We start from the raw sequence: 57,264 nt of genomic DNA, 5'->3' as shown, positions 1-57,264 counted from the left end.
CCTCCCCGCGCCCGCGGCTCCGGATCGCGCTCGCCGAGCGTCTGCGCAACCGGAACCACGCGTTTTGCAGCGGTTGCTGGAACAGCACGGCGAACACCATGCCGAGGGCGGCGCCCACGACGCCGTTGACCACATCGATCCCGTCCATGCCTGTGACCTTAGGGATCTTGGGCCGGGCCGGTGCCGCCGTGCTGGTTCCGTGACGGGGTCGTAAGGAGGGCCGGGTCAGTCCGCGATCGGCAGGTACACGCGGTTGCCGCTGGCCGCGAACTCCTTCGACTTCTGGGCCATGCCCTCCTCGATCTCCGTTCGGGTGCCGCCGTGTTCCCGGCGGATGTCCTGCGAGATCTTCATGCTGCAGAACTTGGGACCGCACATCGAGCAGAAGTGAGCCGTCTTGGCGGGCTCCGCCGGCAGGGTCTCGTCGTGGAACTCCCGTGCCGTGTCAGGGTCGAGGGCGAGGTTGAACTGGTCCTCCCACCGGAACTCGAACCGGGCGTCCGACAGTGCGTCGTCCCACTCCTGGGCACCCGGGTGCCCCTTGGCGAGGTCGGCTGCGTGGGCGGCGATCTTGTAGGTGATGACGCCGGTCTTGACGTCGTCACGGTTCGGCAGACCCAGGTGCTCCTTGGGCGTGACGTAACACAGCATCGCCGTGCCCCACCAGGCGATCATCGCGGCGCCGATGCCGGAGGTGATGTGGTCGTACGCCGGAGCGACGTCCGTGGTCAGCGGGCCGAGCGTATAGAACGGGGCTTCATCGCAGATCTCCTGCTGAAGGTCGATGTTCTCCTTGATCTTGTGCATCGGGACGTGGCCCGGGCCCTCGATCATGGTCTGTACGTGGAAACGCTTCGCGATCCGGTTGAGTTCCCCGAGCGTCCTCAACTCGGCGAACTGCGCCTCGTCGTTGGCGTCCGCGATCGACCCGGGCCGCAGACCGTCGCCGAGGGAATACGTGACGTCGTACGCGGCGAGGATCTCGCAGAGCTCCTCGAAGTTCTCGTACAGGAACGACTCCTTGTGGTGCGCGAGGCACCAGGCGGCCATGATCGAGCCGCCGCGGGAGACGATGCCGGTCTTGCGGTTGGCGGTGAGCGGCACGTACGCCAGGCGCACCCCGGCATGGACCGTCATGTAGTCCACGCCCTGCTCGGCCTGTTCGATGACGGTGTCCTTGTAGATCTCCCAGGTCAGCTCCTCGGCCCGGCCGTCGACCTTCTCCAGGGCCTGGTAGAGCGGCACCGTTCCGATGGGGACGGGGGAGTTGCGCAGGACCCACTCGCGCGTGGTGTGGATGTTGCGGCCGGTGGACAGATCCATGACCGTGTCGGCGCCCCAGCGGGTCGCCCAGGTCATCTTCTCGACCTCCTCCTCGATGGAGGACGTCACGGCCGAGTTGCCGATGTTGGCGTTGACCTTCACCAGGAACCGCTTGCCGATGATCATCGGCTCGATCTCGGGGTGGTTGACGTTGGCCGGGAGCACCGCCCGGCCCGCCGCGATCTCGTCGCGGACCACCTCGGGCGCCACGTTCTCCCGGAGGGCCACGTACTCCATCTCGGGCGTGATCTCGCCGCGGCGGGCGTACGCGAGCTGGGTGACGGCCTTGCCGTCCCGGCTGCGGCGCGGCTGGCGCGGCCGTCCGGGGAAGACGGCGTCGAGGTTGCGCAGGCCGCCCCGGGGCGCGGTGTGCTTGATGCCGTCGTCCTCGGGACGGACGGGACGGCCCGCGTACTCCTCGGTGTCACCGCGGGCGATGATCCAGTTCTCGCGCAGCGGCGGCAGGCCCCTGCGCACGTCGGTCTCGACGAGTGGATCGGTGTACGGGCCGGAGGTGTCGTACAGCGTGACCGACTGCCCGTTGGTGAGGTGCACCTGGCGGACCGGCACCCGCAGGTCGGGGCGGGTGCCCTCGACGTATGCCTTGTGCCAGCCGATGGACTTCCCGGCCTCCTCGGACTGGGTGTCCTGAACGGAGGCAGGCGTGCGTACGTCCTTGTTGGTCATGAGACCTACTCCCTACGCCGGCATTACCCGGTAACAGGTTCGGCGGTCGACGCAGCGGTATCCGTCTGCCGACGTTCCGTGTGAAACATCACTCGACTTCGGTGATGTTTCATGTGAAACATCGCTGGGACGGAGGTCAGCGCCCTCTCAGCCCGGTGCTCCGAGCTCCCGCGTGTACAAAAGGTGCCTCCACGCTAGCGGCAATCTTGGCGCGGTGAACAGAGGGCCCCCGTCGTTCTTGCGATGATCGGTCGGTGACCACGACGAACCGACCTCCGTACCCACCGCCCGAACCGCCCCGCGGATCCGGCGCCGGAAACGGCAACGGCCCCGGAGGCGGCCCTGATGCCGCGGCCGGGGGCGGGCACTCGCCTGCCCGGGGGCAGCGGTCCGTGCCCGGTGCGCGTTTCGGCACCGGCCCTGAGCGTGGCTCCGGTGCTTCCGGCGGGTACTCCTCGGGTCCCACCAGTGGCTACGGACCCGGCGGCGGCCAGGGAGCCGGGCCGGGAGACGGTCACGGTGCCGGTCCGGCCGGTGGACAGGGCTACGGCCCCGGGGCCAGGCACGGTGGTGGTCCTGTGGGCAGACAGGGTCCCGGGGACGCGCACGGCGCCGGCCCCGGGCCCGGGCGGGGTCCCGGGGGCGGACAGGGGCACGGCGACGACGTCCACGGGCACGGCTCGGTTGTCGGGCCGGGACACGGGCACGGCTCCGGTGACGGGCCAGGACACGGACACGGCCCCGGTGACGGGCCAGGACACGGACACGGCCCCGGTGACGGGCCAGGACACGGACACGGCCCCGGTGACGGGCCAGGGCACGGCCGCGGCGGTGACGGACATGGTCATGGCGGCGGTGACGGACACGGTCCCGGCCCGGGGGGCCCCTCGCCCGGCGGCGGCCACGGGCACTCGCACAGTCACAGCCACGGTCCGGCGGCCCCCGTCTCCACGCACCTGCGCAAGGTGATCGCGGCGATCCTGATTCCCTTCGCCGCCGCGGTCCTGGTCGGTCTCGCCGTGCTGTGGCCGGGCGGTGCCCCGCCGCACGAGCGCACGGGCGTCGGATTCGACCGGCAGACCCAGCAAGCCACGGTCACCAAGGTCGTGGAGGTGAGCTGTCAGGAGGCCGGCGCCCAGGGCGTCCCGCCGACCGGTGACACCTCCACCGCCGAGGGGTCCTCCGCGGTGCAGCAGGAGAACGGCGACTGCAAGCGGGCCACGATCCGGATCGACAGCGGCAAGGACAAGGGCCGTACGTTCACCGAGATCGTCCAGCCCGACCAGTCCCGCCAGCTGCACGAGGGCCAGGAGGTCGTGGTCGCCTACGAGCCCTCCGCGCCCAAGGAACTGCAGTACTCGGTCACCGACGTCAACCGCCGTCTGCCTCTGACGGTGCTGGCCGGCATCTTCGCGCTCGCCGTCGTGGCGGTCGGACGGCTGCGTGGGCTGATGGCGCTGATCTCCCTGGCCATCAGCTTCCTGCTGCTGAACTTCTTCATCCTGCCCGCGATCCTGCAGGGCTCGAATCCGCTGGTCGTGGCGGTGGTGGGCGCGAGCGCCATCATGCTCATCGCCCTGTACATGTGTCACGGCCTGTCCGCCAGAACCTCCGTGGCGGTACTGGGCACCCTCATCTCGCTGTTGCTGATCGGCCTGCTCGGCTCGGTGTTCATCGACTGGGCCGCGCTCACCGGCAACACCGACGACAACACCGGTCTGATCCACGGCCTGTACCCGACGATCGACATGAGCGGTCTGCTGCTCGCCGGCATCATCATCGGCTCGCTCGGTGTCCTCGACGACGTCACGGTCACGCAGACGTCGGCGGTCTGGGAGCTGCACGAGGCCAACCCGTCGATGGGCTGGCGCGGGCTCTACCGGGCGGGCATCCGGATCGGCCGCGACCACATCGCCTCGGTCGTCAACACGCTCGTCCTCGCCTACGCGGGTGCCGCGCTGCCGCTGCTGCTGCTGTTCTCCATCGCGCAGAGCGGGGTGGGCACGGTCGCCAACAGCGAGCTGGTCGCCGAGGAGATCGTGCGCACGCTGGTCGGTTCGATCGGCCTGGTCGCGTCGGTGCCGGTCACCACGGCGCTGGCGGCGCTGGTGGTCTCGGCCGACCGCCCGGGAGCGGAGTCCGCCGCCGCGGAGACAGCGGCGGCACCGGTGCGGGGCGGGAGGGGCCGGCGCCGCAAGCGCTGACGCCGACAGGCGGCGGGTGCGTCAGAGAAGCGTTCCTGCAAGAGGCGGCGGCATCCGGTGAAGCGTTCCTCCACCGTGCCGCCGGCCGCTGCCTCATCCGGCGCCCTGCTCCGCCAGGATGCGGTCGAGAGCCTCGTCGAGGTGGGCGTCGAAGTCGGCGAGCGCGCCCTCCTGGCCCAGCGGCACCAGCTTGTCCGTACGGTCCAGGAAGGCGACCAGCGGCGCCGTGGAGGACCGGAACAGCGCCTGGTCGCCGCCCACCTGCAGCCGGATCAGCACCTCGCCCAGCGAGTCCGGTTCGACGGGCGTGACCCGCACATCGCCCTCGCCGCACGGCCGGCCGACCCCGTCGATCAGCAACTCCCGGCCGAAAGCCCAGGTCACGGGGGCATCACCGGGCAGATGAAAAGTCAGCCGGATGGCATAGGGATCACTGGTCTCATAGCGCAGCTCCACCGGAATGCGGAAGGAGAGCTCCTCGGACACGAGGAAGCTCATCATGACCTCTGCTTGTACGGACTCGCGCATCGCTAACCCCGTCATTCGCCGTCGACTGGCCGGGAACGAACCTCTGACATCAGGTGGAATCTTGCTGAACGTACACAGCAGATCACAAGGAGTGAGTTTTCACATAGTGATAGAGAGCGCGAGCGAACCGAGAATGCGTCCGATCTCCGCCTGCAACTGACGGGCCGTGGGCAGCAACCGGTCGGCCTGGTGGGCGGGCAGGGAGATGGCCAGCGTCGCCGCGGTGGTGCCCAGGGTGAGCGGGATCGCCGCGCAGACCGCGCCCAGGGCGTACTCCTGACGCTCGATCACCGGTTCCATCCGGCGTACCCGCTCCAGACGTCTGAGCAGGCTGTGATCGTCCCGCACCGTGTACGGCGTCAGAGGCCGCACCGGGTAGCGCTCGAGGTGGTCCCGGCGGGCCTCCTCGTCCAGTTGGGACAGCAGGCACTGCCCGACGGCGTGCGCGTGCCCGGTCTCCCGGAAGTCCGCCCACTCCTCGACGGCCGGGATGCCCTGGCTCTCGGCGACGCACATGACCTCGATCTCGCCCTCGCGGTACACCGCGTAGTACACGGGGGCACCCAGCAGGTCACGCCAGCGCGCGAGCGCGTCGACGACCGTGCTGCGACGTTTCTGCCGTGCTCCGCTGCTGCTCAGCCGCTCGGCCGCCTCGCCGAGGAAGAACAGCCCCTTGTCGCGCTGCAGATAGCCCTCGTGCACGAGCGTGCGCAGCAAGTGGTACGTCGTGGGCAGGGCGAGCCCGGTCTCACGGGCCAGTTGCTTGGCGGGAGCGCCGTACTCGTGGCCGGCGACAGTCTCCAGCAGCTTCATCGCGCGCTGCACGGATCCGATGAGGGTCGCCGGAGCGGCCGGTGACGCGGGGCGGGCCGAACCGCCGGAAGCCGCCGAGCGGGGTTGCGCGGGGACGGTGGGGAGGTGGACAGAGGCGGTGTCAGCCGGGACCAAGGGGCACTCCGAGGCGCGAGGTGGCAGCCCGTGCGGGGAACACGGGAGGGGATGTACGCCGCTCGCGGGGTTGTCCCCGCGTCGAGTTCCGGACTCTATTCGTCTGCCACCGCACGCAGACGGCCCTGCGGGCAAACTTCCCCCGGCCGAGGGAACCGGAGATTCCAGGAGTTTCCCGCTACCCCCACCGGTTCCGCATGCGTCTCACCAGTCGCTGCGCGACGACGAACTCGATGTGAACTTCCGTACGACGTAGATCAGTCCGCCGACCAGCGCCACGAAGACCAGCACCTTGAAGAGCAGTCCGATCACGAAGCCGACCACGCTGGCGATCAGCCCGCCGAAGACGACGATGGCGATGATCGGCACCGCGACCCACTTCACCCACCACGGAAGCCCCGCGAAGATCTCTCGCATCGTCCTTGTCCTTGCCTCTCGCCGGTCCGAGTGCCGGGTTGTGTCGGTTCCTTGACGTCCTGCACTCGATGCTAGGTCGGGGAGGGGTCCCGCGGGGGCCTCGCACCCCTTGTCCTCCCCTGACCGATCCCCTAGGGAACCCGGACCGCCGCCTCAGCTCTCCGGCGGAGAGAAGATCACGAGCACCCTCAGGTCCTCGGTGATGTGGTGGAACTTGTGGGCGACGCCGGCGGGCACGTAGACCACGCTGCCGCGCGCCACCTGGGTCGTCTCCATACCGACGGTGATCGCGGCACGGCCGCTCACCACGAAGTAGACCTCGTCCTGACTGTGCGGCTTCTGCGGATCCTGCTCGCCCGCGTCCAGGGCGTACAGGCCGACCGACATGTTCTTCTCCCGAAGGAACTGCAGGTAGGCGCCCTCGTTGGCGGCGCGCTCCGCCTCCAGTTCGTCCAGCCGGAATGCCTTCATCGCCTTGTCCGCCCCTGCCTTCTGTGCCCGCGTCCGATCAGGTCTGCCACGATCAGACACATGATGAATTTCCTAGTCAAGACGATCGCCAACGCGGGCGCCCTGGCGGTCGCCGTGTGGCTGCTCGACAAGATCACCCTGACCGGTGACAGCACGGCCAAGCAGGCCGGCACCCTGATCATCGTCGCACTGCTCTTCGGCCTGGTGAACTTCCTGGTCAAGCCGTTCGTCAAGCTGCTGAGCCTGCCGCTGCTGATCCTGACGCTCGGGCTGTTCACCCTGGTCGTCAACGCGCTGATGCTGCTGCTCACCTCGTGGCTGGCCGGCGTGCTCGACCTGAGCTTCCACGTGGAGGGCTTCTGGACGGCCGTGCTGGGCGGCCTGATCATCTCGATCGTCTCCTGGGCGCTGAACGTCGTCCTGCCCGACGGGGACTGAGCGCCCATGACCTACCGCGTCTGTTTCGTCTGCACGGGCAACATCTGCCGCTCCCCGATGGCCGAGGCCGTCTTCCGCGCGCGGGTCGCGGAGGCCGGCCTGCAGGACATGGTCGAGGTCGACAGCGCCGGCACCGGGGGCTGGCACGAGGGCGACGGTGCCGATCCGCGCACCGTGGCGGTCCTGGAGGAGAACGGCTACGCGATAGCCCACACGGCCCGGCAGTTCCAGCCGTCGTGGTTCTCGCGGCTGGACCTGGTGGTCGCCCTGGACGCGAGCCACCTCGGGGCGCTGCGCCGCCTCGCGCCCACGGAGCAGGACGCGCGGAAGGTGCGGTTGCTGCGGTCGTACGACCCCGCCGCCGGCGACGATCTCGATGTTCCCGACCCCTACTACGGGGGCGCGGACGGTTTCGAGGAGTGCCTTGAGATGGTGGAGGGGGCGAGCGCCGGTCTGCTCGCCGCGGTGCGCAAGGACATGGAGGGACGAGCGGCATGAGTGAATCCGCGACGGGTGACATGGGCGGAGCGACGGGGGGCACGCCCCGGGAGACGCCCGGCGCGGACCGGGCCAGGCCCGCCCTGGAGCACGGGGGAGCCGAGCCGGACCGGGTGGTGACCGATCCCGACCGGGTGACCGGCGCCGCGGGCCGGGCCACCGCGGGCACCGGTGACGGCACGCGCGCGGTGCGGGCCGGGCTGCCCGAGGCGGTCAAGCACGAGCCGACCCTGCCCGGGCCGGTGTTCGCCGCCCACTTCCACCTGCCGGGCGACCCCACCGGCCCGTACACCTACGGCCGTGACGAGAACCCGACCTGGACGCTGCTGGAGCGCGCCGTCGGCGAGCTGGAGGCCCCCGGCCAGGACGACGTCGAGACACTCGTCTTCGCCTCGGGCATGGCCGCGATCTCGGCGGTGCTCTTCTCCCAGCTGCGCAGCGGCGACGTGTGCGTCCTGCCCGACGACGGCTACCAGGCGCTGCCCCTGGCCCGCGCCCAGCTGGAGGCGTACGGCATCGAGGTGCGCACCGCGCCGACCGGCGGCGACGCCCAGCTCGACGTGCTCGACGGCGCGAAGCTGCTGTGGATCGAGTCCCCGTCGAACCCCGGGCTCGACGTGTGCGACATCAGGAGGCTCGCCGACGCGGCCCACGAGCAGGGCGCCCTGGTGGCCGTCGACAACACCCTCGCCACGCCGCTGGGCCAGCGCCCCCTGGCACTCGGCGCCGACTTCGCGGTGGCCAGCGGCACCAAGCAGCTGACCGGTCACGGCGACGTCCTGCTGGGCTACGTCGCCGGCCGGGACGCCGGGGCCATGGCCGCCGTGCGGCGCTGGCGCAAGATCGTCGGAGCGATCCCCGGGCCCATGGAGGCCTGGCTCGCGCATCGTTCGATCGCGACGCTCCAGATGCGGGTCGACCGGCAGAACGCGACGGCTCTGGCGGTCGCCGAGACGCTACGCGCGCGGCCCGAGGTGACCGGACTGCGCTATCCCGGGCTTCCCGAGGACCCCTCGCACAAGATCGCCGCGCAGCAGATGCGGCGCTTCGGGTGCGTCGTGTCGTTCACGCTGCCCTCGCGCGAGCGTGCCGACCGTTTCCTGGACGCCCTGCGGCTCGTGGACGACGCGACGAGCTTCGGCGGGGTGCGGTCCACGGCCGAACGCCGCGGGCGCTGGGGGGGTGACGCCGTGCCGGAGGGCTTCATCCGCCTGTCCGTCGGCGCCGAGGACCCTCAGGATCTGGTGGCCGATCTGCTGCGGGCGCTGGACGCGTCGGCAGCCTGACATCCCCCACGGACGGTCCGAGCCTCCCCCCTCGTGGCTCGGACCGTCCCCCGGTTCCGCGCGCAAGAACCGCGCGAACAAGGCTAGTTGACTCTCTGTCAGTGTCCAATCACGGTAGCGACAGGGACCTATCGACTTATTTATAGTTGAGCGCGGCCGGGGGGCCGGGAGCGGGGCCGGAGAGGGGAGAGTGCAAGGTGGATCTGGCCTTGCTGCGGACCTTCGTGACCGTGCACCGGGCCGGCTCCTTCACGCGCGCCGCCGCGCTGCTCGGTCTCTCCCAGCCGGCCGTCACCTCCCAGATCAGGACGCTGGAACGGCAACTGGGGCGCCCTCTGTTCCTCCGGCAGGCCCGCGGTGTGACGCCGACCAGCATCGGTGAAGAACTGGCCCACAAGGCCGCGCCGCATCTCGACGCCCTGGTGGAGATAACGGAGACCGGCCTCCACGACGACTCCTCCTTGCGGACGCTGCATCTCGCAGGGCCCCCGGAGTTCACCGCCGAGCGGGCCCTTCCCGCACTCACCGAGCTGACCGGCGAGGACGGCCAGGGGTTCGCGTTGCGCGCTTCCTTCGGGAACGCCGAGGAAATCCTGGAAGGGCTTTCCGCCGGACATCATGATCTGGCCATCAGCACGGTCCGGCCGCGCGGTGCTCTGCTCACGGCGACTGCGCTCTGCGACGAGGAGCACGTTCTGGTCGCCGCCCCGCGCTGGGCCGAGCAGATCGGTGCCGGGCAGCCGGACAGCAAACCGGAACCGGCCCTGGAGCAGGTGCCCGTGGTGGAGGTGCACGAATCGCTGCCCTTCGTCTCCCGCTACTGGGCCTCGGTCTTCGACTCGCGCCCGGCCGCTCCGGGCACAGTCGTCGTGCCCGACCTGCGTGCGGTGCTGGCGTGCGCGGTCGCGGGCGCGGGGCTGGCGGTGCTGCCGCGGTATCTGTGCGCGTCCGCGCTGGAGCGGGGTGAGGTCGTCGCCCTGCACGAGCCCGCGGTGCCGCCGCTGCGGACGTACTTCCTGGTGGTGCGGACCGGGACACTGGCGATGCCGCATGTCGCGCGAGCGCACGAGTGGCTGCTGAGGGCGGCGGGCGACTGGTGCTGAGGGGGCGGACGGGCGGTGGCGGGGCGCCCAGGCTCGTGCCTCACTCTGGGAGCTCGGGTGGTGACGTTTCGCGATGTTTCACGTGGAACCAGCCGGGCCACATTTCCCCCATGACCGTCCGACCCGTGGTCAAGCGCACCGCCCGCGCCGTTCTGCTGGACGGTGACGACCTGATCCTCATCAAGCGCACCAAGCCGGGCATCGATCCGTACTGGGTCACCCCCGGCGGCGGGGTCGAGCCCGATGACCCGACCGTCGTCGACGCCCTGCACCGAGAGGTGTACGAGGAACTCGGTGCGAAGATCACCGACGTGGTGCCCTGCTTCGTGGACACGGTGGAGCACATCGGGGACGACGGCGGCGCGACCGGCGTGAAGGTGCAGCACTTCTTCGTCTGCCACCTGGCGTCCATGGATCTGTCCCAGCGCCACGGCCCCGAGGTGAACGAGCCCATCGGCGAGTACGAGATCGTGCGGGTGCCCTTCACCCGCGTCGGGATCGCCTCCGTGCACCTCGTTCCGCTGTCGCTGCGGCACTACCTGGACGGCAACATCGAGGGTGTACGCGCTCTGCACGCACCCGATCTGGGCTGATCAGACCCCGCCCTCCGGACGGTCAGGTGCCGGCCGAGACGAGTTCCTCCACCGAGTCGTGCCGTATGCGGTCCGACGGGATTCCGCTGTGCCGCAGGGCGTCCACGCCGCTGCGGATCATGCCGGGCGGCCCCGAGAGATAGGCGTCGTACTCGTTCCACGGGCCGAAGGCGCGTATGGCGTCGGGGAGCTGCTGCCGGGCCTGCTGGTCGATGATCGCGCGCACCGAGAGCCAGGGGTGGGTCTGCTGGAGACGGAGCATCGTGTCGATGTCGTACAGGTCGTGGTCGGTGCGGGCGCCGTAGAAGACCTCCACGGACCGGCGGTCGCCGTGCTGGGCGACGTCCTCGACCAGGGCCTTGATGGGGGCTATGCCGGTGCCGCCGCCCAGGCAGAGGAGTCCGCTGTCGGTGGTGTGGTCGACGGTCATGGAGCCGGCGGGCGGGCCGAGCCGGACGATGTCACCGGGGCGGGCGCGGTGCACCAGGGCGTTGGAGACCCAGCCGGCCGGCACGGCCTTCACGTGGAACGACAGCAGGCCGTCGGAGCGGGGCGCCGAGGCGAAGGAGTAGTGCCGCCAGATCCGCGGCCACCAGGGCGTCTCCAGGCTCGTGTACTGCCCGGCGAGGAACGGGTACGGCTGGTCCGGGCGGACGGTGACCACCGCGATGTCCGGGGTCCTGAGGTCGTGGGCGACGACCTCGGCGTACCACCAGGCCGGGGCCCGCAGCTCGTCCGCGGCCGCCGCGTCGATCATGATCTGGGAGATCGTGGTGTAGGCCCGTACCCAGGCGGCTTCCATCTCCCCGGTCCAGACGCGGGCGGCGTACTGGCTCAGCGCGCCGATGAGGCACTCGCCGACGGCCGGGTAGTGCTCGGCCCGCGTGCCGTACTTGCGGTGGCCCCGGCCGAGGTTCTGCAGGTAGTCGACGAGGACGTCGGTGTTGTCGATGTGCTCGGCGGCCGTGAGCAGCGCTCTGAGCAGCCGGTCCCGCTGGGTGTCCATCGCGGCCGGGAACAGTGACCGCAGATCGGGATGGCGGACGAAGAGCAGGGCGTAGAAGTACGACGTGACCTTGTCGGCCACGGGGGTGACCTCCTCCATCGCCCGGCGGATCAGGACGGCGTCCGGTGACGCTGCCGGGGTGGACGCGGCGGTTGCCCCCGCTGGGGGTCGCTGGGTGGGCACGCGCGGCTCGGCGGGCGGCACGACGGTGGAGGCGAAGGGCGCCGGGGTGAGCATGGTGGGTGCGGGACCTGCCGACGCGGGCGGTGCGTGGCGTGCGTCCCCGGGCGTCGGCGTCTGCTCTGCCGCGCCGGAAGGAGGCGGCGCCGGTCGGCCCACCGGGCGTATCGTCGCCGGTCGGCGCCCTTCGGCCGCACTGGGCTCACTGTCCGGTGGCGGGTTCGTGCGGGGTGTGAACCAGCCGCCCCCACCGCCGGAAGTGCCGTCGTCCGACGACGTGGTGGTCGGAGCGTCCATGGTGTGCCTCGCCTCGAGCATCTTCTCGGTCGGTCTGCGCACGTTCCTGGTCGGAAGGTGCCTGCTTCCCCCGTGGACGGACTGCGTTCCCGTCCTTGCCGCGGCTCATGCGGCCGTACTCAACCCGGAATTCGTCTCCGTACGGACAAGTAGGACGAGAGTGCGACGTTGGCCACAGCTCTCCCGCCGAGTTTCGCACCTGTCCGGGCGGCTCCTGCCGCATAACCGGAAACCCGGGTCTTCGATCTCTCCGTCCCCATAGGCTGCATTGCCATGCGCGCACGCCCCGGTAACGGGTCACCCGCCCCGGAACGAACCGGAGTCGACCCTACCGGCCACCGCCACGCACACAAGTCCCCCCTTCTCTCCTCACGAATACGGGCGTGGCGCGAATCACCGCTTCGTCAACCACCGCACAGGAGACATGTATTCGCCGCCCAGAGCGGACATCCACTGTTCTTACGCGTTTCACGTGAAACACTCAGCGACTGTTTCCCCGCTGTGCGGGCGACTACAACTGGCCAAAAGCTCGTATGTCTCCGCCGAAAGAGGTGGACGCCGGGGGTCCCGGTCGGACAGCCTGACCTGCGTGTCGACTCCTTCCCTTGACTCCCTGCCCATTCGCCGTCTGACGCTCCGCGATCTCACCGCTTGCGCCGACTTGTCCGAGGACCGGGGGTGGCCACGGGAGGAGCACAAGTGGGGTTTCCTCCTCACAGCCGGGAAGGCCTACGGAATCGATGATCCCGACGGCGGCCTGGTGAGCGCCTGCGTCGTCACCGAGTACGGACCGCAGGAGCGTCCCGCCCTCGCGGCGATCGGCATGGTGCTCGTGGCGGAACGGCACGCCAGGAAGGGTGTGGGTCGCCGGCTGATGCGTCACGTGGTCTCCGCACGGGGCACCACACCCGTCACCCTGCACGCGACACCGAACGGCCGCCCGCTCTACGAGGAACTGGGCTTCAAGGTCGTCGGACGGGCGGAGATGGTGAGCGGGCGCTTCATGCCGGGGGGAGCAGAGCCGAAGGTCACCACCCGTGCCGCGACCGCTGAGGATCTGTCCGCGATCCTCCGCCTCGACGAACCGGCGTTCGGGACCGACCGCACGCACATCGTCACCCGGCTGCCCGCCTTCGCCGACCAGTTGCGCGTGGCGGAGGAGGACGGGCGGATCATCGGCTATGCGGCCGCCTGGCCCAACATGCAGACCCATGTCGTCGGCCCGCTCATCGCCCGTGACACCTCGGTGGCGCAGGCGCTCATCGCTTCCCTCGCCGCCCACACCGACCGCCCCCTGCGCACCGACATCGATGTGCGGCACGAGGAACTGCTCGCATGGGTGAAGGAGCGCGGTCTCGCGCCCGTCGCCTTCAACTCCGTGATGGCGTACGGGATCACGGAGCTGCCGGGAGACTGGCGCCGGCGGTTCGCCCCGGTGACGGTGGCGGCGGGCTGACGAGCCGGAAACGACGAAGCCGGCTCCCTGAGGGCCAGGGAGCCGGCTTCGGGCTGCTTGAAGCACGCCCTTGTCAGGCGAGGGCCTTCACGGCGTCCGTGGCGAAGGCGTGGTCCTGCTCCGGTGCTCCGCCGCCGACGCCGACGGCACCGACCAGCCGGCCGTCGCGGTGCACCGGCACGCCGCCGGCGATGAACAGCAGCGGCCGGTCGAGCGCCGTGGGCAGCGTGTGGAAGGGACCTCCGGGCTGCACGGCGTCGACGAGGTCGGCGGTCGGGGCGTTCAGCTGGAGCGCCGTGTAGGCCTTGCGGGTGCTGGTCTCACCGGAGATCAGCACGGCACGGTCGTCCCGCCGGAAGGCGAGCAGATGCCCGCCCGCGTCCAGGACGGTGACGCTGACGGTGACACCCGCTGCCTCGGCGGCGCGGTGGGCAGCGGCGACGAGGGCGTCGGCGTCCCGCGCGGTCAGCGGGGTGACAGTGGTGGTGCTCATGAGGGGGTTTCTCCTGACGGACGGGCCGGGTCGTGCGGTTCCCGGACAGGCAAGGGCTGGGGGCCCCTGGCGCCGGTGAGTTCCGCGGGTCGGGTCGTGGAAGGTCGGGTGGGCTGTCGCCGCCCGGTGGTTCAGTGGTGGACGGTGCTCGGCTGCTCGGCCGGTGCGGCCTGTGTGACGACGGTGCTGGGTGCCCCGGCACGGCGCTCCAGGGCGGCCGACAGGAAGGCCAGCAGCAGCGCTGCCGCGGCCAGGGCGGCACCCACCCAGTTGGGGGCGGTGTAGCCGAGGCCCGCCGCGATCACGAGGCCGCCGAGCCAGGCGGACAGGGCGTTGCCGAGGTTGAAGGCGCCGATGTTCACGGCGGAGGCCAGGGTGGGCGCGCCGTGCGCCTGGTCGAGGACCCGCTTCTGCAGCGGGGGGACCGTGGCGAAGCCCAGGGCTCCGATCAGCGTGATGGTGACGGCCGACAGCACCTTGCCGTGTGCGGTGAGGGTGAACAGGGCCAGCACGACGGCCAGGGCGCCCAGGGAGACGTAGAGCATGGGCATCAGGGCACGGTCGGCGAACCTGCCGCCGACGAGGTTGCCGGCGACCATGCCGAGGCCGAAGAGGACGAGCAGCCAGGTGACCGATCCCTCGGCGAAGCCGGCGACATGGGTCATCATCGGCGCGATGTAGGTGATGGCCGCGAAGACTCCGCCGAAGCCGAGGACGGTCATCGCCATCGCGAGCAGAACCTGCACGTTCTTGAAGGCGGCCAGCTCGTGCCGCAGGCGCACCCCCTCCGGCTTGGCCATGTCGGGGACGAGCCGGGCGATGCCGGCCAGGCCCACGACGCCGAGGACGGCGACGATGCCGAAGGTGACCCGCCACCCGACGGACTGCCCGACGAACGTGCCCAGCGGGACGCCGACGACGTTGGCGACCGTCAGCCCGGTGAACATCATCGCGATGGCCCCGGCCTTCTTGTCCGGGGCGACCAGCTCGGCCGCGACGACCGAGCCGATGCCGAAGAAGGCCCCGTGGGCCAGCGAGGCGACGATCCGGCCGAGCAGCATGACCGCGAAGGCCGGGGCCAGCGCGGAGAGCAGGTTGCCGACGATGAACAGGCCCATCAGCAGCATCAGCATCCGCTTGCGGGAGACCTTGGTGCCGAGCACCGTCATCAGCGGGGCGCCGAACACGACACCGAGTGCGTAGCCGGTGACCAGGTAACCGGCGAGAGGGATGGAGACCCCGTAGTCGCCCGCGACCTGGGGGAGCAAGCCCATGATCACGAACTCGGTCGTTCCGATCCCGAAGGCCCCGATCGCGAGGGCCAGAAGCGCGAGAGGCATGGAGGGTTACCTTCCCAGAAGATTGCATGAGCGCTTTGCGTGCGTCCACAATAGTTGCAGACGCTGGTTATCTGCAATCGCCGTCTATTGCGGCGTTGCCCTATCCTGGATGTCAGCCGCTCCGGGACGGAGGAAACGCCCATGACTGCGACGGACCCCGCGCTCACCGCCCTCGCCCAGGGCTGGTGCGCCCTCTCGCTGCTCCACGGGAGGATCGAGAGCCACATCGAGCGAGCCCTGCAGGCGAAGCACGACCTCAGCGCCCGCGAGTACTCCCTGCTGGACGTGCTCAGTCGGCAGCACGACGGAGACGGAGGCCATCTGCAGATGAAGCAGGTCGCCGACGCGGTCGTCCTCAGCCAGAGCGCGACCACGCGCCTGGTCACCCGGCTCGAGGACCGTGGGCTCCTGGAGCGCTACCTGTGCCCCACGGACCGCCGGGGCATCTACACCAACGTCACCGCGGCGGGCCTGGAACTGTTGGAGGCGGCTCGGCCGACCAACGACGCCGCCCTGCGCGAGGCCCTGGACGAGGCGGCGAAGAACCCCGAGCTGGCCCCGCTGGTGAGGGCCGTCGAGACGCTGAAAGCCCCCGTGCCCGCATAGGACGCCCCGGCCCTACCGCCTCCGGGCTGGCAGCCACCTGTGCGTAGGGTGCGCCCATGGGAGATCTTGAGATACGTGCCGCCGTCGCCGACGACGTCCCGGCGATCGTGGGAATGCTCGCGGACGACCCGCTCGGCGCACAGCGTGAGTCGCCGGACGACCTCACCCCGTACCTGACCGCGCTGGAGCGCATCAGTGCCGACCCGAACCAGCACCTGGTCGTGGCGGTCCGGGAGGGGCGCGTGGTCGGCACGCTGCAACTCACGATCATTCCCGGGCTGTCCCGGCGAGGGTCGACCAGGTCCATCATCGAAGCCGTCCGCATCCACGCCGATGAGCGCGGCAGCGGCCTGGGCTCGCAACTCACCGAGTGGGCGATCGCCACGTCCCGGGACGAGGGCTGCCGGCTGGTGCAGCTGACCTCCGACAAGACTCGCACCGACGCCCATCGCTTCTACGAGCGCCTCGGCTTCACGGCTTCACACACGGGCTTCAAGCTCCAGCTCTGACCATGAGCGGACCGGGAGCGGGCGCTGTTTCACGTGAAACAGCGCCCACCCACGACGGTGCCTACCCGATCCCCCGCCACCCCTCGGAGTCGACCCCGCCGGGCACCGGAGCCGCCTCGTCGTACGGCTGGCGGGTGAACACGAACGAACCGAGGTCCAGATGACTGACGGACCCGTCCGGTCTCCGCACCGCCGTGAGGACCTCTCCGGCGTAGTACCCCTCCAGGCCGGTCCAGGTACCGTCGCCGTTGGGCCGGAACCGCGAGCGCCGCCCGTTGCCGGACAGCGGCTCCAGCGAGGCGAGCCCGTCGGCGGTGAGGCGCAGGGCGAAGCCGTACGTGCCCCAGTACCACTGGCCCGTGAGTTCCAGCAGCGACGCGTCCACGTCGGTCATCGGCTTCCACGGGGCGGGAATGCGCGGCTCCGCGTCGGCGACGATCCGCACCAGGTCAGAGGCAACGGCGAACAGCAGAGGGCCGGACGTACAGTTCGCCAGGACGACCGCTGCCACATCGTCCTCGACGCTGATCATGAGACAGGCGAGAAAACCGGGCAGTGAACCGGTGTGGCCGACGAGGGACCGTCCGTTCCGCCGCCGGATCTCCATCCCCAGGCAGTAGGCGTAGCCGCTCGCCACGTCCGCCGCCTCATGGGACGCGGCCGGTGTCCTCATCTCCCGCAGGGACTCGGCGCTCAGCACACGATCGTCACCCTTGACGAGGAAGGCTGCGAAGCGCGCCAAGTCCTCAGTGGTCGACCACAGTTGCCCGGCCGGTGCCATGCGCCCCAGGTCCTCGGCGGGCTCCGGAAGCATCGCATCGGCCCAAGGGTGCACGGCCCAGCCGCCGGCATACGGAGTCTGCGGACGCACGCTGGTGCGCCGCAGCCCCAGAGGTTCGAGCACTTCGCGCCGCAGCACCTCTTCCCAGGAAGCGCCGCGCACCTTCTCGATGAGTGCGCCGAGCAGCGCGTAACCCGGATTCGAGTAGTGGAACCGGCGCCCGGGCGGGAACAGCCGGGGCTGTTCGCCCAGTACGTCGGCGAGTTCGGGCCGCAGGGAGCCGGGGCTCCGCTCCCACCACGGTCCCGGCGTCTCCGCCGCCAGCCCTCCGGTGTGCGCGAGCAGTTCGGCGATCGTCGCCTCCCCCACGCCGGTGCCCGGCAGATGCTTCTCCAGCGGGTCCCCGAGGTCGAGCACACCCTCGTCGCGCAGCCGCAGGACGAGAACGGCCGTGAAGGTCTTGGTGATCGAGCCGATCCGGTACTGGACGTTCTCGTCAGGAGCGTGCCCCTCCACCGAGGTCCGGGCACCGTGCCATGCCGTCCGTCCGTCCCGCACGACGGCCGCGACCATCGACGGCGCCCGCCCTTGTGCCTGTGCCACGGCGATCCGGTGCAGCAGCGCACGGCGGGTGGCGGGAAGCAGTTCTTCGTGAGGTGTCGTCATGCCCCCAGTCCATCGGCACGGGCCCCGCGAGTCGACTTCATTTGCCCCTCTCACTCCCACGGCACTTCTTCTTGGGGCGACACGGTTGCTGGATGATGGGGTGGTGCATCTCCCCTACGTCTACCGCGTCACCAAATACGACCCCACCGACCGTGACCAACAGGGCCATTACACCGGCGGTGCGGACACCGTCAGCGATCACGGCGAGGTCGAGACGTCGTATCTCCAGGCGGTCGCGGCCTTCGCCGGGGACAGCGGCGTCGCACGGCTGGCCATCCGTGAACCGCAGGTCCCGTCCTTCGCGCACTTCGGTCCGGAGCCTCCGGTGGACGGCTTCGGGTTGGACGGACTCTTCCCTGCCGGTCCTTCCGGTTTTCACGACGGGGCGGAAGTACCGCTCGACATCGGGCTGCAGCTGGTGCGCGCCATGTTGCGCGACAACGGCGCCTGGTGCCGGCTGGAGGCGGAAGGCGCGTTCGCGGTCCATGTGGGAGGGGACCAGTACCTCTACATCAGCAGCAGCCGGCCCTGCGAGGGAGCGCTGGTCCGCACCCGGGAGCTCGGATTGTTCCCGGAACGTCTGGCCGGCTCCCCGTACGCCTTCGGGGCCGACGAGGAAGAGCGGGGCATCCAGCGGCCCGCCGATGACGCCTTCTGGGCCGACCTGCGCGAGGCAGTCGTCACCGGCCGTGCAGGCATCCTGGAGGAGACGTATCTCGAAGGTGCCTCCCGATGGCACCACCTCACCGGCGACACCCTCGACCCCGTTCGCGCTGGACTGGCGCCCCGGGCCCGTCTCGCCGCCTGGCCGCCCCTGTCCACCGGCATCGACGCCGTTCTGAGGGCCCTGCCCGCAGATGGCCTCGTCGAAGGCGTGTGGCAGGACCACGACGGCACGATCCGCAGCGCCATCGCCTCAGAGGACGAGTTCCCCGAACTGGCCGCCCGGATGTCCCGCGCTCATGCCGCCGCGCTCCTGTCCGTCTACGCGGGTGAACGGATGCCTCTGTGCACGGCTGTCCTGCCGGACAGCGACGGAGTCCTACGGGCACGTTGGCGAACCGAGCCGACGCCGAGCGACCGCGACTGGGCAGACCGTCAGCCCCAGGGGTGAGCACTTCCGCCGGCCCGTGCCGGATCGGCGGCCCACCGGTCATCGGCCGTGAGATCCGCATCCGAGGCGGGGCAGCACCGGATCAGGTCTGCGCCATGTCCACGAAGCGCGAGTAGTGGCCCTGGAAGGCGACCGTGATCGTCGCCGTCGGGCCGTTGCGGTGCTTGGCCACGATCAGGTCCGCCTCGCCCGCGCGCGGCGACTCCTTCTCGTAGGCGTCCTCGCGGTGCAGCAGGATGACCATGTCCGCGTCCTGCTCGATGGAGCCGGACTCACGCAGGTCGGACACCATCGGCTTCTTGTCCGTGCGCTGCTCGGGACCACGGTTCAGCTGGGAGAGCGCGATCACCGGGATCTCCAGTTCCTTGGCCAGCAGCTTGAGGTTACGGGACATGTCCGACACCTCCTGCTGCCGGCTCTCGGCCCGCTTGGAGCCGCCGGACTGCATCAGCTGGAGATAGTCGATGACCACGAGCCTGAGGTCGTTGCGCTGCTTGAGCCGCCGGCATTTGGCCCGGATCTCCATCATCGACAGGTTCGGGGAGTCGTCGATGTAGAGAGGGGCCGCGGAGACGTCCGGCATCCGCCGGGCCAGCCGCGTCCAGTCCTCGTCCGTCATCGTGCCCGACCGCATGTGGTGCAGGGCGACGCGGGCCTCGGCGGACAGCAGGCGCATCGCGATCTCGTTGCGCCCCATCTCGAGCGAGAAGATCACGCTCGGCAGGTTGTTCTTGATGGAGGCGGCCCGCGCAAAATCCAGCGCGAGCGTGGACTTGCCCATGGCGGGACGCGCCGCGATGACGATCATCTGGCCCGGATGCAGACCGTTGGTGAGCGAGTCGAAGTCCGTGAACCCCGTGGGCACGCCGGTCATCTCGCCGCTGCGTGAGCCGATGGCCTCGATCTCGTCGAGCGCGCCCTCCATGATGTCGCCGAGCGGCAGATAGTCCTCGCTGGTGCGCTGCTCGGTGACCGCGTAGACCTCCGCCTGGGCGCGGTTGACGATCTCGTCGACGTCGTCGTCAGCCGCGTATCCCATCTGCGTGATGCGCGTACCCGCCTCGACCAGGCGCCTCAGGACGGCCCGCTCGTGGACGATCTCCGCGTAGTAGGCGGCGTTGGCCGCTGTCGGGACCGTCTGGACGAGCGTGTGCAGATAGGAGGCCCCGCCGACCTTGTTGATCTCGCCGCGCTTGGTGAGTTCGGCCGCGATCGTGATGGGGTCGGCCGGCTCACCCTTGGCGTAGACATCGAGGACGGCCTGATAGATCGTCTCGTGCGCCGGCTTGTAGAAGTCGTGGCCCTTGAGGATCTCGACGACGTCGGCGATGGCGTCCTTGGACAGGAGCATGCCGCCGAGAACGGACTGCTCCGCCTCGATGTCCTGCGGGGGCACCCGCTCGAACGCCGGGGCCCCTCCGCCGTCCCAGGCACCGCTGTCCCTGCCGCGCTCGTGCTGCTCCTCACGGCCGCGAGGCCCATCGCCCCGCCGGCGGGAGGCGGGGAGACGATCACTGGGCCCGCTGTCGGCCCACGGGTCGTCCAAGGGCTCGGAAATGCTCACCGAGCCACCTCCTCCCGTCCGCCGCAGCAGACCTCGCCGTGCCCCTCTTTTCTACGGCACGACACTGACAAGTGAGAGGCCCAACTCCGGTTAACGGACGCCGGTTTTGTGGTGTTTTCGAGAACCGGCAGACGGAGCGGGCGCCGGACTACCGTAGGCCCGTCGGCACCTTCAGCCAATCTGGTTATCCACAGGCCATGTGGACGACGGCCCAGATGCTGTGGAGAACTCCTCGAAACCTGTGCACGACCCGGTGGACAGCCCTGTGAACAAGCAGACTTCCACCCGTGACGAGCGCATCTGACCTGCACCTTTACCGTCCACCGGCTGTGCAGAAGAAAAACTTCCCCAACCGGCGCAAGATCGCTCCGAACGGTGCACAGACGTGCGTACCAGTGGACGGATGGTAAGGGTCACCAAACCTTTGCATCTCTTACCTGTGGAAGATTAGATTGGTGCACATGACACAGGCCCCCGCGCTCCGACGAGACGGCCGGAGACAGCACGACCGAGAGATCGTCTCGCTGGCCGTACCCGCGTTCGGCGCTCTCGTCGCCGAACCCCTCTTCCTCCTGGCCGACACCGCCATCGTCGGCCATTTGGGCACCGCCCAGCTCGCCGGCCTCGGTGTCGCCTCTGCCCTGCTGATGACCGCTGTCAGCGTCTTCGTCTTCCTCGCCTACGCCACCACCGCCGCCGTCGCACGCCGTGTCGGAGCGGGCGACCTCCCCGCCGCCATCCGTCAGGGGATGGACGGCATCTGGCTGGCGCTCTTCCTCGGCGCCGCCGTCGTCGCCGCCGCCCTGCCCACAGCACCCCACATCGTGGAGATCTTCGGCGCCTCGGACGCGGCAGCCCCGTACGCGACGACGTATCTGCGCATCTCGGTGCTCGGCATACCGGCGATGCTCGTCGTCCTCGCCGCCACCGGCGTCCTGCGCGGGCTCCAGGACACCAGAACCCCCCTCTACGTCGCCATCGGCGGTTTCGTGGCGAACGGCGCCCTCAACGCCGGACTCGTCTACGGCGCCGACCTCGGGATCGCCGGCTCCGCCTGGGGCACGGTCATCGCACAGTTCGGCATGGCCGCGGTCTATCTGGTGGTGGTACTGCGCGGGGCACGCAAGCACGGCGCCTCGCTGCGTCCGGACGCCGCCGGCATCAGAGCATCCGCGCAAGCCGGGGTTCCCTTGCTCGTCCGGACCCTGTCCCTGCGAGCGGTTCTGATGATCGCCACCGCGGTAGCCGCCCGGCTCGGGGACGCCGACATCGCCGCCCACCAGATCATTCTGTCCCTGTGGAGCCTGCTCGCCTTCGCGCTCGACGCCATCGCCATCGCGGGACAGGCCATCATCGGCCGCTATCTCGGAGCCGGTGACACCCAGGGTGCCCGGGAAGCCTGCCGTCGCATGGTGGAGTGGGGCATCGCGGTCGGTGTCGCACTCGGCGTCCTGGTGATCGTCACGCGGCCGCTCTTCCTGCCTCTGTTCACCAGCGATCCGGCGGTCGTGGATGTGGCCCTGCCCGCGTTGATCATCGTGGCACTCTCGCAACCGATCTCCGGCGTCGTCTTCACCCTGGACGGTGTGCTGATGGGCGCCGGCGACGGCCCGTACCTGGCCTGGGCCATGCTGATCGTCCTGGCGGTCTTCACCCCGGTCGCCCTGCTGGTCCCCGCGATGGGCGGTGGGCTCACCGCGCTCTGGGCCGCCATGACGCTGATGATGACCGTCCGCATGCTGACCCTGTGGATCCGGACCCGCTCCGGCCGCTGGATCGTGACGGGCGCAACCCGCTGACCGCTTCGATTGCCTGTTTCACGTGAAACAGGGTGTCCGCCGCCCACCACCGAAAAGCACGGTGTTTCACGTGAAACGTCCGCACTGACCGGCAGACACGACGATGGGGCCGTACCCCGAAGGGCACGGCCCCATCACTCACTGCTGGAGCGAGCGCGGCACTCAGGCCGCGACGACCTCGACGTTGACCTTGGCGGCAACCTCGGGGTGCAGACGCACGGACGTCTCGTGGGCGCCCAGCGTCTTGATCGGCGAGCCCAGCTCGATGCGGCGCTTGTCGACCTCGGGGCCACCGGAAGCCTTGATCGCGGAAGCGATGTCGGCCGGGGTGACGGAACCGAAGAGGCGACCGGCGTCGCCGGAGCGGACGGCCAGACGGACCTTGACACCCTCGAGCTGGGCCTTGATCTGGTTGGCCTGCTCGATGGTCTGGATCTCGTGGATCTTGCGAGCACGACGGATCTGCTCGACGTCCTTCTCGCCACCCTTGGTCCAGCGGATCGCGAACTTCCGCGGGATCAGGTAGTTGCGAGCGTAACCGTCCTTGACGTCGACGACGTCGCCCGCGGCGCCGAGGCCGGAGACCTCGTGGGTGAGGATGATCTTCATGATTCGGTCACCCTTCCCTTATCGCGCGGTGGACGTGTAGGGCAGCAGCGCCATCTCACGGCTGTTCTTGACGGCCGTGGCGACGTCACGCTGGTGCTGCGTGCAGTTACCGGTCACGCGGCGGGCACGGATCTTGCCGCGGTCGGAAATGAACTTCCGCAGCATGTTCGTGTCCTTGTAGTCCACGTACGTGACCTTGTCCTTGCAGAAAGCGCAGACCTTCTTCTTCGGCTTGCGCACAGGCGGCTTCGCCATGGGATTTCTCCTGTGTGATCAAGAAGTGTGGGTACGAACCCGCCCCTAGAAGGGGGGCTCGTCCGAGTAGCCGCCGCCACCGCCGCCGGAGTTTCCACCCCAGCCGCCGCCACCGCCCTGGTTGCCACCGGCGGGAGCGCCGGTCGCCCACGGGTCGTCGGCGGGAGCGCCGCCGGCCTGCTGGCCGCCACCGGGGCCGCCGCCCCAGCCGCCGCCACCCTGGCCGCCACCGCCGCCACCGCCGCTGTACCCGCCCTGGCCACCGCGGCCGCTGGTCTTGGTGACCTTGGCCGTGGCGTTGCGCAGGCTGGCGCCGACTTCCTCGACGTCCAGCTCGTAGACCGTGCGCTTGACGCCCTCACGGTCCTCGTAGGACCGCTGCTTCAGCCGGCCCTGCACGATGACGCGCATGCCTCGCTGGAGCGACTCCGCGACGTTCTCCGCCGCCTGACGCCAGACCGAGCAGGTCAGGAACAGGCTCTCGCCGTCCTTCCACTCGTTCGTCTGACGGTCGAAGGTGCGGGGAGTGGACGCGACACGGAACTTCGCGACGGCCGCACCGGAGGGGGTGAAGCGCAGCTCGGGGTCGTCGACAAGATTGCCGACCACCGTGATGACGGTCTCGCCTGCCATGGGGGAACCTCTCGGCGGGTTTGCTCTGGCTGCTTGCTACTCGAATCCCGGGATCAGCTGAGCGTGGAAGCTCAGTGGGTCTCGGGACGGAGGACCTTGGTCCGGAGGACCGACTCGTTCAGGTTCATCTGGCGGTCGAGCTCCTTGACGACCGCAGGCTCGGCCTGCAGGTCGATGACCGAGTAGATGCCCTCGGGCTTCTTCTTGATCTCGTACGCGAGACGACGACGGCCCCAGGTGTCGACCTTCTCGACCTTTCCGCCGCCGTCACGGACGACAGAGAGGAAGTTCTCGATCAGCGGGGAGACAGCGCGCTCCTCGACGTCGGGGTCGAGGATGACCATCACCTCGTAGTGACGCATGTGGAACCCACCTCCTTTGGACTCAGCGGCCACGGTCGTTCCGTGGCAGGAGGGTTGTGATGCGTAGGCAACGGTATCGGCCACCACTGACAGTCGGGGTTCTGTGCAGAAGCCCTTGCCGTGACATGGGCAGACACCGGTGCGGACGGTACAGAGTACCCGCACGGGGGCTTGCGGTTGAAATCCGGGCCGGAGGGCAGCCAATCTGTACACATCGGGTGTGTATGGCGCTACGATGCGCCGACTTTCGCAGGAGGTGCCCTATGGCACAGGCATTGCGACCCAACACCGCCGGCGGCCTCTTCGCCACGGACGGCAAGCCCCATCCCCTCCCGGACGCCCTGCTCGCGGTGACCCTGGTGCTGGGCCTCACGTCGTTCCTCACGGCGATCATCGACGACGACCTGCACCTGCTCAGCTCCTGGACCGGCCTGGTGGGCATTCTCACCGGCGCGTACGGCCAGTGGATCTCGGAGACGACCCGTGAGCGCTTCGGCCTGATTCTGGGCCTGGGCGCGGCCGGTGTCGGGTTCTTCCTGGGCATGGCGCACGGCGGCCTCTTCGGCGGACTCATCGACTGACGCCAGGGCACGCCCCCTTCAGAACACCGGGTCCCGCTCCGGCTGTCCTCGGGCCGGAGCGAGGGTGGCGCACGCCCAAACAGCGCGCTCCCCAGGCGCAGTAGGCTTCGCGCGAGAGCCGGAGCCCCTGACCCCATGGGGACACACCAGCCCGAGGAGCGCCCCGAATGAGCCTGACCCTGAGGACCATCAGTCGAGAGCAGCATCTGGCCTACATCCAGAGTCTGCCGTCGGCGAGCCACATGCAGGTCCCGGCCTGGGCTGACGTCAAGGCGGAATGGCGCTCGGAGCACCTGGGCTGGTTCGACGACCGGACCGGCGAGCTCGTCGGTGCCGGCCTGGTCCTCTACCGGCAGCTTCCCAAGATCAAGCGCTACCTGGCCTACCTGCCCGAGGGCCCGGTCATCAACTGGTTCGCGCCGAATCTGCAGGAGTGGATCGAGCCGATGCTGGCGCACCTGAAGCAGCAGGGCGCCTTCTCCGTGAAGATGGGCCCGCCGGTGATCATCCGGCGCTGGGAAGCCGCCTCCATCAAGCAGGGCATCCAGAACCCCGACGTGAAGCGCCTGCGCGACATCGAGGCCGACCACATCGAGCCGCGCGCCTTCGAGGTCGCGGACAAGCTGCGCCGCATGGGCTGGCAGCAGGGCGAGGACGGCGGCGCCGGCTTCGGCGACGTCCAGCCCCGCTACGTCTTCCAGGTGCCGCTGGCCAACCGCTCCCTGGAAGAGGTCCACAAGAACTTCAACCAGCTGTGGCGCCGCAACATCAAGAAGGCCGAGAAGGCCGGCGTCGAGGTCGTCCAGGGCGGCTACCAGGACCTCGAAGAATGGCAGCGGCTGTACGAGATCACGGCCGTGCGCGACCACTTCCGGCCGCGTCCGCTCTCCTACTTCCAGCGCATGTGGACGGCCCTCAACTCCGAGGACCCCAACCGCATGCGGCTGTACTTCGCCCGGCACAACGGCGTGAACCTGTCGGCGGCGACGATGCTCATCGTCGGCGGGCACGTCTGGTACTCCTACGGCGCCTCCGACAACATCGGCCGCGAGGTCCGGCCGTCGAACGCGATGCAGTGGCGGATGCTCCGCGACGCCTACGCGCTCGGCGCCACCGTGTACGACCTGCGCGGCATCTCCGACTCGTTGGACGAGACCGACCACCTCTTCGGTCTGATCCAGTTCAAGGTGGGCACGGGCGGCCAGGCCGCGGAGTACCTCGGCGAGTGGGACTTCCCGCTGAACAAGCTGCTGCACAAGGCGCTCGACATCTACATGTCGCGCCGCTGACGCCACGTTCAGTGCTTCTATACCTCTGACACACCGCAACACGGCAACACGGCAACACGGCAACCGCTGATACACGGCGACCACGAGAAAGGTTCCAGGTCCGGCCATGGCGCTCACGCTCTACGTCGACACCGCGCGCTGGCGGGCGCACCACAAGCACGTGCAGGAGCAGTTCCCGGGCCTCGTGCCGGTCTGCAAGGGCAACGGCTACGGCTTCGGGCACGAGCGGCTGGCGGAGGAGGCCACGCGGCTGGGCTCGGACGTCCTCGCCGTCGGCACGACGTACGAGGCCGCCCGGATCAAGGACTGGTTCGGCGGTGACCTGCTGGTGCTGACGCCGTACCGCCGCGGCGAGGAACCGGTGCCGCTGCCGGACCGGGTCATCCGCTCGGTCTCGTCGATAGACGGTGTGTACGGGCTCGTCGGTGCCCGCGTGGTCATCGAGGTGATGTCCTCGATGAAGCGGCACGGCATCAGTGAGCAGGACCTGCCCCAGCTGCACGCGGCCATCGAGAACGTCCGCCTGGAGGGCTTCGCCATCCACCTGCCCCTGGACCGCACCGACGGCTCGGACGCGGTCGAGGAGGTCATCGGCTGGATGGACCGGCTGCGCGCGGCCCGGCTGCCCCTGCACACCATGTTCGTCAGCCACCTGAAGGCCGACGAACTGGCCCGGCTCCAGCAGCAGTTCCCGCAGACCCGGTTCCGGGCCCGCATCGGCACACGGCTGTGGCTGGGGGACCACGACGCCACCGAGTACCGCGGCGCGGTGCTGGACGTCACGCGCGTGGCCAAGGGCGACCGCTTCGGCTACCGCCAGCAGAAGGCGGCCTCCGACGGCTTCCTGGTGGTCGTGGCGGGCGGTACGTCGCACGGGGTGGGCCTGGAGGCCCCCAAGGCGCTGCACGGCGTCATGCCGCGCGCCAAGGGCGTCGCCCGCGCCGGCCTCGCCACGGTCAACCGGAACCTCTCTCCCTTCGTCTGGGGCGGCAAGCAGCGCTGGTTCGCCGAGCCGCCGCACATGCAGGTGTCGATTCTCTTCGTGCCCGCGGACGCGCCGGAGCCGAAGGTCGGCGAGGAACTGGTGGCCCATCTGCGGCACACCACCACGCAGTTCGACCGGCTCGTGGACCGCTGACCACCGAGCCTCGCTCAGCAGGAAGGCCGTACACGGTGTCCGTGTACGGCCTTCGCGCCTGCCGCATCCCGTCGGTGTATCCAACCTCTGGATGCCGTTCGCTCAGAGCGAACCGCCCGTGGCGCCCTGCCTGCCCCAGTCGACCGGCGGCCCTTCGAACCGGGCGGTCTCATGCCGCCGGGGCCGGGCCGCGGGACCGAAGACGAAGACGTCCTGCGCACCGTCGAGGACCCCGCCCGAGGGGTCGTCGTCGCCCGAGCGCCGCACCGGGTCCCGTTCCGGCAGGAAGATGTCCCGCACGATCATCACGCACAGGTACAACGTCCCCAGCAGATGCAGGGCGATGGCCCAGTGATAACCGTCAGTGGGCAGCCCCTTGTGGGCGTCGCCGCTGGTCGTGTACGCGAGGTACAGCCAGATGCCCAGGAAGTACGCCACCTCGCAGGCCTGCCAAATCAGATAGTCCCGCCACTTGGGCCGGGCCAGGGCGGCCAGCGGCACCAGCCACAGCACGTACTGCGGCGAATAGACCTTGTTGGTGAGGATGAACGCCGCGACGATCAGGAAGGCGAGCTGGGCGAACCGCGGACGGCGCGGTGCAGTCAGCGCGAGCGCCGCGACAGCCGCGCAGCTCGCCAGCATCAGCAGCGTGGCCAGGGTGTTCACCGTCTCGGTGCTGAGCGGGTCGTCCGAGTTCTGGGCCATGATCAGCCAGAACGAGCCGAAGTCGACACCCCGCTCCTGGCTGAACGTGTAGAACTTCGACCAGCCCTCGAACGCGAAGAGCATCACCGGCCCGTTCACCACGACCCAGGCGACGATGGCGCCGGCCAGGGCGGTCCCGAACTCCCGCCACTTGCCCGCGCGCCAGCACAGCACCAGCAGCGGCCCGAGGAGCAGGAACGGATACAGCTTGGCGGCCGTGGCGAGCCCCAGGAGGACGCCGAAGGCGAGGGAGCGGCCCCGCGACCACATCAGCATCGCCGCGGCCGTCAGAGCCACCGCCAGCAGGTCCCAGTTGATGGTGGCCGTCAGCGCGAAGGCGGGCGCCAAAGCGACCAGGAGACCGTCCCAGGGGCGCCGCGCGTGGGTGCGGGTCACGCAGACGGCGATGACGGCAGCGCACACCATGAGCATCCCGGCGTTGACCATCCAGTACCACTGCTCCTGGTCCTGGATGGTGCCGCTGCCGGGCGTGAGCCAGGAGGCGACCTCCATGAAGACACCGGTCAGCACCGGATACTCCAGGTACTGCATGTCGCCCGGGAGCTTGTCGAAGTACGGCACGAGCCCGTCGGCGAAGCCGCGCCCCTGGTAGAGGTGCGGGATGTCCGAGTAGCAGGCGTGCGTGTACTGGGAGCTGGCGCCGAAGAACCAGGCACCGTTGTAGCAGGGTGCCTTCTGGACCAGCCCGAGGGCGAACATGCCGATCGCCACCAGCGCGACCACCCTCACCGGAGTCCACCAGGACGTCCCGGTCACAGCACGCCGCCCGAGCGGGCCGCCGATCAGCTCGCTGCCGGCCGCGGCGACCTCGTCCTCCTGGGTCGGCCGCACCGGCTCCGGCTCGTGGACGCCTGCTCGCGTCGATTCTGCACTGGGCATGCCGCACATCCTGCCGTACGAGTCTGGCAATACGCCGAGGGCCGCCGCACCCGAGTGGGTGCGGCGGCCCTCGTTTCACGTGAAACACCATGATGTTTCACGTGAAACACCCAAGCCGGGCGATCGGTCAGCTATCCGGCGGGACCGCCGAAGATGCCTCCATTGCCGTTACCTCTGGTGTTGCCGCCGTCGAGGTTCGTGTCGGTCGGTGACGGCTCCGTGCTCGCTCCTCCGTCGGTGCCGCCATTGCCCGTGCCGCCGTTCTGCGCGCCACCGTCGGCCTCACACCCGAAGAAGCCACACGTGTCGCTCGGCGAGGGCGACGGACTCGTCGGGGTCTCGCTCGGCGTGGCGCTCGGCGTCTCGGTCACGGTCTCGCTGGGCTCGACGCTGGGCGTCGGGGTCGGTGACGGGGCACCCACGTCGTCCTGGACGTCACCGATCGGCTCGGCATCCGGGAAGCCGAGGTCGGGCTTGTCCTTGAGCGCGATCTTCATGAACTCGGTCCACACGAGCGTGGGGACGTCACCACCGTGGATGGACTCCTCACCCGCCGTGCCGTTCATGGAGAGCAGCTTGGCGCTCTTGGGGTCCTCACGGAACATGGCCACCGAGGTCGACAGCTGCTGGGTGTAGCCCACGAACCAGGCGGACTTGTTCTCGTCCGTCGTACCGGTCTTACCGGCCGCCGTACGGCCCAGGGCCAGCGCGTTCTTACCCGTACCGTTCTGGATGACGTTCTCCAGGACGTCCGTGACGTTGTTCGCCACGTTCTCCGGCATCGCCTGCGTGATCCGCGGCTTGTCGAAGCCTTCGATCTCCTGGCCGTTGAACTTGACACTGGTCACCGAGTACGGAGCGGCCTGCTTGCCAGAGGCGGCGAACGTCGCGTAGGCGTCTGCCATGCGGATCGCGCTGGGGGTCGACGTACCGAGCGCGAAGGACGGATTGAGCTCCTGCACCATGCTCTGGTCCAGGATGCCGGACCGCTTGGCGACCTCCCGCACCCGTGCCATGCCCACATCCACGCCGAGCTGCACGAACGGCGTGTTGACGGACTGCTCCATCGCCTTGCGCAGGGTGATGTAGCCCCACGGGCGGTCGCTCTCGTTCTGCTGCCGGAAGACCGAGTTGTCCTTGCGCAGGTAGTAGGTGCCGTCCGGCTTCCGGATCTTCAGGTCGTCGTCGCCGTTGTACTTGCTCAGCGGCGAGACGCCCACTCCGTCACTGCGGTACGTGCCGTGCTCCATGGCGGCGGCGAGCACGAACGGCTTCCACGTCGAACCGACGGGGACACCCGAGGTGTCGGCGTTGTTGTTGAAGTGGCCGTTCTCGTAGCCCGAGCCACCGTACAGCGCGACGATCGCGCCGTCCTTCGGCTTCACCGAGGCCGCGCCGAACTGGACGTGCTTGTCCAGCTCACGGTTCTTCGGATCGAGCTTCTCCTTCTCGATCTTCTTGACGGCCTTGGCCAGCGCCTCGACCTTGCTCTTCTCGAAGGTCGTCTTGATCTGGTAGCCGCCCTGGTCGAACTGGGCCTCGGTGATGTCGGAGTGGTTCAGGACGTACTTCTTGGCGGTGTCCACCAAGTAGCTGATCTGGCCGCTCATGCCCTTGGTGGCCTTCCGGCCCTGGGGCATGGGGTACTCCCTGATCGCCTTCTGGTACTCGGCGTCCGTGAGCTTGTTGTCGTTGTGCATCTGCTCGAGGATCCAGGCCCAGCGCTCCTTGGAGCGCTTGGTGTTGGCCTTCTCCGACGCTGCGGGATCAAGGCTCGCGTTGCCCGCCGGGTCGTAGTACGTCGGTCCCTTGAGCAGGGCGGCGAGGAAGGCGCATTCACTCGGCTCGAGCTTGTACGCGTCCTTGCCGTAGTACGTCTGAGCGGCGGCCTGGATGCCGTAGGCGCCACGGCCGTAGTACGAGGTGTTCAGGTAGCCCTGGAGAATCTCTTCCTTGGAGAGCTTCGTGCCCACCTTGATCGAGATGAACATCTCCTTGAACTTACGGCTGACGGTCTGTTCCTGGCTCAGGTAGGTGTTCTTGACGAACTGCTGGGTGATCGTCGAACCGCCCTGGGTGTCGCCGCCGCGCGCCATGTTCGCCAGGGCCCGGGCGATGCCCATGGGGTCGACGCCCGAGTCCTGGTAGAAGCTCTTGTTCTCGGCCGAGATCACTGCCTGCTGCATGGCCTTGGGGATCCGGTCGATCGTGACGTTCTGCCGGTTCTGACCACTACCGGTCGCCACCATCTGCTGGCCGTTGGACCAGTAGTAGACGTTGTTCTGCGACAGGGCGGCGGCGTTCTCCTCGTTCGGGACGCCCACCATGGCGTAGCCGATGCCCGCCACGGCCACCAGGCTGCCGAAGAAACCGATGCACAGGCCGGAGACGAGCTTCCAGGACGGCAGCCAGCGCTGCCAGCCGTACTTGCCGGCCCGCGGATAGTCGATCAGACGCTTCTTGTCGGGGACGGCTGCCGCGCGCCCTCGGCCCCGTCCGGGCCCGTGCGGCCCTCCGGGGGCGGCGCGCCGCCCGCCCCGGGGCGGTTCGGCAGCTCTGCGCCGACCGCCTCCCGCGCTCCTCTGTGCCGCGCGCCGGGCCTCGGCACGGCTGCCGTAAACACGCTCTTCACCCCCCGAGCCGTACGAGTCCGACCCATAGGAGTCGGACGGAGACCCGGTGGCGCCTCGCGGTGCCGCGCGGCGGCCGGAGGACGAGCCGGACTGGCCGCGTCGGGCCGCGGCACGTCCGCCTCCCTGCGGCTGCGGCGGTTTGCGACGGTGCTCGCTCATCGAACGACTACTCCTCGGGCAGGCGCACCCTTGCGCGCCTGGAAACGGCGGCTGGTTTCCGGTCCCCCCGAAGTACGGATGCGGTCGGCCCCGCACTCATCGGGCCCGCATGCACCCGTACTACACCGAAGAAGACGACGCTCTCAGGCGTCACTCGGTTCCCGGTGATGTGCATGGCGCACAGACTACGCACCGCCAAAACCTGCCGAGGACCGAAGTTCACCTCAAATCAGGCAACTCGCGTCCGACGAATCGGTGATGTGATCCCGTTCACCACACCCCCTCTTGTCGCATCCGGAAGGCCGTTCTATCGTCGTGATGTATCGAGTCGATACATCAGCTCGACACATCGGTCCGACACATCGGACGGAGACCCGCGCACCGCGGCAGAGAGGAGGCGACGATGAGCCGGCGTTCCGGGATCCTCGAGTTCGCCGTACTCGGCCTGCTCCGCGAATCTCCTATGCACGGCTATGAGCTGCGTAAACGGCTCAACACGTCACTGGGTGTGTTCCGTGCCTTCAGCTACGGGACGCTGTACCCCTGCCTCAAGACGCTGGTCGCCAACGGCTGGTTGATCGAGGAACCGGGGGCCGAATCCGAGGCCGTGCCCCTCACCGGCCGCCGCGCCAAGATCGTCTACCGGCTGACGGCGGAGGGTAAGGAGCACTTCGAGCAGCTCCTCTCACAGACCGGGCCCGACGCGTACGAGGACGAGACCTTCGCCGCCCGTTTCGCGTTCTTCGGGCAAACCTCACGCGACGTCCGCATGCGCGTGCTGGAAGGTCGCCGCAGCCGGCTGGAGGAGCGCCTGGAGAAGATGAGCGCGTCCCTGGCCCGGACCCGGGAGCGCCTCGACGACTACACGCTTGAGCTGCAGCGCCACGGGATGGAGTCCGTGGAGCGCGAGGTGCGCTGGCTGAACGAGCTCATCGAGAGCGAGCGGGCGGGGCGGGACCTCAAGGGTTCCGCCTCCGGAGAGCCCGCATCGCGTGACACCACATCTGGAGCGTCGGGCGGCCTGCCCCGGCCGGGGGACGACCCCCGGCCGGATACGCCCGGCGACACCGCCACGTGAGAGCCCTTCCGAGGGCCTCACTCGTACACACAGGGAGCAACCGGAATGGGTTCGGTTCGCGTAGCCATCGTCGGTGTGGGCAACTGCGCCGCATCGCTGGTGCAGGGAGTCGAGTACTACAAGGACGCCGACCCGGCGTCCAGGGTGCCGGGCCTGATGCACGTCCAGTTCGGCGAGTACCACGTCAGCGACGTCGAGTTCGTCGCCGCGTTCGACGTGGACGCCAAGAAGGTCGGTCTCGACCTCGCGGACGCCATCGGCGCCTCGGAGAACAACACCATCAAGATCTGCGACGTACCCCACACCGGTGTGACGGTCCAGCGCGGCCACACCCTCGACGGCCTCGGCCGGTACTACCGCGAGACCATCGAGGAGTCCGCCGAGGAGCCGGTCGACGTCGTCCAGGTCCTCAAGGACCAGCAGGTCGACGTCCTCGTCTGCTACCTGCCCGTCGGCTCCGAGGACGCGGCGAAGTTCTACGCCCAGTGCGCCATCGACGCCAAGGTCGCCTTCGTCAACGCTCTCCCGGTCTTCATCGCCGGCACCAAGGAGTGGGCGGACAAGTTCACCGAGGCGGGCGTCCCGATCGTCGGCGACGACATCAAGTCGCAGGTCGGCGCCACCATCACGCACCGCGTCATGGCGAAGCTGTTCGAGGACCGGGGCGTCGTCCTGGACCGCACGATGCAGCTGAACGTCGGCGGCAACATGGACTTCAAGAACATGCTCGAGCGCGACCGCCTCGAGTCGAAGAAGATCTCCAAGACGCAGGCCGTCACCTCCCAGATCCGCGACCGCGAGCTGGGCGAGGGCAACGTCCACATCGGCCCGTCCGACTACGTCGCCTGGCTGGACGACCGCAAGTGGGCCTACGTCCGCCTGGAGGGCCGCGCGTTCGGTGACGTCCCGCTGAACCTGGAGTACAAGCTGGAGGTCTGGGACTCCCCGAACTCCGCCGGCGTCATCATCGACGCGCTGCGCGCCGCGAAGATCGCCAAGGACCGCGGCATCGGCGGCCCGATCCTGTCGGCTTCGAGCTACTTCATGAAGTCCCCGCCCGTGCAGTACTTCGACGACGAGGCCCGCGAGAACGTGGAGAAGTTCATCGCGGGTGAGGTCGAGCGCTGACGCTCCGCCATCGGTCGCTCCTGCCAGGGCTGTGAGGGTCCCCGGGTCGTATGGCCCGGGGACCCTCCCCGTATGTGAGGCTGGGCCCCATGCCCGTCGTCCGTGACCTGCGCGTGCTGCTGCTCTTCCAGGGCTTCCGGCGCCTGCTCGCCGTGCGGCTGCTCTCCCAGGGCGCCGACGGGGTCTACCAGGTCGCGCTCGCCACCTACGTCGTCTTCTCGCCGGAGAAGCAGACCTCCGCGGCCGCCGTCGCCTCGGCGATGGCGGTCCTGCTGCTCCCGTACTCCCTCGTCGGCCCGTTCGCCGGTGTGCTGCTGGACCGCTGGCGACGCCGTCAGGTCCTGTTTCACGGCAGCCTGTTGCGTGCCGTGCTCGCCTCCGCGACGGCCCTGCTGATACTCAGCCCCGCTCCGGACTGGCTCTTCTACGTCTCCGCCCTGTGCGTCACCGCCGTCAACCGGTTCGTCCTGTCCGGTCTGTCCGCCGCTCTGCCGCGCGTGGTCGACGCCGAGCGTCTGGTCATCGCCAACTCCGTCTCCCCGACCGCCGGGACGCTGGCGGCGACCGCGGGCGGCGGGATCGCCTTCGTCGTCCGCCTGGTGGTGGCCGACTCCGACGCCGCCGTGGTGCTCGTGGCGGCCGGGCTGTACCTGTGCGCGGCCCTGGCCTCGCTGAGCATGGCGCGCGAACTGCTGGGCCCCGACCGGACCGTGACGCATGTGCGGATCGGTACGGCCCTCAGCAGCACCGTGCGCGATCTGGTGGCGGGCGTACGGCACCTGGCCGAGCCGGCACGCCGGGAGGCCGCCTGGGCGCTCGTGGCGATGTCGCTGATGCGGTTCTGCTACGGCGCCCTGCTGGTCATGCTGCTGATGCTCTGCCGGTACGCGCTCACCTCGACCCCCGACGACGGACTCGCCCTGCTGGGGCTGGCGTTGGGCGTCTCGGGCGCCGGCTTCTTCGCGGCGGCGGTGGTGACGCCCTGGGCCGCGGGACGACTCGGGCCGGGACGCTGGATCGTCGTGTGCGCGGGAGTCGCGGCCGTGCTGGAACCCGCGCTCGGGTTGCCGTTCGCCTCCGTCCCCGTACTGATCGCGGCATTCGTTCTGGGCATGACCACCCAGGGCGCCAAGATCGCGACGGACACCATCGTCCAGTCGGTCGTCGACGACGGCTTCCGTGGCCGGATTTTCTCGGTCTACGACGTCCTCTTCAACGTCGCCTTCGTCGGTGCCGCCGCCGTGGCCGCCCTGATGCTGCCGCCGGACGGCCGGTCCGTGACGCTGGTGGTCACAGTCGCCGTTATCTACGCGACAGTAGCTGCTGCTATGGCCCGGTTTGGCCGCCAGTAAGTGTCACATCAATGCCACAGAGCCCTTCCTGACTACTGGGTTGTCAGTGGGGACCGATAACTTACGTGCGTCTTATCTCGCGACATGTTCGCGTCACTCACCATGCTTTAGGGGGACCCCCAAGTGACTACTCCGCCGCCCCAGGGCAACCCGTTCGCACAGGGACAGCCCGCGGGTCAGCCCCAGGCCCCGTTCCCGCCCCAGGGCGGCTACCCGCAGCAGCCCGGGCAGCCCGGCTTCCCACCCCAGGGCGCGGCTCCCTACGCTCCGGTCCCGCCGCAGCCGTCCGGCCGCAAGCTCAGCTTCAAGACCATCAAGAACATCGTGATCGTCGTCGCTGTGGCGAGCGTGGCCATCGTCGGCTACATAGCCAGCCGGGACGACGCCAACACGGCGGCGGTCGGTGACTGCATGCACCGCGGCAGCACCAACGACGACAACCCCGACCTCGAGGTCGTCGAGTGCAGCGACACGAAGGCCCAGTTCGTGGTGCTCGCCAAGGTCGAGGGCAAGTACCTCACGAGCACCCTGGCCTCCAGCAAGTGCGAGGCCGAGGCCAAGGACTTCCAGTACGTGTACACCGAGAGCGGTGACGGCAAGGACTTCCTGCTCTGCCTGAAGGACTACAAGAAGTAGGGCGGACGCAGAAGGGGCGGTGTTTCACGTGAAACACCGCCCCTTCCGTCTGCCTCAGTGAGGTGAGTGCCGCAGGGTCATGTTTCACGTGAAACATGCCCCCGTTCCACAGCCTCAGCTCTCCTGCGCGGCCCACCACTCCTTGAGTGCGGACACCGCCACGTCGTGCTCCATCGGCCCGTTCTCCAGACGCAGCTCCAGCATGTGCTGGTACGCGCGACCGACGACCGGGCCGGGACCGACGCCGAGGATCTCCATGATCTGGTTGCCGTCCAGGTCCGGGCGGATGGAGTCCAGCTCCTCCTGCTCCTGCAGCCGGGAGATCCGCTCCTCCAGGCCGTCGTACGCACGGGAGAGGGCTGCGGCCTTGCGCTTGTTGCGCGTGGTGCAGTCCGAGCGGGTCAGCTTGTGGAGACGGTCGAGGAGCGGGCCGGCGTCACGCACGTAGCGACGCACCGCCGAGTCCGTCCACTCACCGGTGCCGTACCCGTGGAAGCGCAGGTGGAGTTCGACCAGACGGGAGACGTCCTTCACCAGGTCGTTGGAGTACTTCAGCGCGGTCATGCGCTTCTTGGTCATCTTGGCTCCGACCACCTCGTGGTGGTGGAACGAGACCCGGCCGTCCTTCTCGAAGCGACGGGTGCGGGGCTTGCCGATGTCGTGGAGCAGAGCGGCCAGCCGGAGCGTCAGGTCGGGACCGTCGTCCTCCAGTGCCATCGCCTGCTCCAGGACGATCAGCGTGTGGTCGTAGACGTCCTTGTGCCGGTGGTGCTCGTCACGCTCCAGGCGCAGGGCGGGCAGCTCGGGCAGTACGTGGTCGGCGAGGCCGGTGTCGACGAGCAGCGTCAGGCCCTTGCGGGGGTGCGCGGACAGAACCAGCTTGTTCAGCTCGTCCCGCACCCGCTCGGCCGAGACGATCTCCAGGCGCCCGGACATGTCCTTCATCGCCATGACGACCTCGGGGGCGACCTCGAAGTCGAGCTGCGCCGCGAAGCGCGCGGCCCGCATCATCCGCAGCGGATCATCCGAGAAGGACTGCTCCGGGGTACCGGGAGTCCGCAGCATCCGGGACGCCAGGTCCTCGAGCCCGCCGTGCGGGTCGATGAACTCCTTCTCCGGGAGCGCGACGGCCATCGCGTTCACGGTGAAGTCCCGACGGACGAGATCTTCCTCGATGGAGTCTCCGTACGACACCTCGGGCTTGCGTGAGGTGCGGTCGTAGGCCTCCGACCGGTAGGTCGTGACCTCGATCTGGTAGCCGTCCTTGTGCGCCCCGACCGTGCCGAAGGCGATCCCGACCTCCCAGACGGCGTCCGCCCAGGGGCGCACGATCCTGAGGACGTCCTGGGGGCGGGCATCGGTGGTGAAGTCCAGGTCGTTGCCGAGCCGGCCCAGCAGGGCGTCCCGTACCGAGCCGCCGACCAGGGCGAGCGAGAACCCGGCCTCCTGGAAGCGGCGGGCGAGGTCGTCGGCGACAGGAGCGACGCGTAGCAGTTCACTCACCGCGCGTTGCTGCACCTGGCTCAGGGCACTGGACGTTTCTTCGTTGGCGTTCGGCACAACAAAAGAGGGTACGTGGCCCGGGCCCACCTCAGCTCCCGCATATCGGCCGCGGACACCTCCCTGCACAGAGGCACAATGCGTGCCCTGAAGAGGTGAGGAAGCACTCCCCTCCATAGAGCCGCATACCGGACATACCGCTCATCTGTCCGCGATCTTGTGGAGCGGACCGCGGCACTTCCCCTCAGCGCACATCGTTACCATGCGTGGACGCACATTCCGACGACCACTGACGACGACGAGGGACGGGCGAGCGCGTGGCCGACGCGGCAGACTTCCAGGGGACCAGTGCCTCACCTGCCCGCCGGTGGCTGCGGCGCACCGGGGCGATGCTCGCCGGGGCGCCCCTGCTGGCCGGGCTGCTTCAGCTTCCGGCTGCGGCCCCCGCGGACGCCGCTGGCCAGGAGTCCCCGCAGGCCGTCTCCGGGACGGGCTCGGTGTCCGTCGCGGTCGACTCGCTCACCCCCAGTGCCCCCACGGAGGGGGACACGGTGACCGTGTCGGGGACGGTGACCAACAACGGCAAGCAGCCCGTCACCGACGCCCATGTCGACCTGCGTGTGGGGCCCCCGATGGACACCCGCTCGTCCATCGACACACTCGCCGACAAGAGCCGCGACGTGCAGGGACTCCTCGGCGAGGAGGTCGGCGGCAAGTACACCGAGAAGTTCCCCGAACTCACCCCAGGTGTGGCGGAGCCCTTCACGATCTCCGTGCCGGTCGACGAACTGGACCTCGGCAAGGACGGCGTCTACCAGCTGGGGGTCGCCCTCTCCGGTGAGACCTCCGCTCAGCCCTGGGACCAGATCCTCGGCATCCAGCGCACCTTCCTGCCCTGGCAGCCGGAGGACGCCGACACCAAGACGAAGACGACGGTCCTGTGGCCGCTCATCTCGGAAGCCCACATGGCGGCCGAAACGGGCTCGAACGAGCAGCAGACCCCGGTGTTCCGCGACAACGCACTCGCCGAGGAGCTCGCCCCGGGCGGCCGACTCGACCAGATGGTGTCGCTGGGCAAGGGCCTCGACGTCACCTGGGTGGTCGATCCGGACCTGCTGGCCTCCGTCGACGCGATGACGCGGAGCTACGAGATCCGCGGTGCGGACGGCAGCACCACCGACGGAACGAACCAGGAGCTCGCCAAGCGCTGGCTCGCCGAGCTGCAGCAGGCGGTCGCGGGCAAGGAGGTCGTCGCGCTGCCGTTCGGCGACCCCGACCTGGCCTCCCTCGCCCACAACGGCACGAGCGTCACCGGTTCCCTGAGCCACCTCAAGGAGGCCGCGGACGTCGCCGAGGACACGGTGGACACGATCCTCCACGTGAAACCGTCCACGGACTTCGCCTGGCCCGTCGAGGGAGCGGTCGACCCGTCGATCGTGAAGGTCGCGACCTCCGCGGGCGCCGACAAGGTCATCGCCCGCAGCGACAGCCTCCAGGACAACCTGCCCTACACGCCCTCCGCGGCCCGGCCCATCGGCGGCGGCACCACGGCGGTCGTCGCGGACGCCCGGATGTCCACGGTGTTCCGGGGCGACCTGACGAAGGCCTCCGCCTCGACGCTCGCCGTCCAGCGGTTCCTGGCCCAGAGCCTGGCCCTCGAGCTGCAGACCGGCAAGCAGCGCAGCGTCGTCGTCGCCCCGCAGCGCATGCCCTCCGTGAACCAGGCGCAGGCCATGGCCGAGGCCGTCTCGGCCCTCCAGAGCGGCAACTGGTCGGAGTCCCAGGACCTCGCGGACGCCACGAAGGCCAAGCCCGACCCGGCGGCCAACACGAGGGTCCCGCCGGCCTCGGCCTACCCCTCCTCGCTGCGCAAGCAGGAGCTGCCACGGGCCGCTTTCGAGCAGATCGCCAGGACGAAGGGCAACCTCGACAAGTTCAAGGTGATCCTCACCCTCCAGTCCCGCGTGGTGACCCCCTTCGGGCGGGCCATGAACCGCGAGATGTCCACGTCCTGGCGGAACCGGGGCGTCGCGGCGCTCGGCTACCGCGACGGCATGGAGTCCTACCTCGACGGACTCATCAACGGGGTCAAGCTGATCCGGAAGTCCGAGATGAAGCTCTCCGGCCGCAGCGCCACCATCCCGGTGACCGTCCAGAACAACCTCGTGCAGGGCGTCGAGCACCTGCAGCTGCGGCTCACGTCGACGAACCCGACCCGCCTCAAGATCGGCGACGCCGCCTACGAGGAGCAGCCCGTCGCCGTCAACGGCGGCCACAGCCAGTCGGTGAAGTTCACCACGTCCGCCAACGCCAACGGCCGGGCGGAAGTGGTCGCCCAGCTCTACACGGAGGACGGCCGGCCCTACGGCGACCCCGTCACCTTCGACGTGAAGGTCACCGAGATCACCCCCACGGTGATGCTGGTCATCGGCGGCGGCGTCCTGCTGCTGGTCCTCGCAGGTTTCCGTATGTACACCCAGCGCAAGCGCGCGGCCGCACGTGAGGCGGCCGAGGACGCCTCGGCCGAGCCGGCGGACGCCGCCGACAGCCCGGCCGACGCCGCGCAGAACCCGCAGGCCGCCGGTGAACGTCTCAAGGGAGAATCCGAAGCCGGCTCACGGGCAGACGCCCCCGAGCAGCCGAGTGACCCGGCTCCGGACACCGCAGCGGAAAGCGCCGACCCGTCCGGCACGGGTGAGAGAGTGGACCGTTGAGATGTCGTGGCCGGTGGGCCCGGGACGATGAGGTGGGGTAACCATGAACGCGCCGTACGACGGTGATCGCGGCCGTGCCGTGGGCAGCTCGGGCCACCCCGAGTCGGGCGGGCCGGAGGGCACGCCGCCCGAGCACGGCCAGGTGCCGCCGCAGCCGCCCGCGGACATGTACCTCCAGGACACCTACGCCCAGGACCCGTACCCGGCACAGGACCTCTCCGCCCAGCACCCGGTCGGCGAGGCGCACTACGACAGCGCCGCCTACCCGCCGCCCTCTGCGGGCACGTACCCGCCGCCGCAGCAGATGTACGCACAGCCGCCGCAGTCCCCGTACGCGCCCGACCCGCAGGTGTGGGCCCGGACGCCCGCGCCGGAGCCGGACGGCCCGACGCGGCACCTGCCGTACGGCGACGACCCCCGGACCACCCAGTTCGTGGGAGTGGACGACCTCGTCTCGCAGGCCGGCGAGCCACGCCAGGAGCCGGACGCCTTCGCGCACCTCTTCCGGGACCAGCAGCAGAGCAGCGGTCACCCCTCGTACGAGGCGGCGTCGGTCCCCGGCCCGTCCGCCGCGCCCCTGGGGCAGGGCCAGTTCGCGGCGCCCGAGCAGCCCGGTGCGGGGCCTCTGGTCGACGAGGCGGCCGAACCGGAACCTGCCGAGTCACCCGCCCCGAAGAAGGGCGGCCGTGCCGCGGGCCTGATGAAGTCCAGCGCCGTGATGGCCGCCGGCACGATGGTCTCCCGCCTCACCGGCTTCATCCGCTCCGCGCTGATCGTGTCGGCCCTGGGCGTCGGCCTCCTCGGTGACACTTTCCAGGTCGCCTACCAGCTGCCCACGATGATCTACATCCTCACGGTCGGCGGTGGCCTCAACTCCGTCTTCGTGCCGCAGCTGGTGCGTGCCATGAAGGAGGACGACGACGGCGGCGAGGCGTACGCCAACCGCCTGCTCACCCTGGTCATCGTGACCCTCGGCGCGCTCACCGCGCTCTCCGTCGTCGGCGCGCCGCTCCTGGTCCGCATGCTGTCCGACCCGGTCGCCAGCGACCCGGCGGCCAACGAGGTCGCCGTCACCTTCGCCCAGTACTTCCTGCCCACGATCTTCTTCATGGGGATCCACGTGGTCATGGGCCAGATCCTCAACGCCCGCGGCAAGTTCGGCGCGATGATGTGGACGCCGGTCCTGAACAACATCGTCATCATCGTGACGCTGGGCATGTTCATCTACGTCTATGGCACCGCGGCCGAGTCCGGCATGGAGACCTCGACCATCCCGCCGGAAGGACAGCGCCTCCTCGGCATCGGCGTCCTGCTCGGTCTCGTGGTCCAGGCGCTCGCGATGATCCCCTACCTGCGGGAGACCGGCTTCCGGCTGCGGCTGCGCTTCGACTGGAAGGGCCAAGGGCTCGGCAAGGCCGTCACGCTCGCCAAGTGGACGGTCCTGTTCGTCCTCGCCAACCAGGCGGGCGCCATGATCGTCATCCAGCTCTCCACCGCGGCGGGCAAGGCATCGCCCGTCGACGGCACCGGCTTCGCCGCCTACGCCAACGCCCAGCTCATCTGGGGCCTGCCGCAGGCCATCATCACGGTCTCCCTGATGGCCGCCCTGCTGCCCCGCCTGTCGCGCTCGGCGGTCGAGGGCGACGGCGGCGCCGTCCGGGACGACATCTCCCAGGGCCTGCGCAACACGGCCGTCGCGATCGTGCCGATCGCGTTCGGTTTCCTCGCGCTCGGCATCCCCATGTGCACGCTGATGTTCGGCTCCTCCGGCACCAGCGAGGCCACCAACATGGGCTACATGCTGATGGCGTTCGGTCTCGGACTGATCCCGTACTCCGTCCAGTACGTCGTCCTGCGCGCCTTCTACGCCTACGAGGACACCCGAACTCCCTTCTACAACACGGTCATCGTGGCCGCGGTGAACGCCGGCGCCTCGGCGCTCTGCTACTTCGTCATCCCGTCGCGCTGGGCCGTGGTCGGCATGGCCGCCTCCTACGGACTGGCGTACGCCATCGGTGTGGGGGTCGCCTGGCGCCGGCTGCGCAAGCGGCTGGGCGGTGACCTCGACGGGGCACGTGTCCTGCGGACCTACGCCCGGCTGTGCATCGCGTCGATCCCGGCCGCCCTGCTCAGCGGCGCGGCCTGCTACGGCATCGGACACACGCTCGGCCAGGGCGTCATGGGCTCGCTCGCCGCGGTGCTGGCGGGCGGTGCGGTACTGCTCGCGGTCTTCTTCGTCGCTGCCCGCCGCATGCGCATCGAGGAACTCAACTCGCTGGTCGGCATGGTCCGCGGACGGCTGGGACGCTGAGTAGGGGGGTACGCGCACAACCATCGTCAGCCACCGCGTGTCGTGCATAGCGGCGGACTGTGGGCACAATTGGTTTCGGCGTCGGACGGCGCGCAAGGGTCGCCGACCGGCGCGCAATGGATGGGGAGGCAGGAACGACGGTGGCGGAACGGAGTACGGCTGCCGTCGACGTGGCAGACAACAGCGACGAGTCGTCGCTGACCGCAGAGGCGGACCAGTCCACGGCCGACGGCGTGGCCAAGAACCGGGAGCGGGACACGGACAGCGACGAGGTACAGGAGAGCACCCGGACGGAGCCGTCCGGAAAAACCTCGCCGCCCGAACTGCACAGCGGCCACAAGCTCGCCAGACGCTACCGCCTCGAGGAGTGCGTCACCCGTCTGGACGGTTTCAGCAGTTGGCGCGCCGTGGACGAGAAGCTCCGCCGTGCCGTCGGCGTGCACATCCTCCCCGCGGACCACTCGCGCGCCCGCTCCGTGCTGGCCGCCGCCCGCTCCTCGGCTCTCCTGGGCGACCCCCGCTTCGTCCAGGTGCTGGACGCCGTGGAGGAGGACGACGTCGTCTACGTCGTCCACGAGTGGCTCCCCGACGCGACCGAACTGACCACGCTCCTCGCCGCCGGGCCCCTGGAGCCGTACGACGCCTACCAGATGGTCAGTCAGGTCTCCGCCGCGATGGCCGCCGCCCACCGCGAGGGCCTGGCGCATCTGCGGCTGAACCCCAATGCCGTCCTGCGCACCTCCACCGGCCAGTGGCGCATCCGCGGCCTCGCCGTGAACGCCGCCCTGCGGGGCGTGGCGTCCGACACCCCGCAGCGCACGGACACCGAGGCCGTCGGCGCCCTGCTGTACGCCTCGCTCACCCAGCGCTGGCCCTACGAGAGTGACGCCTACGGGCTGTCGGGCCTGCCGAAGGACATCGGCCTGATCGCTCCCGACCAGGTACGGGCCGGTGTGCACCGCGGCCTGTCCGAGCTCGCCATGCGCGCGCTCGCCAACGACGGTGCGACCGCCTCCCGGCACGAGTCGCCGTGCACCACTCCGGAGGAGCTGGTGAAGGCGATCGGTGAGATGCCGCGCATCCCACCGCCGGAGCCGGCGTTCACCGCACCTCCCGAGTACGCGCGGACGACGTACCAGCAGGGCTCCTACGGCCGTCAGACGCCGCGTCCCGGCGCCACTCAGCCGGTGCCGGTCCCGCCCCCGCTGCAGAGCCGCACGGGCAAGGTCCTCAAGTGGGCCGTCTCCGCACTCCTGATCGCCGCGCTGGGCCTCGGCAGCTGGCAGCTGGCGGACGCGCTCATGGACCAGGGCGACAAGAACGACGACCCGGGCCGGACGCAGACGAACGACGGGGACGACAAGGGACAGAAGAAGCCCGCGCCCGGCAAGCCCATCGCCATCAGCGGTGCCAGCGACTTCGACCCCTTCGGCGACCAGTCCGAGAAGCCTTCCGACATAGGGAAGGTCTACGACAGCAGCACCGCCACGTACTGGCAGACGGACTACTACCTGAGTTCGGACTTCGGCCGTCTGAAGCCCGGCGTCGGCATCGTCCTGGACCTCGGCAAGGCCCAGCAGGTCGGGAAGGTCACGCTCTCCTTCGTGGGGGCCACCTCGGTGGAACTCCGCAGTGCGGGCGCGGACGCGAGCTCGCAGCCGGCCTCCTTCGACGCCTACTCCAAGGTGGCCGAGGGCACCGGGACGACGGTGGAACTGAAGCCCGGCAAGTCCCTCAAGAGCCGGTACCTCCTGGTGTGGCTGACCAAGCTGCCCCTGCAGGCGGACGACGGCAAGTGGCGTGGCCGGCTGGCCGACATCAAGGTGAGCAGCTGACGGCATCTGCCTCGAGGAAGGGGGCCGATGGCAGACGGCACCGGGTACGACGGAGTGAGTGATCAGGACCTCCTCGCCCACCACGTCCAGGGGGACCCCGACGCCTTCGGCGAGATCGTGCGCCGGCATCGGGATCGGCTTTGGGCCGTCGCCCTCCGGACGCTGGGGGACCGCGAGGAGGCCGCTGACGCGGTGCAGGACGCCCTCGTGTCCGCCTACCGGGCCGCCCACACCTTCCGGGGCCAGTCGGCCGTCACGACCTGGCTGCACCGGATCACGGTGAACGCCTGCCTGGACCGCGCCCGCAAGGCCGCCTCCCGCAAGACCTCGCCCGTCGACGACACCGAGCGCCTGGAACAACTGCTGGAGCCGCACGAGTCGGCCTCGGCGCCGGCCGAGCGCAACGATCTCCACCGGCAGCTCATCGAAGCCCTCGGCACCCTGCCGGCCGACCAGCGCGCCGCACTGGTCCTGGTGGACATGCAGGGCTACCCGGTCGCGGAAGCGGCCCGGATCCTCGACGTTCCGACCGGCACGGTGAAGAGCCGGTGCGCGCGGGGCAGAGCCAGACTCCTGCCGCTGCTCACCCATCTCCGGCCGGACAGACACGGTGAGGACGAGAAGCCGGAGGGAGCAGGGAACCGGACACCCCGGCCAGCCGTCCCACCCGCAGCGGGACCGCGACGAGCGGAACCCCCGGAGACAGGACCGAGCGACCCAGCTGCAGTGAAGGGCGGAGGTGGACGAGCGTGACGCCGACGACTGACATGGCCGGACACCCGGACGTCGCGGAGATCTCCGACCTCGCCGAAGGCCTCCTTCCGCCGTCCCGGAGCACCGATCTGCGCCGGCATCTGGACGACTGCGAACTCTGCGCCGATGTCTACGCCTCCCTGGAGGAGATCCGCGGTCTGCTCGGCACGCTGCCGGGCCCGCCCCGCATGCCCGACGAGATCGCGAACCGCATCGACGCCGCACTCGCAGCCGAGGCTCTGCTGAACGCCTCCGCGCCGGAGACCGCAGAGGAACAGGCGACGCCTCCTCACGCCGAGTCCGATGACAGCGGCGCGCATGTTTCACGTGAAACGTCGACGTCCGCCGACCGGCCCGCGGGACGCCCTCGTTCCTCCACCACGGGGCCGGGCCGCAAGACGCGCACACGGAACGGACGCCGCAGGATCGCCGTTCTCGGCACCGTCTTCACCGTCGCCGCCCTGGGACTGGGCTCCGTCCTGCTGTCCTCGCTCGGGGACGGTAAGCCGGCGAAGGACACCGCGAGCGGCGGCCAGCCCTCCCCGGGCGACACCATCGTCGAGGGGAAGCTGCAGAAACAGGTCACCGCCCTCCTGGCTGAGAACAAGAGCGACGGAAGCGAAGGCTCCCGCACCCCCTTCGGTGCCGCGACCGCCCCCGGCGCCAACCAGCCCAGGGTCTTCCGGGAAGCCGTGGTACCTGGCTGCGTCCGTGAGGGCATCGGCCGCGACGAGGCCGCCCTCGCCGTCGAGAACGGCAGGTATCAGGGGAAGAAGGCCATGCTCGTACTGCTTCCCCACCCGTCCGACAGCACGCGGGTCACCGCGTACGTCGTCGACGCGACCTGTGTGGATCACCAGGGGTCCGCCGCCGGCAAGGTCCTCTTGGAGCGCACCTACCCGTCGGCGTGAGTGAACGCTTCGACTTCACCCTGTGCGGCATCCGGCACGGTGTGGCATTGCCGTGTGCTCGGGCACAGCGGGAATGCACGCCCCTTAGGATCCGTTGGGTGGGGTGAGAGTTCCGAGAGAAGCTCCCACCGGTCGACCGACGCAGTCCAGAGACGAGGAAACAAGCCGTGAGCGACGTCCGTAACGTGATCATCATCGGCTCCGGGCCCGCCGGCTACACGGCGGCGCTCTACACCGCGCGCGCGTCGCTGAAGCCACTGGTGTTCGAGGGCGCCGTCACCGCCGGTGGTGCGCTCATGAACACCACCGAGGTCGAGAACTTCCCGGGTTTCCAGGACGGCATCATGGGCCCTGAGCTCATGGACAACATGCGCTCGCAGGCCGAGCGTTTCGGTGCCGAGCTCGTGCCCGACGACATCGTCAACGTCGACCTGACCGGGGAGATCAAGACCGTCACGGACACCGCCGGCACGGTCCACCGCGCGAAGGCCGTCATCGTGGCCACCGGCTCGCAGCACCGCAAGCTCGGCCTGCCGAACGAGGACGCCCTCTCCGGCCGCGGCGTCTCGTGGTGCGCCACCTGTGACGGGTTCTTCTTCAAGGACCAGGACATCGCCGTGATCGGCGGCGGTGACACGGCGATGGAGGAAGCCACCTTCCTCTCGCGCTTCGCCAAGTCCGTCACGATCGTCCACCGCCGTGACACCCTGCGCGCCTCCAAGGCGATGCAGGAGCGTGCCTTCGCCGACCCGAAGATCTCGTTCGTGTGGGACAGCGAGGTGGCCGAGATCCAGGGCGACCCCAAGCTCTCGGGCCTGAAGCTGCGCAACCTCAAGACCGGAGAGCTTTCGGACCTGCCGGTGACCGGCCTGTTCATCGCCATCGGCCACGACCCCCGCACCGAGCTCTTCAAGGGTCAGCTCGACCTGGACGAGGAGGGCTACCTCAAGGTGGAGGCGCCCTCGACCCGCACCAACCTGACGGGCGTCTTCGCTGCCGGCGACGTCGTGGACCACACCTACCGGCAGGCGATCACCGCCGCCGGGACCGGTTGCTCTGCCGCTCTCGACGCCGAGCGCTACCTCGCCGCCCTCGCGGACGAGGAGCAGCCCGAGCCCGAGAAGACCTCCGTCTGACCCCCTACCCGCCCCACGCACCAACAGTTAAGGAGCCCGCCGTGGCCGGCACCCTGAAGAATGTGACCGACGACTCCTTCGAGCAGGACGTCCTCAAGAGCGACAAGCCCGTTCTCGTGGACTTCTGGGCCGCCTGGTGCGGTCCGTGCCGCCAGATCGCGCCGTCCCTCGAGGCGATCGCCGCCGAGTACGGCGACAAGATCGAGGTCGTCAAGCTGAACATCGACGAGAACCCGGGTACGGCCGCCAAGTACGGCGTCATGTCCATCCCGACGCTGAACGTCTACCAGGGCGGCGAGGTCGCCAAGACCATCGTGGGCGCCAAGCCGAAGGCCGCGATCGTTCGCGACCTCGAGGACTTCATCTCCGAGTGAGTCGGCGGTGCCGCCGCATCGGCGGTGCATGTTTCACGTGAAACACGAATGGGCCAACCCAGAAGGGTTGGCCCATTCGTTGTGACTGGCACTTCTACAGTGGCCGCAGCGCTGGTTCCTTCTGCACGGCTCCGAGAAGTCGGTCCAGCGCCATCTCGACGTCTTCCTTCCAGGAGAGCGTCGATCGCAGTTCGAGCCTCAGCCGAGGGTAGGTGGGGTGCTGCCGAACCGTCTTGAAGCCCACCGCCAGGAGATGATCGGCAGGCAGCACGCACGCCGGTTCCTTCCAACGCGCGTCACCGAATGCCTCGATCGCCTTGAACCCGCGCCGCAGCAAGTCCTTGGCGACCGTCTGGACCATGACCCGGCCCAGTCCTTGCCCCTGGTAGCCCGGAACGATGAAGGCGGTCATGAGCTGGACCGCGTCGGGGGAGACGGGACTCGTGGGGAAGGCCGTCGAGCGGGGGACATAGGCCGGAGGGGCGTAGAGCACGAAGCCCACCGGGATGTCATCGACGTAGACGACCCGACCGCAGGATCCCCAGTCCAGTAGCACCGCTGAGATCCACGCTTCCTTCTCCAGCGCGGAGGTGCCTGCCTTTACCGCAGCTTCACCGCTGACCGGATCGAGCTCCCAGAAGACACACGAGCGACAGCGGTGGGGAAGGTCCTGAAGGTTGTCCAGCGTGAGCGGTACGAGCCGGCGCCCCATGAAGGCTGATCCTCGCTTCCTCGGCCCGCCGCGTCGCGGGCGGCTGTCAGAGCGCTCCGTTCTTTAAGGAGACTGCAGATGAATCCACCGACAGCTCCCAGTCCCAAACCGGCGCTCACCAGTCCGGTCCGGCTGATCGTTCGCATGCCCCTGCCTCCCTCTCAGAGGTGGTGCCGGGTGGTCGCGCCGTACTCGATCGCATCGTATCCACGATGCGATTCCATCGATACCGCCAAAAAGGAAAGAGCGGGCCATGTTCCGGCACACACCGGACAGACCCGCTCTCTCGGCAGCACGGCCGAAACTCCGACAGGAGTCTCAGGACTCGCTCTCCTCGGAGTCGCCCTCCAGCAGACTCTTCTGCAGGACCGGCCCCTCGCCCGGTGCGAGTGAGCCGAGGATCCGCTCGAGGTCCTCCATCGAGGCGAACTCGACGGTGATCTTGCCCTTCTTCTGCCCCAGGTCGACCTTCACCCGTGTCTCGAAGCGGTCCGAGAGCCGAGTGGCAAGGTCGGACAGGGCCGGCGAGACCCGTGCACCCGCACGCGGGCCCTTGGGCTTCTGAGCCTTCTGCGGCCGCGACCCCATCAGGGTCACGATCTCCTCGACCGCCCGCACCGACAGCCCTTCGGCCACGATGCGATGAGCCAAGCGGTCCTGCTCCTCGGAGTCATCGACAGACAGCAGCGCCCGAGCGTGGCCGGCGGAGAGGACCCCGGCGGCGACCCGGCGCTGCACGGCCGGCGAGAGCTTCAGCAGGCGCAGGGTGTTGGAGACCTGCGGACGGGACCTACCGATGCGGTCCGCCAACTGATCGTGCGTGCAGTTGAAGTCCCGCAGCAACTGGTCGTAGGCGGCTGCCTCTTCCAGGGGATTCAGCTGGGCGCGGTGCAGGTTCTCCAGCAGGGCGTCCAGAAGGAGCTTCTCGTCCTCCGTGGCCCGCACGATCGCGGGGATCGCCTCGAGCCCTGCCTCACGGCATGCCCGCCAGCGACGCTCACCCATGATGAGCTCATAGCTGGAGGGACCCACCTGCCGCACGACGACCGGCTGTAGGAGCCCCACTTCCTTGATGGAGGTGATGAGCTCGGACAGTGCGTCCTCGTCGAAGACCTCACGCGGCTGCCGAGGGTTCGGCACGATGGCGTCGAGAGGGATCTCGGCGAAGTGGGCACCGATGGGTGCCGCAGGAAGCGCGGGAGCACTCGGCTGGGCCGGCTCCTCTGTTTCACGTGAAACAGTCGGCAGGGTCGCCACCTTCGCCGCGGCCACGCCACGGTCCGTCGGCAGCTTGGGCACTGCCACCGGGGATGTCGGGGCGGCGTTGCCCGCCGCAGCCTGGGCCACCGACTTTTCCGTCGGCGCAGCAGGGATCAGTGCGCCGAGACCGCGGCCCAGCCCCCTCCGTCGCTCGCTCACTGAATGCCCTCCACCATGCTCGGGTCGTTCTGCTGTGCGCCGATGTGGGCGTGGGTGGCGTCATAGCTGATGCCCACGCCCCTCAGCGCGATCTCTCGTGCCGCCTCGAGATAAGAGAGGGCACCGCTCGAACCAGGATCGTAAGTCAGGACCGTCTGTCCATAACTCGGTGCCTCGGAGATACGGACGGAGCGGGGGATGCTCGTCCGGAGTACCTCGTCCCCGAAGTGCGTGCGCACCTCTTCGGCGACCTGGGACGCGAGCCGCGTCCGGCCGTCGTACATGGTGAGCAGGATGGTCGACACATGCAGGGCGGGGTTGAGGTGCCCCCGCACCAGGTCGACGTTGCGCAGCAGCTGCCCCAGACCCTCCAGCGCGTAGTACTCGCACTGGATCGGGATCAGGACCTCCTGCCCCGCCACCAACGCGTTGACCGTCAGAAGACCGAGCGAAGGCGGGCAGTCGATGAGGATGTAGTCCAGCGGCTGCTCGTACGCCTGGATGGCGCGCTGCAGCCTGCTCTCCCGGGCCACCAGAGACACGAGCTCGATCTCCGCACCGGCGAGATCGATCGTGGCGGGGGCGCAGAAGAGGCCTTCGACATCGGGGACCGGCTGGACGACCTCGGAGAGCGGCTTGCTCTCCACCAACACGTCGTAGATGGACGGGACTTCGGCGTGGTGGTCGATGCCCAGCGCGGTGGACGCATTGCCCTGGGGGTCGAGGTCGACCACGAGAACGCGGCCACCGTGCAGGGCCAGCGAGGCGGCAAGGTTGACGGTCGTCGTCGTCTTGCCCACACCGCCCTTCTGGTTGGCGACCACGATGATTCGGGTCTGCTCGGGCCGTGGCAGGCCCTCACCGGCGCGGCCCAGAGCCTCCACCGCCAGTTGGGCAGCACGCCCGATGGGAGTGTCGTCCATCGGAGGCGGTGTTTCACGTGAAACATCCGCCCCCATCGACTCGGTACGGGGACCGGGGACCGGATCGGTCATCGGTCCCGCGATGTTGGCGTCGGACCGCACGGATTCACTCTCCTCGACTTCAGGCTCGCAATGAACAGAGCCTCCCATGTCTTCGGGGTCATGAACCAGTGAGGCCTGGCGTTCTGTGGAGAAATCCACCTCTGTGGACAACTCAGGTCCCTCATCGAGTGATCCGAGAGGCTTACGGTCGCGGGGTTCGGCCGCAGCGCGGCCACGACTGATGATGCCGTGCAGCAGTGAGCGACGTTTCACGTGAAACACGATGCACAGCAAGTCGTGCCCGAACTGTCGCGACACTCCGGCATGCATAGGTTTGGCAGCTTGTGTGGAGTACGTCTCGTCCGCAGGGCGGATCAGCGCCGTCGACGCGTCCGTCCCGTGCGCGCCGCCTTGGCCCGCTTCGCCGCGAAGCGGACCCCGCCCGGGCTCTCCCCGACCTCGACCCGCACGACCGTGGACATCGGATCCACCACGCCCTCACCCACATGCAGGATGGACGTCTCGACGGCCCCCAGCTTGCTCAGCGCTGCCGACGCGCTCTTCAGCTCCTCCTCCGCGGTGTCGCCCTTGAGCGCGAGCATTTCCCCGTAGGGACGCAGCAGCGGGATGCCCCAGGTGGCGAGGCGGTCGAGGGGCGCGACGGCGCGGGCGGTTACGACATGGACGGGCTGGATCTTGCCCATGACCTCCTCGGCCCGGCCACGTACGACCGTCACGTGATCAAGGCCGAGCAGTTCCACGACCTCGGTGAGGAAGTTGGTCCGTCGCAGCAGCGGCTCCAGGAGCGTGATCTTCAGGTCCTCCCGGACCAGGGCCAGAGGAATGCCGGGGAGGCCGGCACCGGAACCGACGTCGCACACGGTCACGCCCTCGGGCACGACCTCCGAGAGCACCGCGCAGTTCAGCAGGTGCCGCTCCCACAGGCGGGGCACTTCGCGCGGGCCGATGAGACCGCGCTGCACGCCCGCCTCAGCGAGCAGCTCGGCGTACCGCACCGCATCCGCGAAACGATCGCCGAACACCTCGCGCGCCTGCTCGGGCGCGGGGGGAAGCTCCGCTGCCTCCGTCACGGGGGACCGTCCTTCCGTACCGCGTCAGCGCACCCGCGCCGACACCAGAACCACCAGAACTATCAGGCTGACAAAGTTCGGCCCCGCCTGCGCAACAGACGGGGCCGGAAAACGTGGAGCGATCAGGCGGGCAGCACGACGACGAAGCGCTGCGGCTCCTCGCCCTCGGACTCGCTGCGCAGCCCGGCGGCCTTGACCGCGTCGTGCACGACCTTGCGCTCGAACGGGGTCATCGGATCGAGCTTCACGGGCTCGCCGCTGCTCTTGGCCTCGGCCGCGGCCTTGGCGCCCAGCTCGGACAGCTCGGAGCGCTTTTGGGCGCGGTATCCCGCGATGTCGAGCATCAGGCGGCTGCGGTCACCGGTCTCACGGTGCACGGCCAGACGGGTGAGCTCCTGGAGCGCCTCCAGGACCTCACCGTCACGGCCGACCAGCTTCTGCAGGTCACGGCTGCCCGTGTCGCTGATGATCGAGACGGAGGCGCGGTCCGCCTCCACGTCCATGTCGATGTCACCGTCGAGGTCGGCGATATCGAGCAGACCCTCCAGATAGTCCGCCGCGATCTCGCCCTCCTGCTCAAGGCGAGTCAGGGTGTCTGCACCCTCGGCAGCGGCGGAGGTGGTGCCTTCCGTCACGGGATGGACTCCTTCTTACTTCTTGGACGGGGACTTGGGCCGCTGCGGGCCCTTGCGCTGTCCGGACTGGGCCTTGCTGCGGGTGCCGTTGCCGGGCTTGGCTCCACCCTTCTTGGCAGCGGCGGCGGGCTTGGCGGCCTCGGGCTCGTCGGACTTGGTCAGCGACGTCTTCGGCTCTTGGTGCTCACCGGCCGCCTTGGCCGCGGCGGACTGCCGCTGGGACTTGCTCTGCCGCTTGGGCTGCTGCCGCTTCGGAGTGCCGGTGGTGGCGGGTGCGCCGTCCTCGGCCTGGGCCGCGGCTGCGGTCTCGCTCTTGATCACCGTGCCGTCGGCCTGAGCGGCGAGGCCGGCCTTGGTGAGGCCGTTGATGAACTTGCGCTCGGACTCGTTGCGGTCACGGCCCTTGGCGACGATCGCCTTGATGATGGCCCGGTCGCGGCGCCGGCTGACCTTGCTGTGGCCGATGACGTGCTTGTGCAGGCGCTCCAGGTAGGCGGCCTGAGCCTTGGAACCCGGGGTCGGGTTGTTGCGGATGACGTACATCTGCTGGCCCATGGTCCACACGTTGGTGGTCAGCCAGTAGACGAGGACACCGACCGGGAAGTTGATGCCGAAGACGGCGAACATGATCGGGAAGACGTACATCAGCATCTTCTGCTGCTGCATGAACGGCGTCTTCACCGTCGTGTCGATGTTCTTCGTCATCAGCTGGCGCTGCGTGAAGAACTGCGAGGCCGACATCAGGATGATCATGATGGCGGTCACGACCCGGACGTCGGTGATGGAGGACCCGAGGGCCTCCACCTTGTCGGCGCCGTCGGTGAACTTCGCCGCGAGCGGCGCACCGAAGATGTGGGCCTTCTGGGCGCTCTCCAGCAGACGTTCGTTGATCACGCCGATGGTGTCGTTCGACGCGATGCTGTTGAGCACGTGGTACAGGGCGAAGAAGAACGGGGACTGCGCCAGGATGGGAAGGCACGAGGAGAGCGGGTTGGTGCCCGTCTCCTTGTACAGCTTCATCATCTCTTCGGACTGGCGCTGCTTGTCGTTCTTGTAGCGCTCCTGGATCTTCTTCATCTCGGGCTGCAGCGTCTGCATGGCCCGGGTCGCCTTGATCTGCTTCACGAAGAGCGGGATCAGGCAGATACGGATCAGGATCACCAGGGACACGATGGACAGCCCCCAGGCCCAGCCGGTGTCGGGGCCGAAGATGGCGCCGTACACCGAGTGGAACTGGACGATGACCCAGGAGACGGGTGTGGTGATGAAGCTGAAGAGGCTGGCGATCGTGTCCACTAATCATGCTCCTTGGGCATGGGACGGTGTCTCTGCGGCCGGGCTCGAGGGACGGGACTGACCTGTGGGAGAAGTCTGTCCCTCGGTGGCCGGTTCGGCGGCGGAGGGCCCGCCCTTGCGTGCACGCCACGCGTTGCGCAGCATTTCGTGCCACCGCGGGCGCTTGCGCGGCGGGACATGGTCCACACCGCCCAGCGACCACGGATTGCATCGCAGGATGCGCCAGGCCGTGAGTGCCGTTCCCTTGATGGCACCGTGCCGGTCGATGGCCGTGTAGCCGTAGTGGGAGCACGACGGGTAGTACTTGCAGACCGGCCCCAGCAGCGGACTGATCGTCCACTGGTAGAGCTTGATCAGAGCCAGCAGCGGGTACTTCATCGCGCGCCCCCTCCCAGCAGCCGCTGGAGAGCGGCATCCAGGTCTCGGGCCAGCTGTGCTTGGTCGGCGTCGCCCGATCCGGGCAGCGCTCGTACGACTACCAGGCTACCGGGGGGCAGCTGGGCGACTCGCTCGCGCATCAAGTGGCGAAGCCTGCGCTTGACCTTGTTGCGCACGACCGCGCCACCCACGGCTTTGCTCACGACGAAACCCGCACGCGTCGGGGGAGCGCTCTCCCCAGGCGCATGCGGGTCCGTGGCACCGCTTCGAAGGTGGACGACGAGGTACGGGCGTCCTGCCCGGCGTCCTCGCCGCACCGCGGTCGCGAAGTCCTCGCGCCGCCTCAGCCGGTTCTCGGTGGGCAGCACGACGTCATGACCTGATCGGGATCAGGCGGACAGACGGGCGCGACCCTTGCTACGGCGGGACGCGAGGATCGCGCGGCCGGCACGGGTGCGCATACGCAGCCGGAAGCCGTGGGTCTTCGCGCGACGACGGTTGTTCGGCTGGAAGGTGCGCTTGCTCACTCGGGGGCTCCAGAAAGAAATCGGTGGTTGCGGGGTGCCGTCCTGGCTGTCACCGTGCGCCCACGAGTAGCTCGCAGTTACGCCCGAGTGCACCGCTGACCGATCACCCCAGTGATCTGTGCCCATCGGAGGCAGGCGGCAGCAGCCATCGACAACTCGACCTGGTTACGGTACGCGCGGCTACGCCATCCGGTCAAACCGGGAGCCCCTGGGAGACACTTGTCCACAGGCTGGGGACAACAACTTGAACCCTACCCGCCGCCCTGACTACCGTGACTGGACTCCGATTCGTTCCCTTATCCCTGCCCGACCCGATTTACATCCCGACCCGTCCCCGGATCACACCTTCGAGGGACCCGTGAGAGAGCGTGCCCTGTGGCTGACGTACCTGCCGATCTTGCCGCAGTGTGGCCACGCGTATTGGAGCAGCTCCTCGGGGAGGGCCGCGGCCAAGGTGTCGAGGCGAAGGACGAGCACTGGATCCGGCGCTGCCAGCCCCTCGCGCTGGTGGCCGACACGGCTCTGCTCGCCGTTCCGAACGAGTTCGCGAAGAACGTGCTGGAAGGACGCCTGGCGCCCGTCGTCAGCGAGACGCTGAGCCGCGAGTGCGGCCGCCCGATCCGGATCGCGATCACCGTCGACGACTCCGCCGGCGAGCCCCCGGCCACCCCGGCGCCCCCCGCCCGCCACCAGCAGCGCTACGAGGAGCCCGAGCTCCCTTCCGCGCGCCAGGACCGCGACGGCTACGACGCCCGCCAGGAGCGGGACGCCTACGACCGTCAGGACCGTGACGGATACGACGCCCGTCCGGACCGGGACCCGTACGACGGGCGCAAGGATCGCGACGGATACGACGCCCGCCAGGACCGCGACGGATACGACGGGCGCAAGGACCGCGACCCCTACGAGGGGTACGGCCGCCACCGCGCGGAGCCGCTGCCGGGCACCGGCGGCGACCAGCTTCCGCCTACGCGCGCAGATCAGCTCCCGGCGGCCCGCCCCGCCTACCCGTCCGAGTACCAGCGCCCCGAGCCGGGCGCCTGGCCGCGCCCGCAGCAGGACGACTACGGCTGGCAGCAGCAGCGCCTCGGCTTCCCCGAGCGTGACCCGTACGCGTCACCGCCGCAGGACTCGTACGGTTCGCAGGATTCCTACGGATCCCAGGACTCCTACGGCTCACAGGACGCGTACAAGCCCCAGGACAGCTACGGGTCCCCCGGCCAGGACTACCGTCCGCAGCCCATGGACCGCTCCTCCTACGACACGTCGCGGCCCGACTACGACCAGCGCGACCCGGTCCGCCGGGAGCTGCCGGACCCGCCGGCCGGCTCGGGGCACGTCCACCGGGGCGGCCCGGTCGGGCCCAATCTGCCCACGACCGGTGCGCCCGGCCCGCTGGCCGCGCAGCCCGCGCCGGCGACCGGCCCCGGGGAACCGACCGCGCGGCTGAACCCGAAGTACCTCTTCGACACCTTCGTCATCGGCGCCTCCAACCGCTTCGCGCACGCGGCCGCGGTCGCCGTCGCCGAGGCGCCCGCGAAGGCGTACAACCCCCTCTTCATCTACGGGGAGTCCGGGCTCGGCAAGACGCACCTGCTGCACGCCATCGGCCACTACGCGCGCAGCCTCTACCCGGGCACGCGCGTGCGGTACGTGAGCTCGGAGGAGTTCACCAACGAGTTCATCAACTCCATCCGGGACGGCAAGGGCGACAGCTTCCGCAAGCGGTACCGCGAGATGGACATCCTGCTCGTCGACGACATCCAGTTCCTGGCGGACAAGGAGTCGACGCAGGAGGAGTTCTTCCACACCTTCAACACCCTCCACAACGCCAACAAGCAGATCGTCCTCTCCAGCGACCGGCCGCCCAAGCAGCTGGTGACGCTGGAGGACCGGCTGCGGAACCGTTTCGAGTGGGGCCTGATCACTGACGTCCAGCCGCCCGAGCTGGAGACGCGGATCGCGATCCTGCGCAAGAAGGCGGTGCAGGAGCAGCTGAACGCGCCGCCGGAGGTGCTGGAGTTCATCGCGTCGAGGATCTCGCGCAACATCCGCGAGCTGGAGGGCGCGCTGATCCGGGTCACGGCGTTCGCCTCGCTCAACCGGCAGCCGGTCGACCTGGGCCTGACGGAGATCGTCCTCAAGGACCTGATCCCGGGCGGCGACGACTCGGCCCCCGAGATCACGTCCACGGCCATCATGAGCGCGACGGCGGACTACTTCGGGCTGACCGTGGAGGACCTGTGCGGCACCTCCCGCGGCCGTGCCCTGGTCACCGCCCGGCAGATCGCCATGTACCTGTGCCGTGAGCTGACGGACCTCTCGCTGCCGAAGATCGGCGCGCTGTTCGGCGGCCGCGACCACACGACGGTGATGCACGCGGACCGCAAGATCCGCAATCTGATGGCCGAGCGCCGCTCCATCTACAACCAGGTCACGGAGCTGACCAACCGCATCAAGAACGGCTGACGGCCGGCCCCGCACAGCGCTGAGGGCGTCTCCGGAGGACTTCCGGGGGCGCCCTTCGTCATGTCCGCCGGTGTTCCGCCCGGCACCGGCCCGCACCCCTCTGTTCGAATACGTGCCGGGTTACGGCCTCCCTCCACAGATTCGGTGACTTTCTCCCGTCCACATCCTGGGGACCGGGGAGTTGTCCAGATCGTGTCCACAGGGGGCTCTGTTGAAGGGCCATCAGACCAGCTCAGCCGCTTGTGGATTCGTGGACGAACGATCTCCACAGACTGTGGACGAAGCGGCGGTCCACAGGCTGTGCACCGAGTTGTCCACGGGCAACCCACAGGCTGGGGGCGGTTGTCCCCAGAGATCGGCCGCTTCTCCACATGGCTGTCCACTGTTCGGCAACCTGACGCGCCTCCTCACCGGGTCGAGTGAAAGGCGTCACACCGAGGTGCCGGATTGGGCTGTGGGAAAGGTGGGTAAAC

At 69.2% G+C, this 57,264-nt stretch carries 53 protein-coding genes and 1 riboswitch (1 of these 54 only partly in view); of the genes, 26 read left to right on the top strand and 27 right to left on the bottom strand.

Going from position 1 to position 57,264, the window contains the following annotated elements:
• Together ABZY20_RS15985 and thiC are read right to left on the bottom strand one after the other, a co-directional pair.
• Positions 1-148, bottom strand: the 5' end (the start) of a protein-coding gene (locus tag ABZY20_RS15985; RefSeq protein ID WP_356441988.1) for a hypothetical protein. The gene continues 956 nt to the left of window position 1, outside the view; 148 of the gene's 1,104 nt are visible here — the first part of the coding sequence; its start codon is at positions 146-148; the stop codon falls past the left edge of the window.
• 77 nt (positions 149-225) lie between these two features.
• Complete coding sequence (thiC, locus tag ABZY20_RS15980; protein WP_356441987.1) at positions 226-2,010, bottom strand: phosphomethylpyrimidine synthase ThiC; 1,785 nt, start codon at positions 2,008-2,010, stop codon at positions 226-228.
• Positions 2,003-2,192: riboswitch (TPP riboswitch) on the bottom strand. (Overlaps the previous gene by 8 nt.)
• Before the next feature lie 783 nt (positions 2,193-2,975).
• Here thiC and ABZY20_RS15975 point away from each other — a divergent pair.
• Positions 2,976-4,214 (top strand): YibE/F family protein, encoded by a 1,239-nt coding sequence (locus ABZY20_RS15975; protein WP_356441985.1) that lies wholly within the window; start codon positions 2,976-2,978, stop codon positions 4,212-4,214.
• A gap of 93 nt (positions 4,215-4,307) precedes the next feature.
• Here the strand turns inward: ABZY20_RS15975 and ABZY20_RS15970 are convergent, their stop codons facing one another.
• The 4 genes from ABZY20_RS15970 to ABZY20_RS15955 form a co-directional block, all read right to left on the bottom strand.
• Positions 4,308-4,742, bottom strand: coding sequence for an SsgA family sporulation/cell division regulator (locus tag ABZY20_RS15970; protein WP_356441983.1), 435 nt, complete (start codon positions 4,740-4,742; stop codon positions 4,308-4,310).
• Between the two features lie 99 nt (positions 4,743-4,841).
• Positions 4,842-5,567 carry an IclR family transcriptional regulator C-terminal domain-containing protein gene (locus ABZY20_RS15965; protein WP_356441981.1) on the bottom strand — a complete coding sequence of 242 codons (726 nt, stop codon included), beginning with the start codon at positions 5,565-5,567 and terminating at the stop codon, positions 4,842-4,844.
• A gap of 327 nt (positions 5,568-5,894) precedes the next feature.
• Positions 5,895-6,107, bottom strand: coding sequence for a DUF5326 family protein (locus ABZY20_RS15960; RefSeq protein ID WP_356441979.1), 213 nt, complete (start codon positions 6,105-6,107; stop codon positions 5,895-5,897).
• A gap of 153 nt (positions 6,108-6,260) precedes the next feature.
• Complete coding sequence (locus ABZY20_RS15955) at positions 6,261-6,578, bottom strand: cupin domain-containing protein (protein WP_356441977.1); 318 nt, start codon at positions 6,576-6,578, stop codon at positions 6,261-6,263.
• 60 nt (positions 6,579-6,638) lie between these two features.
• On the opposite strand from ABZY20_RS15955, the gene ABZY20_RS15950 reads away from it, so the two are divergent.
• The 5 genes from ABZY20_RS15950 to ABZY20_RS15930 all read left to right on the top strand — a co-directional run bounded on the left by ABZY20_RS15950 (position 6,639) and on the right by ABZY20_RS15930 (position 10,496).
• Positions 6,639-7,016: a phage holin family protein gene (locus ABZY20_RS15950; RefSeq protein ID WP_356441975.1), complete on the top strand. Its 378-nt coding sequence runs from the start codon at positions 6,639-6,641 to the stop codon at positions 7,014-7,016.
• Between the two features lie 6 nt (positions 7,017-7,022).
• Positions 7,023-7,514: a low molecular weight protein-tyrosine-phosphatase gene (locus ABZY20_RS15945; RefSeq protein ID WP_356441973.1), complete on the top strand. Its 492-nt coding sequence runs from the start codon at positions 7,023-7,025 to the stop codon at positions 7,512-7,514.
• Positions 7,511-8,800, top strand: a complete 1,290-nt coding sequence (locus ABZY20_RS15940; protein WP_356441971.1) for a cystathionine gamma-lyase — start codon at positions 7,511-7,513, stop codon at positions 8,798-8,800. The genes ABZY20_RS15945 and ABZY20_RS15940 overlap by 4 nt, the downstream gene beginning before the upstream one ends.
• 197 nt (positions 8,801-8,997) lie before the next feature.
• Positions 8,998-9,903, top strand: a complete 906-nt coding sequence (locus ABZY20_RS15935; protein ID WP_356441969.1) for a LysR family transcriptional regulator — start codon at positions 8,998-9,000, stop codon at positions 9,901-9,903.
• Between the two features lie 110 nt (positions 9,904-10,013).
• Complete coding sequence (locus ABZY20_RS15930) at positions 10,014-10,496, top strand: NUDIX hydrolase (RefSeq protein WP_356441968.1); 483 nt, start codon at positions 10,014-10,016, stop codon at positions 10,494-10,496.
• A 22-nt stretch (positions 10,497-10,518) separates the two neighbouring features.
• On the opposite strand, the gene ABZY20_RS15925 is transcribed toward ABZY20_RS15930, so the two are convergent.
• Positions 10,519-12,000, bottom strand: a complete 1,482-nt coding sequence (locus ABZY20_RS15925) for a globin domain-containing protein (RefSeq protein WP_356442258.1) — start codon at positions 11,998-12,000, stop codon at positions 10,519-10,521.
• 568 nt (positions 12,001-12,568) lie between these two features.
• Between ABZY20_RS15925 and ABZY20_RS15920 the strand changes: the two genes are divergently transcribed.
• A complete protein-coding gene (locus ABZY20_RS15920; RefSeq protein ID WP_356441967.1) occupies positions 12,569-13,435 on the top strand; it encodes a GNAT family N-acetyltransferase in 867 nt (288 codons plus the stop codon).
• Between the two features lie 73 nt (positions 13,436-13,508).
• Here the strand turns inward: ABZY20_RS15920 and ABZY20_RS15915 are convergent, their stop codons facing one another.
• Complete coding sequence (locus ABZY20_RS15915) at positions 13,509-13,928, bottom strand: heme-binding protein (RefSeq protein WP_356441966.1); 420 nt, start codon at positions 13,926-13,928, stop codon at positions 13,509-13,511.
• A gap of 131 nt (positions 13,929-14,059) precedes the next feature.
• Positions 14,060-15,268, bottom strand: a complete 1,209-nt coding sequence (locus ABZY20_RS15910) for an MFS transporter (protein ID WP_356441965.1) — start codon at positions 15,266-15,268, stop codon at positions 14,060-14,062.
• 141 nt (positions 15,269-15,409) lie between these two features.
• Between ABZY20_RS15910 and ABZY20_RS15905 the strand changes: the two genes are divergently transcribed.
• A complete protein-coding gene (locus ABZY20_RS15905) occupies positions 15,410-15,874 on the top strand; it encodes a MarR family transcriptional regulator (RefSeq protein WP_356441964.1) in 465 nt (154 codons plus the stop codon).
• Positions 15,875-15,930: 56 nt separating this feature from the next.
• A complete protein-coding gene (locus ABZY20_RS15900) occupies positions 15,931-16,383 on the top strand; it encodes a GNAT family N-acetyltransferase (RefSeq protein WP_356441962.1) in 453 nt (150 codons plus the stop codon).
• Between the two features lie 61 nt (positions 16,384-16,444).
• Here the strand turns inward: ABZY20_RS15900 and ABZY20_RS15895 are convergent, their stop codons facing one another.
• Entirely contained in the window at positions 16,445-17,830 is a 1,386-nt protein-coding gene (locus ABZY20_RS15895; RefSeq protein WP_356441960.1) for a serine hydrolase domain-containing protein, read from the bottom strand.
• Between the two features lie 103 nt (positions 17,831-17,933).
• Here ABZY20_RS15895 and ABZY20_RS15890 point away from each other — a divergent pair, with 103 nt between their 5' ends.
• Positions 17,934-18,944 carry an RNA-binding protein gene (locus ABZY20_RS15890; RefSeq protein WP_356441959.1) on the top strand — a complete coding sequence of 337 codons (1,011 nt, stop codon included), beginning with the start codon at positions 17,934-17,936 and terminating at the stop codon, positions 18,942-18,944.
• Between the two features lie 82 nt (positions 18,945-19,026).
• Here the strand turns inward: ABZY20_RS15890 and dnaB are convergent, their stop codons facing one another.
• Positions 19,027-20,508: a replicative DNA helicase gene (gene dnaB, locus ABZY20_RS15885; RefSeq protein WP_356441958.1), complete on the bottom strand. Its 1,482-nt coding sequence runs from the start codon at positions 20,506-20,508 to the stop codon at positions 19,027-19,029.
• A gap of 461 nt (positions 20,509-20,969) precedes the next feature.
• Here dnaB and ABZY20_RS15880 point away from each other — a divergent pair, with 461 nt between their 5' ends.
• Positions 20,970-22,307, top strand: coding sequence for an MATE family efflux transporter (locus tag ABZY20_RS15880; protein ID WP_356441957.1), 1,338 nt, complete (start codon positions 20,970-20,972; stop codon positions 22,305-22,307).
• Between the two features lie 162 nt (positions 22,308-22,469).
• Here ABZY20_RS15880 and rplI read toward each other — a convergent pair whose 3' ends face one another.
• The 4 genes from rplI to rpsF form a co-directional block, all read right to left on the bottom strand.
• Complete coding sequence (gene rplI, locus ABZY20_RS15875; protein WP_356441955.1) at positions 22,470-22,916, bottom strand: 50S ribosomal protein L9; 447 nt, start codon at positions 22,914-22,916, stop codon at positions 22,470-22,472.
• 18 nt (positions 22,917-22,934) lie between these two features.
• The gene (gene rpsR, locus ABZY20_RS15870) at positions 22,935-23,171 is read right to left on the bottom strand and encodes a 30S ribosomal protein S18 (protein WP_003949403.1); all 237 of its coding nucleotides are present in this window, start codon (positions 23,169-23,171) and stop codon (positions 22,935-22,937) included.
• Positions 23,172-23,216: 45 nt separating this feature from the next.
• Positions 23,217-23,804, bottom strand: coding sequence for a single-stranded DNA-binding protein (locus ABZY20_RS15865; protein WP_356441954.1), 588 nt, complete (start codon positions 23,802-23,804; stop codon positions 23,217-23,219).
• Positions 23,805-23,875: 71 nt separating this feature from the next.
• Positions 23,876-24,166 carry a 30S ribosomal protein S6 gene (gene rpsF / locus ABZY20_RS15860; protein WP_003991486.1) on the bottom strand — a complete coding sequence of 97 codons (291 nt, stop codon included), beginning with the start codon at positions 24,164-24,166 and terminating at the stop codon, positions 23,876-23,878.
• 263 nt (positions 24,167-24,429) lie between these two features.
• Here rpsF and ABZY20_RS15855 point away from each other — a divergent pair, with 263 nt between their 5' ends.
• The 3 genes from ABZY20_RS15855 (at position 24,430) to ABZY20_RS15845 (ending at position 27,174) form a co-directional block, all read left to right on the top strand.
• Positions 24,430-24,747, top strand: a complete 318-nt coding sequence (locus ABZY20_RS15855) for a hypothetical protein (protein WP_356441953.1) — start codon at positions 24,430-24,432, stop codon at positions 24,745-24,747.
• Positions 24,748-24,914: 167 nt separating this feature from the next.
• Positions 24,915-26,036, top strand: a complete 1,122-nt coding sequence (femX, locus tag ABZY20_RS15850) for a peptidoglycan bridge formation glycyltransferase FemX (protein ID WP_356441951.1) — start codon at positions 24,915-24,917, stop codon at positions 26,034-26,036.
• A 106-nt stretch (positions 26,037-26,142) separates the two neighbouring features.
• On the top strand, positions 26,143-27,174 hold the full coding sequence (locus ABZY20_RS15845; RefSeq protein WP_356441949.1) for an alanine racemase: 1,032 nt from the start codon (positions 26,143-26,145) through the stop codon (positions 27,172-27,174).
• A 102-nt stretch (positions 27,175-27,276) separates the two neighbouring features.
• Here ABZY20_RS15845 and ABZY20_RS15840 read toward each other — a convergent pair whose 3' ends face one another.
• Together ABZY20_RS15840 and ABZY20_RS15835 are read right to left on the bottom strand one after the other, a co-directional pair.
• Entirely contained in the window at positions 27,277-28,788 is a 1,512-nt protein-coding gene (locus ABZY20_RS15840) for a glycosyltransferase 87 family protein (RefSeq protein WP_356442256.1), read from the bottom strand.
• A 122-nt stretch (positions 28,789-28,910) separates the two neighbouring features.
• Positions 28,911-31,571: a transglycosylase domain-containing protein gene (locus tag ABZY20_RS15835; RefSeq protein ID WP_356441947.1), complete on the bottom strand. Its 2,661-nt coding sequence runs from the start codon at positions 31,569-31,571 to the stop codon at positions 28,911-28,913.
• 403 nt (positions 31,572-31,974) lie between these two features.
• On the opposite strand from ABZY20_RS15835, the gene ABZY20_RS15830 reads away from it, so the two are divergent.
• The 4 genes from ABZY20_RS15830 to ABZY20_RS15815 all read left to right on the top strand — a co-directional run bounded on the left by ABZY20_RS15830 (position 31,975) and on the right by ABZY20_RS15815 (position 35,765).
• Complete coding sequence (locus tag ABZY20_RS15830; protein WP_356441945.1) at positions 31,975-32,649, top strand: PadR family transcriptional regulator; 675 nt, start codon at positions 31,975-31,977, stop codon at positions 32,647-32,649.
• Between the two features lie 45 nt (positions 32,650-32,694).
• The gene (locus ABZY20_RS15825) at positions 32,695-33,777 is read left to right on the top strand and encodes an inositol-3-phosphate synthase (RefSeq protein WP_356441943.1); all 1,083 of its coding nucleotides are present in this window, start codon (positions 32,695-32,697) and stop codon (positions 33,775-33,777) included.
• A gap of 89 nt (positions 33,778-33,866) precedes the next feature.
• Positions 33,867-35,129 carry an MFS transporter gene (locus tag ABZY20_RS15820; RefSeq protein ID WP_356441941.1) on the top strand — a complete coding sequence of 421 codons (1,263 nt, stop codon included), beginning with the start codon at positions 33,867-33,869 and terminating at the stop codon, positions 35,127-35,129.
• 123 nt (positions 35,130-35,252) lie between these two features.
• Complete coding sequence (locus ABZY20_RS15815) at positions 35,253-35,765, top strand: hypothetical protein (protein ID WP_356441939.1); 513 nt, start codon at positions 35,253-35,255, stop codon at positions 35,763-35,765.
• 114 nt (positions 35,766-35,879) lie between these two features.
• Here ABZY20_RS15815 and ABZY20_RS15810 read toward each other — a convergent pair whose 3' ends face one another.
• Complete coding sequence (locus tag ABZY20_RS15810; protein ID WP_356441938.1) at positions 35,880-37,325, bottom strand: CCA tRNA nucleotidyltransferase; 1,446 nt, start codon at positions 37,323-37,325, stop codon at positions 35,880-35,882.
• A 257-nt stretch (positions 37,326-37,582) separates the two neighbouring features.
• Between ABZY20_RS15810 and ABZY20_RS15805 the strand changes: the two genes are divergently transcribed.
• From ABZY20_RS15805 to trxA, 7 genes are all read left to right on the top strand, one after another.
• Positions 37,583-39,979: a DUF6049 family protein gene (locus ABZY20_RS15805; protein ID WP_356441936.1), complete on the top strand. Its 2,397-nt coding sequence runs from the start codon at positions 37,583-37,585 to the stop codon at positions 39,977-39,979.
• A 43-nt stretch (positions 39,980-40,022) separates the two neighbouring features.
• Positions 40,023-42,290 carry a murein biosynthesis integral membrane protein MurJ gene (gene murJ, locus ABZY20_RS15800; protein ID WP_356441935.1) on the top strand — a complete coding sequence of 756 codons (2,268 nt, stop codon included), beginning with the start codon at positions 40,023-40,025 and terminating at the stop codon, positions 42,288-42,290.
• A 140-nt stretch (positions 42,291-42,430) separates the two neighbouring features.
• On the top strand, positions 42,431-44,125 hold the full coding sequence (locus ABZY20_RS15795; protein WP_356441934.1) for a protein kinase family protein: 1,695 nt from the start codon (positions 42,431-42,433) through the stop codon (positions 44,123-44,125).
• A 27-nt stretch (positions 44,126-44,152) separates the two neighbouring features.
• Positions 44,153-44,878 (top strand): RNA polymerase sigma factor SigM, encoded by a 726-nt coding sequence (gene sigM, locus ABZY20_RS15790; protein ID WP_356441933.1) that lies wholly within the window; start codon positions 44,153-44,155, stop codon positions 44,876-44,878.
• Positions 44,875-45,789: a hypothetical protein gene (locus ABZY20_RS15785; RefSeq protein WP_356441931.1), complete on the top strand. Its 915-nt coding sequence runs from the start codon at positions 44,875-44,877 to the stop codon at positions 45,787-45,789. The genes sigM and ABZY20_RS15785 overlap by 4 nt, the downstream gene beginning before the upstream one ends.
• 167 nt (positions 45,790-45,956) lie before the next feature.
• Entirely contained in the window at positions 45,957-46,925 is a 969-nt protein-coding gene (trxB, locus tag ABZY20_RS15780; RefSeq protein WP_356441929.1) for a thioredoxin-disulfide reductase, read from the top strand.
• 41 nt (positions 46,926-46,966) lie between these two features.
• Entirely contained in the window at positions 46,967-47,299 is a 333-nt protein-coding gene (gene trxA, locus ABZY20_RS15775) for a thioredoxin (protein ID WP_356441927.1), read from the top strand.
• A gap of 94 nt (positions 47,300-47,393) precedes the next feature.
• On the opposite strand, the gene ABZY20_RS15770 is transcribed toward trxA, so the two are convergent.
• From ABZY20_RS15770 to rpmH, 9 genes are all read right to left on the bottom strand, one after another.
• Positions 47,394-48,011, bottom strand: a complete 618-nt coding sequence (locus tag ABZY20_RS15770) for a GNAT family N-acetyltransferase (protein ID WP_356441925.1) — start codon at positions 48,009-48,011, stop codon at positions 47,394-47,396.
• A gap of 318 nt (positions 48,012-48,329) precedes the next feature.
• Positions 48,330-49,430, bottom strand: a complete 1,101-nt coding sequence (locus tag ABZY20_RS15765) for a ParB/RepB/Spo0J family partition protein (protein ID WP_356441923.1) — start codon at positions 49,428-49,430, stop codon at positions 48,330-48,332.
• The gene (locus tag ABZY20_RS15760) at positions 49,427-50,503 is read right to left on the bottom strand and encodes a ParA family protein (protein WP_356442255.1); all 1,077 of its coding nucleotides are present in this window, start codon (positions 50,501-50,503) and stop codon (positions 49,427-49,429) included. The genes ABZY20_RS15765 and ABZY20_RS15760 overlap by 4 nt, the downstream gene beginning before the upstream one ends.
• A 266-nt stretch (positions 50,504-50,769) precedes the next feature.
• A complete protein-coding gene (gene rsmG, locus ABZY20_RS15755) occupies positions 50,770-51,486 on the bottom strand; it encodes a 16S rRNA (guanine(527)-N(7))-methyltransferase RsmG (RefSeq protein ID WP_356441921.1) in 717 nt (238 codons plus the stop codon).
• 122 nt (positions 51,487-51,608) lie between these two features.
• Entirely contained in the window at positions 51,609-52,121 is a 513-nt protein-coding gene (locus ABZY20_RS15750) for a R3H domain-containing nucleic acid-binding protein (protein ID WP_356441919.1), read from the bottom strand.
• Between the two features lie 15 nt (positions 52,122-52,136).
• Positions 52,137-53,417, bottom strand: coding sequence for a membrane protein insertase YidC (gene yidC / locus ABZY20_RS15745; RefSeq protein ID WP_356441918.1), 1,281 nt, complete (start codon positions 53,415-53,417; stop codon positions 52,137-52,139).
• A 3-nt stretch (positions 53,418-53,420) separates the two neighbouring features.
• Positions 53,421-53,795: a membrane protein insertion efficiency factor YidD gene (gene yidD, locus ABZY20_RS15740; protein ID WP_356441916.1), complete on the bottom strand. Its 375-nt coding sequence runs from the start codon at positions 53,793-53,795 to the stop codon at positions 53,421-53,423.
• Positions 53,792-54,163 (bottom strand): ribonuclease P protein component, encoded by a 372-nt coding sequence (gene rnpA / locus ABZY20_RS15735; protein ID WP_356441914.1) that lies wholly within the window; start codon positions 54,161-54,163, stop codon positions 53,792-53,794. The genes yidD and rnpA overlap by 4 nt, the downstream gene beginning before the upstream one ends.
• Before the next feature lie 21 nt (positions 54,164-54,184).
• On the bottom strand, positions 54,185-54,322 hold the full coding sequence (gene rpmH, locus ABZY20_RS15730; protein ID WP_003956500.1) for a 50S ribosomal protein L34: 138 nt from the start codon (positions 54,320-54,322) through the stop codon (positions 54,185-54,187).
• Between the two features lie 375 nt (positions 54,323-54,697).
• On the opposite strand from rpmH, the gene dnaA reads away from it, so the two are divergent.
• The gene (dnaA, locus tag ABZY20_RS15725; protein WP_356441912.1) at positions 54,698-56,791 is read left to right on the top strand and encodes a chromosomal replication initiator protein DnaA; all 2,094 of its coding nucleotides are present in this window, start codon (positions 54,698-54,700) and stop codon (positions 56,789-56,791) included.
• Positions 56,792-57,264 lie beyond the last annotated feature (473 nt).

The organism is Streptomyces sp. NPDC006624, assembly GCF_040611555.1.
In the GTDB taxonomy this organism is placed as follows: Bacteria; Actinomycetota; Actinomycetes; order Streptomycetales; family Streptomycetaceae; genus Streptomyces.
This window is presented reverse-complemented; position numbering and strand designations above follow the sequence as displayed.

What these genes read in the sequence shown, in the direction of transcription:
- thiC (WP_356441987.1), bottom strand. Translation starts at nt 2,010, where the DNA reads ATGACCAACAAGGACGTACGCACGCCTGCCTCCGTTCAGGACACCCAG.
- ABZY20_RS15970 (WP_356441983.1), bottom strand. Translation starts at nt 4,742, where the DNA reads ATGCGCGAGTCCGTACAAGCAGAGGTCATGATGAGCTTCCTCGTGTCC.
- ABZY20_RS15960 (WP_356441979.1), bottom strand. Translation starts at nt 6,107, where the DNA reads ATGCGAGAGATCTTCGCGGGGCTTCCGTGGTGGGTGAAGTGGGTCGCG.
- ABZY20_RS15955 (WP_356441977.1), bottom strand. Translation starts at nt 6,578, where the DNA reads ATGAAGGCATTCCGGCTGGACGAACTGGAGGCGGAGCGCGCCGCCAAC.
- ABZY20_RS15950 (WP_356441975.1), top strand. Translation starts at nt 6,639, where the DNA reads ATGATGAATTTCCTAGTCAAGACGATCGCCAACGCGGGCGCCCTGGCG.
- ABZY20_RS15945 (WP_356441973.1), top strand. Translation starts at nt 7,023, where the DNA reads ATGACCTACCGCGTCTGTTTCGTCTGCACGGGCAACATCTGCCGCTCC.
- ABZY20_RS15940 (WP_356441971.1), top strand. Translation starts at nt 7,511, where the DNA reads ATGAGTGAATCCGCGACGGGTGACATGGGCGGAGCGACGGGGGGCACG.
- ABZY20_RS15930 (WP_356441968.1), top strand. Translation starts at nt 10,014, where the DNA reads ATGACCGTCCGACCCGTGGTCAAGCGCACCGCCCGCGCCGTTCTGCTG.
- ABZY20_RS15925 (WP_356442258.1), bottom strand. Translation starts at nt 12,000, where the DNA reads ATGCTCGAGGCGAGGCACACCATGGACGCTCCGACCACCACGTCGTCG.
- ABZY20_RS15915 (WP_356441966.1), bottom strand. Translation starts at nt 13,928, where the DNA reads ATGAGCACCACCACTGTCACCCCGCTGACCGCGCGGGACGCCGACGCC.
- ABZY20_RS15910 (WP_356441965.1), bottom strand. Translation starts at nt 15,268, where the DNA reads ATGCCTCTCGCGCTTCTGGCCCTCGCGATCGGGGCCTTCGGGATCGGA.
- ABZY20_RS15905 (WP_356441964.1), top strand. Translation starts at nt 15,410, where the DNA reads ATGACTGCGACGGACCCCGCGCTCACCGCCCTCGCCCAGGGCTGGTGC.
- ABZY20_RS15900 (WP_356441962.1), top strand. Translation starts at nt 15,931, where the DNA reads ATGGGAGATCTTGAGATACGTGCCGCCGTCGCCGACGACGTCCCGGCG.
- ABZY20_RS15895 (WP_356441960.1), bottom strand. Translation starts at nt 17,830, where the DNA reads ATGACGACACCTCACGAAGAACTGCTTCCCGCCACCCGCCGTGCGCTG.
- ABZY20_RS15880 (WP_356441957.1), top strand. Translation starts at nt 20,970, where the DNA reads ATGACACAGGCCCCCGCGCTCCGACGAGACGGCCGGAGACAGCACGAC.
- rplI (WP_356441955.1), bottom strand. Translation starts at nt 22,916, where the DNA reads ATGAAGATCATCCTCACCCACGAGGTCTCCGGCCTCGGCGCCGCGGGC.
- rpsR (WP_003949403.1), bottom strand. Translation starts at nt 23,171, where the DNA reads ATGGCGAAGCCGCCTGTGCGCAAGCCGAAGAAGAAGGTCTGCGCTTTC.
- ABZY20_RS15865 (WP_356441954.1), bottom strand. Translation starts at nt 23,804, where the DNA reads ATGGCAGGCGAGACCGTCATCACGGTGGTCGGCAATCTTGTCGACGAC.
- rpsF (WP_003991486.1), bottom strand. Translation starts at nt 24,166, where the DNA reads ATGCGTCACTACGAGGTGATGGTCATCCTCGACCCCGACGTCGAGGAG.
- ABZY20_RS15855 (WP_356441953.1), top strand. Translation starts at nt 24,430, where the DNA reads ATGGCACAGGCATTGCGACCCAACACCGCCGGCGGCCTCTTCGCCACG.
- femX (WP_356441951.1), top strand. Translation starts at nt 24,915, where the DNA reads ATGAGCCTGACCCTGAGGACCATCAGTCGAGAGCAGCATCTGGCCTAC.
- ABZY20_RS15845 (WP_356441949.1), top strand. Translation starts at nt 26,143, where the DNA reads ATGGCGCTCACGCTCTACGTCGACACCGCGCGCTGGCGGGCGCACCAC.
- ABZY20_RS15840 (WP_356442256.1), bottom strand. Translation starts at nt 28,788, where the DNA reads ATGTGCGGCATGCCCAGTGCAGAATCGACGCGAGCAGGCGTCCACGAG.
- ABZY20_RS15835 (WP_356441947.1), bottom strand. Translation starts at nt 31,571, where the DNA reads ATGAGCGAGCACCGTCGCAAACCGCCGCAGCCGCAGGGAGGCGGACGT.
- ABZY20_RS15830 (WP_356441945.1), top strand. Translation starts at nt 31,975, where the DNA reads ATGAGCCGGCGTTCCGGGATCCTCGAGTTCGCCGTACTCGGCCTGCTC.
- ABZY20_RS15825 (WP_356441943.1), top strand. Translation starts at nt 32,695, where the DNA reads ATGGGTTCGGTTCGCGTAGCCATCGTCGGTGTGGGCAACTGCGCCGCA.
- ABZY20_RS15820 (WP_356441941.1), top strand. Translation starts at nt 33,867, where the DNA reads ATGCCCGTCGTCCGTGACCTGCGCGTGCTGCTGCTCTTCCAGGGCTTC.
- murJ (WP_356441935.1), top strand. Translation starts at nt 40,023, where the DNA reads ATGAACGCGCCGTACGACGGTGATCGCGGCCGTGCCGTGGGCAGCTCG.
- sigM (WP_356441933.1), top strand. Translation starts at nt 44,153, where the DNA reads ATGGCAGACGGCACCGGGTACGACGGAGTGAGTGATCAGGACCTCCTC.
- ABZY20_RS15770 (WP_356441925.1), bottom strand. Translation starts at nt 48,011, where the DNA reads ATGGGGCGCCGGCTCGTACCGCTCACGCTGGACAACCTTCAGGACCTT.
- ABZY20_RS15760 (WP_356442255.1), bottom strand. Translation starts at nt 50,503, where the DNA reads ATGGGAGGCTCTGTTCATTGCGAGCCTGAAGTCGAGGAGAGTGAATCC.
- yidD (WP_356441916.1), bottom strand. Translation starts at nt 53,795, where the DNA reads ATGAAGTACCCGCTGCTGGCTCTGATCAAGCTCTACCAGTGGACGATC.